This is a genomic window from Pseudomonas sp. M5A4_2d, assembly GCF_053345295.1.
The window spans coordinates 1-57,671 of the sequence record NZ_JBKEZW010000004.1 but is presented as its reverse complement, the minus strand read 5'-3'; the positions used below and the strand labels follow the sequence as shown (position 1 = coordinate 57,671).

General features: G+C 59.6%; 50 protein-coding genes (1 of these 50 running past the window's edge). 17 read left to right on the top strand and 33 right to left on the bottom strand.

What is annotated here, in order from left to right; genetic code table 11:
• The 3 genes in view from ispF to ACLBW8_RS13280 are tightly spaced (at most 54 nt apart) and all read right to left on the bottom strand, a layout consistent with a single transcriptional unit that may run on beyond the window.
• Positions 1-169: the 5' portion of a 2-C-methyl-D-erythritol 2,4-cyclodiphosphate synthase gene (gene ispF, locus ACLBW8_RS13290; protein WP_064451170.1), read on the bottom strand. 305 nt of this gene lie to the left of the window's left edge; 169 of the gene's 474 nt are visible here — the first part of the coding sequence; its start codon is at positions 167-169; its stop codon lies off the left edge, out of view.
• Between the two features lie 54 nt (positions 170-223).
• Entirely contained in the window at positions 224-1,069 is an 846-nt protein-coding gene (gene fghA, locus ACLBW8_RS13285; RefSeq protein WP_447805544.1) for an S-formylglutathione hydrolase, read from the bottom strand.
• Positions 1,070-1,077: 8 nt separating this feature from the next.
• A complete protein-coding gene (locus ACLBW8_RS13280; RefSeq protein WP_025855143.1) occupies positions 1,078-2,190 on the bottom strand; it encodes an S-(hydroxymethyl)glutathione dehydrogenase/class III alcohol dehydrogenase in 1,113 nt (370 codons plus the stop codon).
• A gap of 109 nt (positions 2,191-2,299) precedes the next feature.
• Here ACLBW8_RS13280 and ACLBW8_RS13275 point away from each other — a divergent pair, with 109 nt between their 5' ends.
• Entirely contained in the window at positions 2,300-3,196 is an 897-nt protein-coding gene (locus tag ACLBW8_RS13275; protein ID WP_064451168.1) for a LysR substrate-binding domain-containing protein, read from the top strand.
• A gap of 111 nt (positions 3,197-3,307) precedes the next feature.
• Here ACLBW8_RS13275 and ispD read toward each other — a convergent pair whose 3' ends face one another.
• The 23 genes from ispD to rpsB form a co-directional block, all read right to left on the bottom strand.
• Positions 3,308-4,015, bottom strand: coding sequence for a 2-C-methyl-D-erythritol 4-phosphate cytidylyltransferase (ispD, locus tag ACLBW8_RS13270; protein ID WP_064451167.1), 708 nt, complete (start codon positions 4,013-4,015; stop codon positions 3,308-3,310).
• Positions 4,012-4,290, bottom strand: a complete 279-nt coding sequence (gene ftsB / locus ACLBW8_RS13265) for a cell division protein FtsB (protein ID WP_058412406.1) — start codon at positions 4,288-4,290, stop codon at positions 4,012-4,014. Before ftsB ends, ispD begins: the two co-directional genes overlap by 4 nt.
• Positions 4,291-4,461: 171 nt before the next feature.
• Positions 4,462-5,751: a phosphopyruvate hydratase gene (eno, locus tag ACLBW8_RS13260; protein WP_064451166.1), complete on the bottom strand. Its 1,290-nt coding sequence runs from the start codon at positions 5,749-5,751 to the stop codon at positions 4,462-4,464.
• A 157-nt stretch (positions 5,752-5,908) separates the two neighbouring features.
• Entirely contained in the window at positions 5,909-6,754 is an 846-nt protein-coding gene (kdsA, locus tag ACLBW8_RS13255; protein WP_064451165.1) for a 3-deoxy-8-phosphooctulonate synthase, read from the bottom strand.
• Positions 6,755-6,759: 5 nt separating this feature from the next.
• Positions 6,760-8,391 (bottom strand): CTP synthase, encoded by a 1,632-nt coding sequence (locus tag ACLBW8_RS13250; protein ID WP_064451164.1) that lies wholly within the window; start codon positions 8,389-8,391, stop codon positions 6,760-6,762.
• A 273-nt stretch (positions 8,392-8,664) separates the two neighbouring features.
• Positions 8,665-9,984, bottom strand: a complete 1,320-nt coding sequence (gene tilS, locus ACLBW8_RS13245; RefSeq protein ID WP_447805543.1) for a tRNA lysidine(34) synthetase TilS — start codon at positions 9,982-9,984, stop codon at positions 8,665-8,667.
• A gap of 207 nt (positions 9,985-10,191) precedes the next feature.
• Positions 10,192-11,139 (bottom strand): acetyl-CoA carboxylase carboxyltransferase subunit alpha, encoded by a 948-nt coding sequence (locus tag ACLBW8_RS13240; RefSeq protein ID WP_064451162.1) that lies wholly within the window; start codon positions 11,137-11,139, stop codon positions 10,192-10,194.
• Between the two features lie 129 nt (positions 11,140-11,268).
• The gene (dnaE, locus tag ACLBW8_RS13235) at positions 11,269-14,790 is read right to left on the bottom strand and encodes a DNA polymerase III subunit alpha (protein WP_064451161.1); all 3,522 of its coding nucleotides are present in this window, start codon (positions 14,788-14,790) and stop codon (positions 11,269-11,271) included.
• 113 nt (positions 14,791-14,903) lie between these two features.
• Positions 14,904-15,536 carry a ribonuclease HII gene (gene rnhB / locus ACLBW8_RS13230; RefSeq protein ID WP_064451160.1) on the bottom strand — a complete coding sequence of 211 codons (633 nt, stop codon included), beginning with the start codon at positions 15,534-15,536 and terminating at the stop codon, positions 14,904-14,906.
• Positions 15,533-16,672, bottom strand: coding sequence for a lipid-A-disaccharide synthase (gene lpxB / locus ACLBW8_RS13225; RefSeq protein ID WP_064451159.1), 1,140 nt, complete (start codon positions 16,670-16,672; stop codon positions 15,533-15,535). The genes rnhB and lpxB overlap by 4 nt, the downstream gene beginning before the upstream one ends.
• Positions 16,673-16,674: 2 nt before the next feature.
• A complete protein-coding gene (lpxA, locus tag ACLBW8_RS13220) occupies positions 16,675-17,451 on the bottom strand; it encodes an acyl-ACP--UDP-N-acetylglucosamine O-acyltransferase (RefSeq protein ID WP_053254744.1) in 777 nt (258 codons plus the stop codon).
• Positions 17,448-17,888, bottom strand: a complete 441-nt coding sequence (gene fabZ / locus ACLBW8_RS13215) for a 3-hydroxyacyl-ACP dehydratase FabZ (protein WP_003172281.1) — start codon at positions 17,886-17,888, stop codon at positions 17,448-17,450. The genes lpxA and fabZ overlap by 4 nt, the downstream gene beginning before the upstream one ends.
• A gap of 111 nt (positions 17,889-17,999) precedes the next feature.
• Positions 18,000-19,055 carry a UDP-3-O-(3-hydroxymyristoyl)glucosamine N-acyltransferase gene (lpxD, locus tag ACLBW8_RS13210; RefSeq protein WP_064451158.1) on the bottom strand — a complete coding sequence of 352 codons (1,056 nt, stop codon included), beginning with the start codon at positions 19,053-19,055 and terminating at the stop codon, positions 18,000-18,002.
• Positions 19,056-19,058: 3 nt separating this feature from the next.
• Positions 19,059-19,562 carry an OmpH family outer membrane protein gene (locus tag ACLBW8_RS13205; protein ID WP_003189173.1) on the bottom strand — a complete coding sequence of 168 codons (504 nt, stop codon included), beginning with the start codon at positions 19,560-19,562 and terminating at the stop codon, positions 19,059-19,061.
• A gap of 45 nt (positions 19,563-19,607) precedes the next feature.
• A complete protein-coding gene (gene bamA, locus ACLBW8_RS13200; RefSeq protein WP_053254742.1) occupies positions 19,608-21,995 on the bottom strand; it encodes an outer membrane protein assembly factor BamA in 2,388 nt (795 codons plus the stop codon).
• A gap of 74 nt (positions 21,996-22,069) precedes the next feature.
• Positions 22,070-23,422: a sigma E protease regulator RseP gene (rseP, locus tag ACLBW8_RS13195; protein ID WP_064451156.1), complete on the bottom strand. Its 1,353-nt coding sequence runs from the start codon at positions 23,420-23,422 to the stop codon at positions 22,070-22,072.
• Positions 23,423-23,475: 53 nt separating this feature from the next.
• Positions 23,476-24,666 carry a 1-deoxy-D-xylulose-5-phosphate reductoisomerase gene (ispC, locus tag ACLBW8_RS13190; protein ID WP_064451155.1) on the bottom strand — a complete coding sequence of 397 codons (1,191 nt, stop codon included), beginning with the start codon at positions 24,664-24,666 and terminating at the stop codon, positions 23,476-23,478.
• Complete coding sequence (locus tag ACLBW8_RS13185) at positions 24,663-25,472, bottom strand: phosphatidate cytidylyltransferase (RefSeq protein WP_447805542.1); 810 nt, start codon at positions 25,470-25,472, stop codon at positions 24,663-24,665. The genes ispC and ACLBW8_RS13185 overlap by 4 nt, the downstream gene beginning before the upstream one ends.
• Entirely contained in the window at positions 25,473-26,228 is a 756-nt protein-coding gene (gene uppS, locus ACLBW8_RS13180; protein ID WP_064451153.1) for a polyprenyl diphosphate synthase, read from the bottom strand. It abuts the gene before it with no gap.
• Positions 26,229-26,245: 17 nt separating this feature from the next.
• Positions 26,246-26,803 carry a ribosome recycling factor gene (frr, locus tag ACLBW8_RS13175; protein ID WP_064451152.1) on the bottom strand — a complete coding sequence of 186 codons (558 nt, stop codon included), beginning with the start codon at positions 26,801-26,803 and terminating at the stop codon, positions 26,246-26,248.
• Positions 26,800-27,543, bottom strand: coding sequence for a UMP kinase (gene pyrH / locus ACLBW8_RS13170; RefSeq protein ID WP_003172271.1), 744 nt, complete (start codon positions 27,541-27,543; stop codon positions 26,800-26,802). The genes frr and pyrH overlap by 4 nt, the downstream gene beginning before the upstream one ends.
• A gap of 211 nt (positions 27,544-27,754) precedes the next feature.
• A complete protein-coding gene (gene tsf / locus ACLBW8_RS13165) occupies positions 27,755-28,618 on the bottom strand; it encodes a translation elongation factor Ts (protein ID WP_058412423.1) in 864 nt (287 codons plus the stop codon).
• A 202-nt stretch (positions 28,619-28,820) separates the two neighbouring features.
• Entirely contained in the window at positions 28,821-29,558 is a 738-nt protein-coding gene (gene rpsB, locus ACLBW8_RS13160; protein ID WP_003219330.1) for a 30S ribosomal protein S2, read from the bottom strand.
• A 386-nt stretch (positions 29,559-29,944) separates the two neighbouring features.
• Between rpsB and map the strand changes: the two genes are divergently transcribed.
• The 4 genes from map (at position 29,945) to ACLBW8_RS13140 (ending at position 35,764) form a co-directional block, all read left to right on the top strand.
• The gene (map, locus tag ACLBW8_RS13155) at positions 29,945-30,727 is read left to right on the top strand and encodes a type I methionyl aminopeptidase (RefSeq protein WP_053254735.1); all 783 of its coding nucleotides are present in this window, start codon (positions 29,945-29,947) and stop codon (positions 30,725-30,727) included.
• 65 nt (positions 30,728-30,792) lie between these two features.
• Entirely contained in the window at positions 30,793-33,495 is a 2,703-nt protein-coding gene (locus ACLBW8_RS13150) for a [protein-PII] uridylyltransferase (RefSeq protein ID WP_447805541.1), read from the top strand.
• Between the two features lie 178 nt (positions 33,496-33,673).
• On the top strand, positions 33,674-34,873 hold the full coding sequence (dapC, locus tag ACLBW8_RS13145) for a succinyldiaminopimelate transaminase (protein WP_064451150.1): 1,200 nt from the start codon (positions 33,674-33,676) through the stop codon (positions 34,871-34,873).
• A 126-nt stretch (positions 34,874-34,999) separates the two neighbouring features.
• On the top strand, positions 35,000-35,764 hold the full coding sequence (locus ACLBW8_RS13140) for a M12 family metallopeptidase (RefSeq protein WP_447805540.1): 765 nt from the start codon (positions 35,000-35,002) through the stop codon (positions 35,762-35,764).
• Position 35,765: 1 nt separating this feature from the next.
• Here ACLBW8_RS13140 and ACLBW8_RS13135 read toward each other — a convergent pair whose 3' ends face one another.
• Positions 35,766-37,409, bottom strand: a complete 1,644-nt coding sequence (locus tag ACLBW8_RS13135; protein WP_259762934.1) for a Na+/H+ antiporter — start codon at positions 37,407-37,409, stop codon at positions 35,766-35,768.
• A gap of 214 nt (positions 37,410-37,623) precedes the next feature.
• Between ACLBW8_RS13135 and ACLBW8_RS13130 the strand changes: the two genes are divergently transcribed.
• From ACLBW8_RS13130 to ACLBW8_RS13115, 4 genes are all read left to right on the top strand, one after another.
• Positions 37,624-37,986, top strand: coding sequence for an ArsC family reductase (locus ACLBW8_RS13130; protein ID WP_438269318.1), 363 nt, complete (start codon positions 37,624-37,626; stop codon positions 37,984-37,986).
• A gap of 31 nt (positions 37,987-38,017) precedes the next feature.
• Positions 38,018-39,052, top strand: a complete 1,035-nt coding sequence (dapD, locus tag ACLBW8_RS13125) for a 2,3,4,5-tetrahydropyridine-2,6-dicarboxylate N-succinyltransferase (RefSeq protein ID WP_064451063.1) — start codon at positions 38,018-38,020, stop codon at positions 39,050-39,052.
• Between the two features lie 69 nt (positions 39,053-39,121).
• Positions 39,122-40,327 carry an aminotransferase class V-fold PLP-dependent enzyme gene (locus tag ACLBW8_RS13120; protein WP_447805539.1) on the top strand — a complete coding sequence of 402 codons (1,206 nt, stop codon included), beginning with the start codon at positions 39,122-39,124 and terminating at the stop codon, positions 40,325-40,327.
• Positions 40,324-40,731: a SufE family protein gene (locus ACLBW8_RS13115; RefSeq protein WP_053254727.1), complete on the top strand. Its 408-nt coding sequence runs from the start codon at positions 40,324-40,326 to the stop codon at positions 40,729-40,731. Before ACLBW8_RS13120 ends, ACLBW8_RS13115 begins: the two co-directional genes overlap by 4 nt.
• A 122-nt stretch (positions 40,732-40,853) precedes the next feature.
• Here the strand turns inward: ACLBW8_RS13115 and tcdA are convergent, their stop codons facing one another.
• Entirely contained in the window at positions 40,854-41,663 is an 810-nt protein-coding gene (gene tcdA, locus ACLBW8_RS13110) for a tRNA cyclic N6-threonylcarbamoyladenosine(37) synthase TcdA (RefSeq protein ID WP_447805538.1), read from the bottom strand.
• 217 nt (positions 41,664-41,880) lie between these two features.
• Between tcdA and ACLBW8_RS13105 the strand changes: the two genes are divergently transcribed.
• The 4 genes from ACLBW8_RS13105 to ACLBW8_RS13090 all read left to right on the top strand — a co-directional run bounded on the left by ACLBW8_RS13105 (position 41,881) and on the right by ACLBW8_RS13090 (position 47,123).
• A complete protein-coding gene (locus ACLBW8_RS13105; RefSeq protein ID WP_447805537.1) occupies positions 41,881-44,472 on the top strand; it encodes a glycosyltransferase in 2,592 nt (863 codons plus the stop codon).
• Between the two features lie 258 nt (positions 44,473-44,730).
• Positions 44,731-45,882, top strand: a complete 1,152-nt coding sequence (gene dapE, locus ACLBW8_RS13100; protein WP_128586904.1) for a succinyl-diaminopimelate desuccinylase — start codon at positions 44,731-44,733, stop codon at positions 45,880-45,882.
• Positions 45,882-46,691 (top strand): putative RNA methyltransferase, encoded by an 810-nt coding sequence (locus ACLBW8_RS13095; protein WP_447805536.1) that lies wholly within the window; start codon positions 45,882-45,884, stop codon positions 46,689-46,691. Before dapE ends, ACLBW8_RS13095 begins: the two co-directional genes overlap by 1 nt.
• A 54-nt stretch (positions 46,692-46,745) precedes the next feature.
• Complete coding sequence (locus ACLBW8_RS13090) at positions 46,746-47,123, top strand: hypothetical protein (protein WP_064451056.1); 378 nt, start codon at positions 46,746-46,748, stop codon at positions 47,121-47,123.
• A 141-nt stretch (positions 47,124-47,264) separates the two neighbouring features.
• Here the strand turns inward: ACLBW8_RS13090 and ACLBW8_RS13085 are convergent, their stop codons facing one another.
• On the bottom strand, positions 47,265-47,474 hold the full coding sequence (locus tag ACLBW8_RS13085; RefSeq protein ID WP_032891681.1) for a cold-shock protein: 210 nt from the start codon (positions 47,472-47,474) through the stop codon (positions 47,265-47,267).
• Positions 47,475-47,656: 182 nt separating this feature from the next.
• Between ACLBW8_RS13085 and plsB the strand changes: the two genes are divergently transcribed.
• The 3 genes from plsB to ACLBW8_RS13070 are packed head-to-tail and all read left to right on the top strand — an operon-like array spanning position 47,657 to position 51,370.
• On the top strand, positions 47,657-50,188 hold the full coding sequence (gene plsB / locus ACLBW8_RS13080; protein WP_447805535.1) for a glycerol-3-phosphate 1-O-acyltransferase PlsB: 2,532 nt from the start codon (positions 47,657-47,659) through the stop codon (positions 50,186-50,188).
• A 51-nt stretch (positions 50,189-50,239) separates the two neighbouring features.
• Complete coding sequence (locus tag ACLBW8_RS13075; RefSeq protein WP_447805534.1) at positions 50,240-50,641, top strand: YbaY family lipoprotein; 402 nt, start codon at positions 50,240-50,242, stop codon at positions 50,639-50,641.
• Between the two features lie 39 nt (positions 50,642-50,680).
• The gene (locus tag ACLBW8_RS13070; protein ID WP_064451053.1) at positions 50,681-51,370 is read left to right on the top strand and encodes a DUF4197 domain-containing protein; all 690 of its coding nucleotides are present in this window, start codon (positions 50,681-50,683) and stop codon (positions 51,368-51,370) included.
• Positions 51,371-51,449: 79 nt separating this feature from the next.
• Here ACLBW8_RS13070 and ACLBW8_RS13065 read toward each other — a convergent pair whose 3' ends face one another.
• The 4 genes from ACLBW8_RS13065 to ACLBW8_RS13050 form a co-directional block, all read right to left on the bottom strand.
• Positions 51,450-51,794, bottom strand: a complete 345-nt coding sequence (locus ACLBW8_RS13065) for a hypothetical protein (protein ID WP_447805533.1) — start codon at positions 51,792-51,794, stop codon at positions 51,450-51,452.
• A gap of 143 nt (positions 51,795-51,937) precedes the next feature.
• Positions 51,938-52,531, bottom strand: a complete 594-nt coding sequence (locus ACLBW8_RS13060) for a LysE family translocator (RefSeq protein ID WP_447805532.1) — start codon at positions 52,529-52,531, stop codon at positions 51,938-51,940.
• Between the two features lie 2 nt (positions 52,532-52,533).
• Entirely contained in the window at positions 52,534-55,599 is a 3,066-nt protein-coding gene (locus ACLBW8_RS13055) for an efflux RND transporter permease subunit (RefSeq protein ID WP_447805531.1), read from the bottom strand.
• Positions 55,600-55,605: 6 nt separating this feature from the next.
• Positions 55,606-56,706: an efflux RND transporter periplasmic adaptor subunit gene (locus tag ACLBW8_RS13050; RefSeq protein ID WP_447805530.1), complete on the bottom strand. Its 1,101-nt coding sequence runs from the start codon at positions 56,704-56,706 to the stop codon at positions 55,606-55,608.
• 93 nt (positions 56,707-56,799) lie between these two features.
• Between ACLBW8_RS13050 and ACLBW8_RS13045 the strand changes: the two genes are divergently transcribed.
• Positions 56,800-57,435: a TetR/AcrR family transcriptional regulator gene (locus tag ACLBW8_RS13045; protein WP_447805529.1), complete on the top strand. Its 636-nt coding sequence runs from the start codon at positions 56,800-56,802 to the stop codon at positions 57,433-57,435.
• The last annotated feature ends 236 nt before the right edge of the window (positions 57,436-57,671 follow it).

The window sequence follows — 57,671 nt, the reverse complement described above, 5'->3', positions numbered from 1 at the left end:
TATCACCCAACGCGGCCGCGCCGAGCAAAGCATCGCTCAAGGCATGCAGCACAACGTCGCCGTCGGAATGAGCCAACAACCCATGGTGGTGTGCAATGCGCACGCCGCCCAGGGTGATGAAATCGCCTTCAGCGAAACGGTGCACATCGTAGCCGTGGCCAATACGCATAAAAAAACGCCCCGATTTAATTCAGGGCGTGATTCTACCTACTTTTGCCTCACATTAACCGAGCAAAGCACGACCATGGTGTCGCAAATGGTCTTCGATGAAGCTGGCGATAAAGAAGTAGCTGTGGTCATAACCCGGCTGCAGGCGCAGTTCGAGTGGATGGTTGGCCGCCTTGGCCGCCTGTTGCAAAGCTTCAGGCTTGAGTTGCACGGCCAGGAAATCATCGCGATCACCTTGGTCGACCAACAGTGGCAGCTTTTCCGAGGCTTCGCTGATCAGTACGCAGGCATCCCACTCGCGCCATTTCGAGCGCTCTTCGCCCAAATAACGGGAAAAGGCTTTCTGGCCCCATGGGCAGTCCATCGGGTTGTTGATCGGCGAAAATGCCGACACCGATTGGTAACGTCCAGGGTTGCGCAGGGCACACACCAACGCACCATGGCCGCCCATTGAATGGCCGCTGATGCCGCGCTTATCCGACGCAGGGAAATGCGCTTCAACCAACGCCGGCAATTCCTGCACCACGTAGTCATGCATCCGATAGTGCTTGGCCCAAGGTTCCTGGGTGGCATTCAGGTAGAAACCCGCACCCAGGCCGAAATCCCACGCGTTATCCGGGTCGCCCGGTACACCTGGCCCGCGGGGGCTGGTGTCCGGCGCGACGATGATCAACCCCAGTTCGGCGGCTATCCGATGGGCGCCGGCCTTCTGCATGAAGTTCTCGTCGGTGCAGGTCAACCCGGACAGCCAATACAGCACCGGTAACGTGCCACCCTGCTCCGCTTGCGGCGGCAGGTAGACGGCAAACGTCATATCGCAACCGAGTACATCGGAATGATGCTTGTAGCGTTTATGCCAGCCGCCGAAGCTCTTCTGGCACGACAGGTTTTCCAGACTCATGGCCGACCTCAAAAGTGGATGACGGTACGAATGCTCTTGCCTTCATGCATCAGATCAAACGCTTTGTTGATGTCTTCCAGGCCCATGGTGTGGGTGATGAACGTGTCCAGCGGGATCTCGCCGGTCTGGGCCATTTCCACGTAGCTTGGCAACTCAGTACGACCGCGCACGCCGCCGAACGCCGAACCGCGCCAGACGCGACCGGTCACCAGTTGGAATGGGCGAGTGGCGATTTCCTGGCCGGCACCCGCAACGCCGATGATCACCGACTCGCCCCAACCCTTGTGGCAGCACTCCAGAGCGGCACGCATCAGTTGCACATTGCCGATGCACTCGAAGGAAAAGTCCACGCCGCCGTCGGTCAAGTCGACAATCACGTCCTGAATTGGGCGATCGTAGTCTTTCGGGTTGATGCAATCGGTGGCGCCCAGTTGCTTGGCGATTTCGAACTTGGCCGGGTTGATGTCGATGGCGATGATGCGACCCGCCTTGGCTTTGACCGCACCGATGACCGCCGACAGGCCGATGCCGCCCAGACCGAAGATCGCCACGGTGTCACCTGGCTTGACCTTGGCCGTGTTGATCACGGCACCGATGCCGGTGGTGACGCCGCAGCCCAGCAGGCAGACTTTTTCCAGCGGCGCTTCTTTAGGGATTTTGGCGACGGAAATTTCCGGCAGCACGGTGTACTCGGAGAACGTCGAGGTACCCATGTAGTGGAAAATCGGCTGACCCTTATAGGAGAAGCGCGTGGTGCCATCGGGCATCAGGCCTTTGCCTTGGGTGGAGCGGATGGCCTGGCACAAGTTGGTCTTGCCCGACAGGCAGAATTTGCACTTCCCGCACTCCGGGGTGTACAGCGGGATCACGTGGTCGCCGACAGCGACCGAGGTCACGCCCTCGCCGATCGCTTCAACCACCGCACCGCCTTCATGGCCAAGGATCGACGGGAAAATGCCTTCCGGGTCGGCGCCCGACAAGGTGTAGGCATCGGTATGGCACACGCCGGACGCGACCACCCGCAGCAGCACCTCGCCGGCCTTGGGCATGGCGACATCCACTTCAACGATCTCAAGGGGCTTTTTCGCTTCGAAGGCTACGGCAGCGCGGGACTTGATCATCCGGGTTTCTCCAGGGAGTTAAAAACTGAGGCAGTGAGTGTAAAACATGGCTGAGTGATTAATAATTCAGGCAAAAGCAAAACTTTATTGCTGTACAGGGATAATCAACATGTTGGAAAACCGCTGGGAAGGCATCGATGAGTTCGTCGCCGTGGCCGAATGCAGCCAATTCACAGCGGCGGCCGAGCGGCTGGGGGTTTCGTCGTCGCACATCAGCCGGCAAGTGGCGCGCCTGGAAGAACGGCTGCAAACGCGGCTGCTGTATCGAAGCACGCGCAAGGTGACCCTGACCGAAGCCGGCCAGACCTTCCTGCAGCACTGCCAGCGCTTGCAGGACGGTCGCGAAGAAGCCTTGCGCGCGGTGGGCGACCTCACCAGCGAACCCAAGGGCATGTTGCGCATGACCTGTGCGGTGGCGTACGGCGAGCGCTTTATCGTGCCGTTGGTCACGCGATTCATGGGGCTCTATCCGCAATTGCGCGTGGACATCGAGCTGAGCAATCGCCAGTTGGATTTGGTGCATGAAGGCCTGGACCTGGCGATCCGGCTGGGTCGCCTGCAAGACTCGCGCATGGTAGCCAGTCGCCTGGCGCCTCGACGCATGTACCTGTGCGCGTCGCCGTCCTACCTGGCTCGGTATGGTCGGCCACATAGTTTGTCGGAATTAAGTCGGCATAACTGCCTGATTGGTAGCTCGGACATTTGGCAACTGGCGCAGGATGGGCGCGAATTTTCCCAGCGGGTGCAAGGCAACTGGCGCTGCAACAGTGGGCAAGCGGTACTGGATGCCGCATTGCAAGGCGTAGGGTTATGCCAGTTGCCGGACTATTACGTGCTGGAGCATCTGCACAGTGGTGCGCTGGTGTCGTTACTGGAAGCGAATCAGCCGCCGAACACGGCGGTGTGGGCGTTGTATCCGCAGCAACGGCATTTGTCGCCGAAAGTCAGGAAGCTGGTGGATTTTTTGAAGGAGGGGTTGGCTGAGCGGCCGGAGTACAGCGCGTAATTTGGGGCGACTGTTCGGGCCTCATCGCGGGCAAGCTCGACTCCCACAGGGAATTGCATTTCAACTGTGGGAGCTGGCTTGCCTGCGATGAAGTCGACGCGGTGTCACTGACTATCTGCGGTTCGCCCACCGCAACCTGAGCCACTCCAGGTCTTCGGGACGAGTGACCTTGATGTTGTCCGCGCGCCCTTCGATCAGGCGTGGTGCCTGGCCAGACCATTCCATGGCCGAAGCTTCGTCGGTGATCACTGCGTCTGCGACCAGGCTGTCGGCCAAGGCACGGTGCAAGGCGCCCAGGCGGAACATCTGCGGCGTGTACGCCTGCCAGATCAGGCTGCGATCCACGGTTTCCACCACGCGGCCGTGCTTGTCGACACGCTTGAGGGTGTCGCGCGCCGGTACGGCGAGCAAGCCGCCGACCGGATCATCCGCGAGTTCCGCCAACAGCTTGTCGAGGTCATCACGGCTCAGGTTAGGGCGCGCGGCATCGTGCACCAGCACCCAGTCGTCATCGCTGGCGCCGAGTGCATTGAGTTGCAACAACGCATTGAGTACTGAACCCGAGCGCTCGTCGCCGCCGTCCGCGCGCACAATGCGAGAGTCGTTGGCACTCGACAGGCTTGGCCAATAGGGGTCATCTACCGCAAGACTGATCACCAGCCCCTTGAGGCCAGGATGATCGAGAAAACAGCCGAGGCTGTGTTCGAGAATAGTGCGCCCGCCCAGTTGCAGGTACTGCTTGGGACGGTCCGCGGCCATACGGGCACCGACGCCCGCGGCAGGAATCACGGCCCAGAAGGCCGGTAAAGACTGATTCATTGGGCCAACTGGTAGAGGGTTTCGCCCTCCTTGACCATGCCCAATTCATGACGAGCCCGCTCTTCAACGGTCTCCGTACCTTTTTTCAGCTCAAGCACTTCGGCATCGAGGACGCGATTGCGCTCCAGCAGGATTTCGTTTTCGGCGTGCTGATCGGCAATTTGCTGGGTCAGCTCTTTCACCTGCGCAAAGCTGCCATTACCGACCCATAGGCGGTACTGCAGGCCAGCCAGCAATAAGAGCAAGACGAGGAACAACCAATTGGGACTGCGCATCGAAATCCGGGTATCCAGTAAAAAAAGACAGCCATGCAAAACTTTTGAAGCAACTGATAGCACGAAGCCTGGATGAACCAGGCTTGTGCTTGATAGCCATCAGATTAGCGTCGAAATTCACTCTATCGAGATTTTTCCGACGCAACCCGTCGACTTTTTACCATTTAACACTCAGCCGCGAAACTCGCTGCGACCGTTGTACTTGGCTTTACCTGCCAGTTGCTCTTCGATACGCAGCAATTGGTTGTACTTGGAAACGCGGTCGGAACGGCACAGGGAACCGGTCTTGATCTGGCCGGCCGAGGTGCCCACTGCCAGGTCGGCAATGGTCGAATCTTCGGTTTCGCCGGAGCGGTGCGAGATCACGGCGGTGTAGCCCGCAGCCTTGGCCATCTGGATGGCTTCCAGGGTTTCGGTCAGGGTGCCGATCTGGTTGAACTTGATCAGGATCGAGTTGGCGATCTTCTTGTCGATGCCTTCTTTCAGGATCTTGGTGTTGGTCACGAACAGGTCGTCGCCGACCAGTTGGATTTTCTCGCCGATCTTGTCGGTGAGGACTTTCCAGCCCGCCCAGTCAGACTCGTCCAGGCCATCTTCGATCGAGATGATCGGGTAGCGCTCGGTCAGGCCTTTGAGGTAGTCAGCAAACCCTTCGGAGGTGAACACATGGCCTTCGCCGGCCAGGTTGTATTTACCGTCCTCGTAGAACTCGCTCGCGGCGCAGTCCAGGGCCAGGGTCACGTCGGTGCCCAGCTTGTAGCCAGCGTTGGCCACGGCTTCGGAGATCACTTTCAGTGCATCTTCGTTGGACGCCAGGTTCGGTGCGAAACCCCCTTCGTCACCCACAGCGGTGCTCAGGCCACGGGCCTTCAACACAGCTTTGAGGTGATGGAAAATCTCGGTGCCCATGCGCAAGCCTTCGGAGAAGGTCTTGGCGCCAACCGGCTGCACCATGAATTCCTGGATGTCGACGTTGTTATCAGCGTGCTCGCCACCGTTGATGATGTTCATCATCGGCACCGGCATCGAGTACACACCCGGAGTGCCGTTCAAGTTGGCGATGTGGGCGTACAGCGGCAGGTCCTGATCCTGTGCGGCGGCCTTGGCAGCGGCCAGGGACACGGCGAGGATGGCGTTGGCGCCCAGGCTGCCTTTGTTTTCGGTGCCGTCGAGCTTGATCATCGCGTGGTCCAGGGCTTTCTGGTCCAGCGGGTCCTTGCCCAGCAACAGGTCACGGATCGGGCCGTTGATGTTGGCTACAGCCTTGAGTACACCTTTGCCCAGGTAACGGCTCTTGTCGCCATCACGCAGTTCCAGCGCTTCGCGCGAACCGGTAGAAGCACCGGACGGCGCGCAGGCGCTGCCGATGATGCCGTTATCGAGAAGCACGTCGGCTTCGACGGTGGGGTTGCCACGGGAGTCGAGAACTTCACGACCTTTGATGTCGACGATTTTTGCCATTGTTGTAAACACTCCAAAGTTGACGAAAACGACGCAGCTGAAGGAAATCTTTTGACCGACCGCAAGGGTGGAACAACGGGGCAGGCTTGCAGGCGACAAGGCTCAGGCCCGCAGGCCTGAGCGTAAAGCGAGGGAAAGTCTACCGGAGAAATGGCGCTTACGCGGTCTCTACCGTCGGAAAACTCTTGACCAGTTCGTCCAACTGCTTGAGCTGGGCCAGGAATGGCTCCAGCTTGTCCAGGCGCAGGGCGCAGGGACCGTCGCATTTGGCGTTGTCCGGGTCCGGGTGGGCTTCCAGGAACAGGCCCGCCAAAGACTGGCTGATGCCGGCCTTGGCCAGGTCCAGTACCTGGGCACGCCGCCCGCCAGCGGAATCGGCACGACCACCGGGCATTTGCAGCGCGTGGGTCACGTCGAAGAACACCGGGTATTCGAACTGCTTCATGATGCCGAAACCGAGCATATCCACCACGAGGTTGTTGTAGCCGAAGCTCGAACCACGCTCGCAGAGGATCAACTGGTCGTTACCCGCTTCCACGCACTTGCTCAGGATATGTTTCATTTCCTGAGGCGCGAGGAACTGGGCTTTCTTGATATTGATCACAGCGCCGGTCTTGGCCATGGCGACCACAAGGTCGGTCTGGCGCGACAGGAAGGCCGGCAGCTGGATGATGTCGCACACCTCGGCGACCACGGCAGCCTGTTCAGGCTCGTGGACGTCGGTGATGATCGGCACGCCGAAGGCTTGCTTGATGTCCTGGAAGATCCGCATGCCTTCTTCAAGGCCTGGGCCGCGATAGGAGGTCACGGACGAACGGTTGGCCTTGTCGAAGCTGGCCTTGAACACGTAAGGGATACCGAGTTTCTCGGTCACCTTGACGTACTCTTCACAGACCTGCATCGCCATGTCGCGGCTTTCCAGCACGTTCATGCCGCCGAACAGCACCATGGGCTTGTCGTTGGCAATCTCGATGTCGCCTACGCGAATGATCTTCTGGGCCATCAGGTTTACGCCTTCTTCTGATGTTGCGTCAGTGCTGCTTTAACGAAACCGGTGAACAACGGGTGACCGTCGCGCGGGGTCGAGGTGAACTCAGGGTGGAACTGGCACGCCACGAACCACGGATGATCCGGCGCCTCGACCACTTCCACCAGCTTGCCATCACCGGAGCGACCAGAGACTTTCAGGCCGGCTTCTTTGATCTGCGGCAGCAGGTTGTTGTTCACTTCGTAGCGGTGACGGTGACGCTCGACGATCACATCCTTGCCGTAGCAATCGTGAACCAGCGAGCCCGGCTCCAGCAGGCAGTCTTGCGCGCCAAGGCGCATGGTGCCGCCCAGGTCGGAGCTTTCAGTACGGGTCTCAACAGCGCCGGTGGCATCTTCCCACTCGGTGATCAGGCCTACGACTGGGTGGCCGCTGGCGTGATCGAACTCGGTGGAGTTGGCGTCTTTCCAGCCCAGCACGTTGCGGGCGAACTCGATAACGGCCACTTGCATGCCCAGGCAGATACCCAGGTACGGCACCTTGTTTTCACGCGCGTACTGCACAGCGGTGATCTTGCCTTCCACGCCACGCAGGCCGAAACCGCCGGGAACGAGGATCGCGTCAACGCCTTCGAGCAGGGCGGTGCCCTGGTTCTCGATGTCTTCGGAATCGATGTAGCGCAGGTTGACCTTGGTACGGTTACTGATACCGGCGTGGCTCATCGCTTCGATCAGCGACTTGTACGCGTCCAGCAGCTCCATGTACTTGCCGACCATGGCGATGGTGACTTCGTGCTCAGGGTTGAGCTTGGCATCAACCACAGCTTCCCACTCGGACAGGTCCGCGCCGTTGCACTGCAGGCCGAAACGCTCGACCACAAAATCATCCAGGCCTTGCGAATGCAGGATGCCCGGGATCTTGTAGATAGTGTCGGCGTCTTCCAGGGCAATCACCGCACGCTCTTCAACGTTGGTGAACTGCGCGATCTTGCGACGCGAGGAAATGTCGATCGGGTGATCGGAGCGGCACACCAGCACGTCCGGCTGCAGGCCGATGGAACGCAGTTCCTTGACCGAGTGCTGGGTTGGCTTGGTTTTGGTTTCACCGGCGGTAGCGATGTAGGGCACCAGCGTCAGGTGCATCAGCATCGCGCGCTTGGCGCCGACTTCGAAACGCAACTGGCGTATGGCTTCGAGGAACGGCTGGGATTCGATGTCACCTACGGTGCCACCGATCTCGACCATCGCCACGTCGGCATCGCCTGCACCCTTGATGATGCGGCGCTTGATTTCGTCGGTGATGTGCGGGATCACCTGGATGGTTGCACCCAGGTAGTCACCACGGCGCTCCTTGCGCAGCACGTGCTCGTAGACACGGCCGGTGGTGAAGTTGTTGTTCTGGGTCATGGTCGTGCGGATGAACCGCTCGTAGTGGCCCAGGTCCAGGTCGGTCTCGGCGCCGTCGTGTGTGACGAACACTTCACCGTGCTGGAACGGGCTCATGGTGCCCGGGTCAACGTTAATGTACGGGTCCAGCTTGAGCATGGTGACCTTAAGTCCCCGCGCCTCCAGGATGGCCGCCAATGAAGCGGAGGCAATGCCTTTCCCCAATGAAGAAACAACACCGCCCGTGACGAATATGTAGCGCGTCATGAAAAACCCTAGAAGTCTGCGTTAAAGCGGTCCGAGCCGCCGGGGAAAGCGAAGGAAGGCCGAAGCCCCCGATCACCTGCATTAATCACAGTGCACCTTTCAAAAAAACCGCCGCGTTGTGACAGACCAGCAATGAAACACCGGTACGTTGATCGCTACACATTTTTTGGAATCGCCCAGCAAAGACTGCTTGGTAATCGGCAACTGCTGCGATTCAGTCGAATCCACAGAAGTTGTATCAAGAAGGGAGCGTAGTCTACCGGAAAGGCTCTATCAGCTCAAACCTTGATCGCATCTCTGTGGCATCCAATGTAATTGCCAGTCGCCAGGCGATGTCACCCATAACCCCGCAAGGCTGGGGACAGCCAGCAATTGCTCGCCTTGGTAGAGCAGCGGCAATCTGCCACGCATGAAGCCCGGCAGCCCGCATTCGTTAAGCAAACGCTTAAGGTCACGCCGGCCTCGGCCTGGCACGTCAATGATTTCGCCGCCCTGACGATAACGGATCACCAATGGGCCTGTTGGGGCCTTGCCGGCAAATCTCAGCTGGCCATTGCCAGGTAACTCTAGAGGGTTTTGCGGCTGCGACCAGCTCACTGACGTGCCGGAAAATTCCGACCACGCGGAAGGCAGCCACCAAATGCGCTCGCCACAACGATGCAGCTGGCCGTCGGCCAGGCACCACTGCGGTTGCGCGTCGCCCTTGGCGTCGCGCAGGGAATACCAGCTGGCCCAGTGGTCACTGTCGGGTAAACGAGTAAGAGGGTTCAGCCAGTGGCGCAGGGCATTGCGCTGACGGGCATCGGAAAGCTCGCGTAACGGCGCAAGGGCCAACGACGGCAAGGACAACCAGAGAAATGACGAGGGTTGGTCGGCGGCTTGCAGGTCCATCAATGCCAATTCGTCCAGCAGGCCTTGGGCTTCGCTGAGGTGTTCAGCAGTGCGGGCCAGGCTTGCGACCGCTTGAGGCCAACGCTCCGCCAGCACCGGGACAACACGATGGCGCAGGTAATTGCGGGAAAACCGGGAATCGGTGTTGGAAGGGTCTTCTATCCACGTCAACTGGTGTTGGTGGGCGTAGGCCTCCAACTCAGCACGCGAGACATCCAGCAAGGGTCGCACCAAATGTCCATCCGCCAACGGGCGATGCACGGGCATTGCCGCCAACCCTCGCACGCCGGCCCCGCGCAGCAGGCGAAACAATAGGGTTTCAGCCTGATCGTCGCGGTGCTGGCCGGTGAGCAACACTTCCCCCGCCCCGGTTACCTCGGTAAACGCCTGATAACGCGCATCACGCGCCGCTCGCTCAAGGCTGGCGCCCGATTGCACTTGCACACGCATCACCCGCAAGGGCACGCCTAGGCCGTCACATACCGTTTGGCAATGGCCGGGCCAGGCGTCGGCGGCAGCTTGCAGGCCATGGTGGACATGGATGGCGCTGAGCGGTGGAAGGGTTTCGGTGTTTGCCTGGGTGACTAGAAGGTGCAGCAGGACGGTGGAGTCGAGTCCACCGGAGAACGCGATATGCCAGGCCGGGGCGTTTCGCCACGGGGCCAGGGTTTGCAGGAGTTTGGCGGGTAGAGTTGGGGTCATCAAAAATACCGGCGCAGAACTGGAATACGGTAGCCAAGCATACACAAAGCAAATGTGGGAGCGGGCTTGTGTGGGAGCAGGGCTTGCCCGCGATGCAGGCAACTCGGGTTATTTGTTACACCGAGTTGATGCTATCGCAGGCAAGCCAGCTCCCACACAAGCCCGCTCCCACATTAGTACTGCATTGTCTGCCAGATCAGTGTTTGATCAGAGACCGTAGCTCATCAGGCGCTCATAACGACGGGCCAGCAGCGCCTCGTTATCGAACTTCTTGAGCATCGCCAGTTGCGAGCCCAGTTCAGCGCGGATGGTCGCCGCAGCCGCAGCCGGGTCACGGTGAGCGCCGCCCAATGGCTCGGCGATGACTTTATCAACGATGCCCAAGCCTTTCAGGCGATCGGCAGTGATACCCATGGCTTCGGCAGCGTCCGGCGCTTTTTCGGCGGTTTTCCACAGAATCGAAGCGCAACCTTCCGGCGAGATCACCGCGTAGGTCGAATATTGCAGCATGTTCAACTGGTCGCAAACACCGATGGCCAGTGCACCGCCGGAACCACCTTCACCAATCACGGTGGCGATGATCGGGGTTTTCAGGCGGGCCATCACGCGCAGGTTCCAGGCGATCGCTTCGCTCTGGTTGCGCTCCTCGGCGTCGATACCTGGGTAGGCACCCGGGGTGTCGATGAAGGTCAGGATCGGCATTTTGAAACGCTCGGCCATTTCCATCAGGCGGCAGGCCTTGCGGTAGCCCTCAGGGCGCGGCATGCCGAAGTTGCGGCGTACCTTCTCGCGCACTTCGCGGCCTTTCTGGTGACCAATGACCATTACCGGCTGGTCGTCCAGGCGAGCAATACCGCCCACGATGGCCGCGTCGTCGGAGAAGTGGCGGTCGCCGTGCAGCTCGTCGAACTCGGTGAAGATGTGCTGAATGTAGTCCAGGGTGTAGGGACGGCGCGGGTGGCGAGCCAGACGCGCGATCTGCCAGCTGGTCAGCTTGCCGAAGATGTCTTCGGTGAGCGTGCTGCTCTTGTCTTGCAGGCGAGCGATCTCATCGCCGATGTTCAGCGAATTGTCATTGCCGACCAGGCGCAGTTCTTCGATCTTGGCTTGCAGGTCAGCGATCGGCTGTTCGAAATCAAGAAAATTCGGGTTCATAAGCGTCCGTCTTGGGTCGACGGCCAAGGGGTGCCTGGCCAGCCGGTTGTCTATTCGCGCCCTACCTTAAGGGAGAGGCGCGTTTAGGTCGAGATTAAATGTTCAGTCGAGATCAGACGTATCTGACCGTCAACGGTATTGGAGGAAGACGTTGTCTCGCCCGAACTGGTCACGCAAAGCTTGAATCAAGCCATCAGCGGGATCAATTCGCCACGTCTCCCCAAACTGCAGCATGGCCTTGGCATCATTGCCGGTGTACTCCATGGTCACCGGGCACGCGCCGCGGTGGCGTTTGAGCAGGTCACCCAACCAGCGTAGCTGATCGCCTTTGAGGGCTTCGGTCTTGACCTTCAAACGCAGGCTTTCCGCCAAATTGGTACGCGCATCTTCCATGCTCATCACCCTTTTGATCCGCAGGCGCAGGCCACCGGAGAAGTCGTCGTTGCTGACCTCCCCTTCCACCACCACCATGGCGTCGGTCTGCAGCAACGACTGGGCGGAGTGGAAGGCATCGGCAAACAGCGACGCCTCGATCCGGCCCGAGCGGTCATCGAGGGTGATAAAGCCCATCTTGTCGCCCTTCTTATTTTTCATCACCCGCAGGGCGATGATCATGCCGGCGACGGTCTGGGTGTCCCGTGCCGGTTTCAGGTCGATGATGCGCTGACGGGCGAAACGGCGGATTTCGCCTTCGTACTCGTCAATCGGGTGACCGGTGAGGTACAGGCCCAGGGTGTCTTTCTCGCCCTTGAGCCGTTCCTTGAGGGTCAGCTCCTTGGCCTTGCGGTGGTTGGCGTACACGTCCGCGTCTGCTTCGACGAACAACCCGCCAAACAGGTCGGCGTGGCCGCTGTCGTGAGTGCGGGCAGTCTGTTCGGCGGCCTTGATCGCTTCTTCCATGGCGGTCAGCAGCACCGCACGGTTGCGGTCGATGTTGGCCTGATAAGCCTTCGGCTCATCATGGAAGTACGGGCCGAGACGATCGAGTGCGCCGCTGCGGATCAAGCCATCGAGGGTGCGCTTGTTGATGCGTTTGAGGTCAACCCGCGCACAGAAATCGAACAGGTCCTTGAACGGCCCATCCTGGCGCGCCTCGGTGATTGCCTCCACCGGGCCTTCGCCCACACCTTTGATCGCGCCCAGGCCGTAGATGATGCGGCCTTCGTCGTTCACCGTGAACTTGAACTCCGAGGCGTTCACGTCCGGTGCGTCGAGGCGCAGTTTCATCGTGCGCACTTCCTCGATCAAGGTCACGACCTTGTCGGTGTTGTGCATATCCGCCGAGAGTACCGCGGCCATGAACGGCGCCGGGTAGTGGGCTTTCAGCCACGCGGTCTGGTACGAGACCAGGCCGTAGGCGGCGGAGTGGGATTTGTTGAAGCCATAACCGGCGAATTTTTCCACCAGGTCGAAAATGTTACCGGCGAGGTCGGCGTCGATATTGTTGGTGGCGCAACCTTCAATGAAACCGCCACGCTGCTTGGCCATTTCCTCGGGTTTTTTCTTACCCATGGCGCGACGCAGCATGTCCGCACCACCGAGGGTGTAACCGGCCATGACCTGGGCAATCTGCATCACCTGTTCCTGATACAGGATGATGCCGTAGGTCGGCGCCAGTACCGGCTTGAGGCCTTCGTACTGGTAGTCGGAGTGCGGATACGCCAGCTCGGCGCGGCCGTGCTTACGGTTGATGAAGTCGTCCACCATGCCCGATTGCAGTGGGCCTGGACGGAACAGCGCCACCAGTGCGATCAAGTCTTCCAGGCAGTCGGGCTTGAGCTTTTTGATCAGCTCTTTCATGCCGCGCGACTCAAGCTGGAACACCGCCGTGGTTTCGGCTTTTTGCAGCAACTGGTAGGTAGGCTTGTCGTCGAGCGGGATAAACGCGATATCCAGCGGTTCTTCGTTAACCTTCGCGCGCTCGCGGTTAATCGTCTTGAGCGCCCAGTCGATGATGGTCAGGGTCCGCAGGCCAAGGAAGTCGAACTTCACCAGGCCGGCCGCCTCCACGTCATCCTTGTCGAACTGGGTTACCAGGCCGCCGCCTTCTTCATCGCAATAGATCGGCGAAAAGTCGGTCAGCTTGGTCGGCGCGATGACCACACCACCGGCGTGTTTCCCGACGTTACGCACCACGCCTTCGAGTTTGCGTGCCATGTCCCAGATTTCAGCGGCTTCTTCATCGACCTTGATGAAGTCACGCAGGATTTCTTCCTGCTCGTAGGCTTTTTCCAGGGTCATGCCGACTTCGAACGGGATCATCTTCGACAGGCGATCCGCCAGGCCGTAGGACTTGCCTTGCACTCGAGCCACGTCTCGGATTACCGCTTTCGCCGCCATCGAACCAAAGGTGATGATCTGGCTTACAGCGTTGCGGCCGTATTTCTCAGCCACGTACTCAATGACACGGTCGCGACCGTCCATGCAGAAGTCGACGTCGAAGTCGGGCATGGAAACCCGCTCCGGGTTCAGGAACCGTTCGAACAGCAGGTCATATTCCAGCGGGTCGAGGTCGGTAATCTTTTGCACATAGGCCACCAGCGAACCAGCACCCGACCCTCGGCCAGGACCTACCGGTACGCCGTTGCTTTTGGCCCACTGGATAAAGTCCATAACGATCAGGAAGTAACCGGGGAAGCCCATCTGGATGATGATATCCAGCTCGAAATTCAGCCGATCAACGTAGACCTGGCGCTTGGCGTCGTAGTCTTCGGTGGTGTCCTTGGGCAACAGAACGGATAGACGTTCCTCCAGGCCATCGAACGATACCTTGCGGAAGTACTCATCGATGGTCATGCCATCGGGAATCGGAAAGTTGGGTAGGAAGTGCTTGCCCAGCTTCACTTCGATGTTGCAGCGCTTGGCGATCTCGACGGAGTTTTCCAGGGCTTCGGGCAGGTCGCTGAACAACTCGGCCATCTCGTCGGCGCTTTTGAGGTACTGCTCCTCGCTGTAGTTCTTCGAACGACGCGGGTCATCCAGAGCGCGGCCTTCGCCGATGCACACGCGGGTTTCGTGGGCCTCGAAATCTTCCTTCTTGATAAAACGCACATCGTTGGTTGCGACCAGCGGCGCGCCCAGCTTGTCAGCCAGGGCCACGGCAGCGTGCAGGTGCTCTTCATCATTGGGGCGATTGGTGCGCTGGACTTCCAGATAGAAGCGGTCCGGGAACACCTGCATCCACTCGCGGGCCAGCACCTCGGCTTCCTGCGGGTTGCCGCCCAGCAACGCGATACCGATCTCACCCTCTTTGGCTGCCGAGAGCATGATCACGCCCTCGCTCGCTTCGGCCACCCACTCGCGCTCGATAATGATCGAGCCGTTACGTTGGCCGTCGATAAAGCCGCGGGAAATCAGTTCAGTGAGGTTGCGATAACCCACGCCGTTCATCGCCAGCAGGCTGATGCGGCTCAGGGGGTTATCCGGGTCTTTGTTGGACAGCCACAGGTCGGCGCCGCAAATGGGCTTGATGCCGGCGCCCATGGCGTTCTTGTAGAACTTGACCAGGGAACACATGTTGTTCTGATCGGTAACCGCGACCGCAGGCATATTCATGCCCACCAGGGTTTTGACCAGGGGCTTGATCCGTACCAGGCCGTCGACCAGGGAGTATTCAGTGTGCAGGCGTAGGTGAACGAATGAAGCCGGCATAGTGATCCTGTCTTAAACGTAGAAACAACAAAGCCCGGAAATCCGGCATTTAAAGCTACTGCGCTTTAAAGGCCGGATTGTACCGGGCCTTGGCAAAAACATCAGCCTCGCGACTAAACCTCGCTGAGGCTTTCCCGCGCCTCGTAAGCCAGGCGAACCGGGGCGAACGAGCGCCGATGGATCGGCGTCGGGCCCAGACGAGCCAGGGCTTCCAGATGAACGGGGGTCGGGTAGCCTTTATGGCCTCCGATACCGTAGCCGGGGTAGATCAATTCGAAAGCAGCCATTTCACGGTCACGGCTGACCTTGGCCAGGATCGACGCGGCGGCGATGGCCGGCACCTTGCTGTCACCCTTGACCACGGCTTCTGACGGCATCGTCAATTTAGGGCAGCGGTTGCCATCGATCATCGCCAGTTTAGGGGTGATGTGCAGGCCTTCCACCGCGCGCTGCATGGCCAGCATGGTCGCATGGAGAATATTCAACTCGTCGATCTCTTCGACTTCGGCACGGGCGATATGCCAGCTCAGGGCTTTTTCGCAAATCTCGTCGTAGAGCTTTTCACGGCGCGCTTCGGTGAGTTTTTTCGAGTCGTTGAGGCCGAGAATCGGGCGGTTCGGGTCGAGAATCACCGCCGCCGTCACGACGGCGCCACACAGCGGGCCGCGCCCTACTTCGTCAACACCGGCGACCAGCGCGTGAGCTTCGGCGACCAGGCTGAAGTCCAGGCCCATTTGCGTTGTCATAAAGCGTCCTGTTTTTGGCCGATCAAGGTCAATACGGCGTCAGCCGCCTGGTTCGACGCGTCACGGCGCAAAGTGCGGTGGATATCGTCAAACCCTCGGGTCTGCTCTTCACCGCCGTCGATCAACGGCAGTAGCGTTTGCGCCAGCGCTTCAGGCGTTGCATCGTCCTGCAACAACTCAGGCACCAGCAAGCGCTGGGCCAGCAAGTTGGGCAAGGAAATGTAAGGGCTTTTGACCATGCGCTTCAGAATCCAGAACGTCAGCGGCGCCAGACGATAGGCCACGACCATTGGGCGCTTGTACAGCAGCGCCTCCAGGGTCGCTGTGCCCGAGGCGATCAGTACCGCATCACAGGCTGCGAGGGCCAGGTGCGACTTGCCGTCGAGCAAGGTCAACGGCAGATTGCGCCCCTCAAGCAGCGTCTCGATTTGTGCACGCCGTTGCGGACTGGCGCACGGCAAGACGAAGCGAATACCAGGCTTCATGGATTGAAGGCGTTCGGCCGCATCGAAAAACACGCTGGCCAGGCGACCGACTTCGCCACCTCGACTGCCCGGCATCAGCGCTACGAGCGGGCCGTCGGGCAAGCCCAGTTCGGCACGCGCGGCAGCGCGGTCCGCTTGCAACGGAATGGTGTCGGCCAGCGTGTGCCCGACAAACCGCACCGGCACGCCCTTCTCTTCGTAGAACCTGGCCTCGAATGGCAACAAGGTCAGCATCAAGTCGCAGCCTTCACGGATCTTCAGCACGCGCTTCTGACGCCACGCCCACACGGACGGGCTGACGTAATGCACGGTCTTGATACCGGCCTGACGCAACTTGAGTTCGATATTGAGGGTGAAGTCCGGCGCGTCGATTCCGATAAAAACGTCAGGCCTTTCTTCGATCAGTGTCTGAATCAGTAGCTTACGCCGCGCCAACAGCTCACGCAGACGGCCTAATACTTCCACCAGCCCCATGACCGAGAGGCGCTCCATGGGAAAGTAGGAAGTCAGACCTTCGGCCTGCATGAGTGGGCCACCCACGCCAATGAACTCCACCGCAGGATGCTGGGCCTTGAGGGCCCGCATCAGGCCTGCGCCCAGAATGTCGCCGGAAGCTTCACCGGCCACCAGCGCGATACGCAGATTAGCCATGATCAGCGGGTGATGCCGCGGGTCGATGCCTGGATAGAGTCGCGGAACACCGCGACTTCCGGGAACAACGCTGCCGGCTCGGTCAGTTCGGTCAGGGCCTGCTCGACCGTCAACCCTTGGCGGTAAACCACCTTGTAGGCACGGCGCAGGGCGTGAATAGCGTCTTCGCTGAAACCGCGACGGCGCATGCCTTCGAAGTTCATGCTGCGGGCTTCGGCAGGGTTGCCGAAGACCGTGACGAATGCAGGAACGTCCTTGCCGATCGCCGTCCCCATGCCGGAAAAGCTGTGGGCGCCGATATGGCAATACTGATGCACAAGGGTGAAACCGGACAGGATCGCCCAATCGTCAACGTGCACATGGCCAGCCAGTGCAGTGTTGTTAACCAGGATGCAATGGTTGCCGATCACACTGTCATGGCCGATGTGCGCATAGGCCATGATCAGGTTGTGGTCACCCAAGGTGGTTTCGGCACGATCCTGCACGGTGCCACGGTGAATGGTCACGCCTTCACGGATGATGTTGTGATCACCGATTACCAGGCGTGTTTCTTCACCCTTGTACTTCATGTCCGGGGTGTCTTCGCCTACCGAGGAAAACTGGTAGATGCGATTGTGTTTGCCAATGCGGGTCGGACCTTTGAGGATCACGTGTGGCCCGATGACAGTCCCCTCGCCGATTTCAACACCTGCGCCGACGATCGACCAGGGGCCGACCTCAACGTCGGCGGCCAGAACGGCCGACGGATCGATGATTGCGCGAGGGTCAATCAAACTCATAGTTTGCGTTCCGCACAGATGATCTCAGCGGAGCACACCGGCTTGCCGTCCACCGAGGCCTGGCACTCGAACTTCCAGATCTGGCGCTTGCAACTGATGAACTTGGCTTCCAGGATCAACTGGTCACCCGGCGTGACCGGGTTACGGAAGCGCAGCTTGTCGGAGCCCACGAAATAGTAAAGCGTGCCATCGGCAGGCTTGAGGTCGAGCATTTTGAAACCAAGGATACCGGCAGCCTGGGCCATCGCTTCGATGATCAGCACGCCCGGCATAATTGGATGCGCAGGAAAGTGACCATTGAAGAACGGTTCGTTGATGCTGACATTCTTGTAGGCACGAATGCGCTTTTCCTCGACATTGAGGTCCACTACACGATCCACCAGCAGGAACGGGTAACGGTGAGGCAGGTATTCGCGAATCTCGTTGATGTCCATCATTTCGGGGGGAAGCCTGTAATAAAGATTGGGGGCGGGCGGACTAAACGCACGCCCCGCTAGCAAATCAAGGAGGCAGTCTAGCGGCTGTGCACACTTGATATGGAAATGGTATCAGCCTTCTGATGAAGCATTACCGCCAGGGGTCACGTCCCCAACACGCTTTTCCAGCTGTTTGAGGCGGCGAGCCATGTCGTCAAGTTGCCTCAAGCGCGCTGCACTCTTGCGCCATTCAGCCGCAGGCTGCATGGCCGTACCGGAAGAGTAGGCGCCAGGCTCGGTAATCGAGTGGGTCACCATGGTCATGCCGGTAATGAAGACGTTGTCGCAAATATCGATATGCCCCACCAGCCCAACGCCACCGGCGAGCATGCAATGCTTGCCGATCTTGGTGCTGCCGGAAATCCCGACGCATGCCGCCATGGCGGTGTGGTCGCCAATCTGCACGTTGTGGGCGATCTGGATCTGGTTATCGAGCTTCACGCCGTTACCTATCACGGTATCGGCCAAGGCCCCACGATCCACCGCGGTGTTGACGCCAATTTCCACGTCATCGCCGATCAGTACGCCGCCAACCTGGGCAATCTTGTGCCAGACACCTTTGGAATTGGCAAAACCAAACCCTTCACCACCGATCACGGCACCCGACTGAATCACCACCCGCTCACCAATACGCACGTCGTGGTAAAGCGTAACGCGAGGGGCCAGCCAACCATCGGCACCAATTTCACAGCGCGCGCCGATAAAGCAATGAGCGCCCACCGTGACACCCGCAGCAATACGCGCACCGCTCTCAATCACTGCAAAGGCGCCAATGCTGGCCGCAGGATCGACTTGGGCATCGTCAGCAATCACCGCTGAAGGATGAACACCGACGGCAGCTTTAGGCTTTGGATCGAACAGGTGCGATGCCCGGGCATACGCCAGGTAAGGGTCGGGAACCACCAGCGCATCCCCGGCAAACCCCTCGGCATCGGCAGCCTTCAGCAGCACGGCTGCTGCTTGGCTGTCGACCAGGTATTTACGGTATTGGGGATTTGCGAGGAAGCTCAACTGAGCTGGGCCAGCCTCCTGCAAGGTGGCTAGCCCAGTGATTTCTTTCTCCTTGGAGCCACGCAAGGTGGCCCCAAGGAACTCGGCCAACTCGCCGAGTTTGATAGTCGCGGTCATGGCTTACTTCAGCTGGTTCATGCGCTCGATCACCTGACGGGTGATGTCGTATTGAGGCTTGACGTCAATCACGGCGCCGCGCTCGAACACCAGGTCAAAGGCACCTTTCTTGATGACTTCTTCCACTGCGCTGTCGAGCTTCGGCTTGAGCTGCTTGAGCATTTCACGGTCAGCAACGGCTTTGGCTTCGTTCAGCTCCTTGGACTGGAACTGGTAGTCACGGGCCTTTTGCTTGAACTCGAGCTCCAGACGCTCACGCTCGCCTTGCTGCATCTTGTCGCCACCCGCTACCAAACGGTCCTGGATGCCCTTGGCGCTGCTTTCCAGAGTCTTGAGCTTGGTCAGTTGCGGACCGAACTTTTTCTCGGCATCCACGGCGTATCGCTTGGCGGCGTCGGATTCCAGCAGAGCCATCTGATAGTTCAGAACGGCGATTTTCATTTCGGCGAAGGCCGGTGTGGTTACCAGCACAGTGGCCAGCAGAACCAATTGAGTCAACTTACGCACGATGTACTCCTACAGAATCCGTTGTCGTTATCTTGGGTCAGACGCTTAGAACGTCTGGCCGAGGGAGAATTGGAAAATCTGGGTTTCAGCGTTATCCGGTTTCTTGATCGGCATGGCCAGAGCAAAGCTCAATGGGCCAAGCGCGGTCACCCAAGTGACACCCACACCTACGGAGCTGGCGAGGTTGCTCAGGCTGATGTCGTTGCACTCAGTCTGCGACTTCACGCCACTCGGGTTGGTGATCTGCTGGCACTTGGAGTCGAACACGTTACCCACGTCCCAGAAGAGCGAGGTCCGCAACGAACGCTGATCCTTGACGAACGGCAGTGGGAACAGAAGCTCCGCACCACCCTGGATCAGCACGTTACCACCGAATGCCAGAGGGTCATTGTTGGAGTCAACGGTAGTGCCTTGGTTACCGGTTACCGCTTGACCACGGCTCGGCGTACCACGTGGGCCCAGGGTACTGTCCTTGAAACCACGAACCGAGTTGAAACCGCCTGCATAGTAGTTCTCGTAGAACGGCAATCCACTGGTCGAACCATAACCATCGCCATACCCCAACTCAGTGTGCAGGCGCATGGTGTAGTTATCGCTCAGCGGCTGGAACAACTGGCCACGGTAGTCGAGCTTGAAGAACGACAGGTCGCTGCCCGGTGTGGTGGCTTCTGCAGTCAGGCTTTGAGAATGACCACGGGTCGCCAGCACACCTTTGTTCAGGGTGGATTCCGACCAACCGACCGAAGCCTTGAAGTTCAGGAACTGATCACCTTCTCGGCGCACGAAGTCGAAGATCTCATCCGTGGTGTACACACCCGTCTTGATCTTGTCCTGCTGCGCGGTAAAGCCGAAGGTCAAGCGCGAAGTCTCGCTGATCGGGTAACCGATATTGACACCGGCACCGAGGCTGTCGATCGCATAGCTTGCAACGTCAACGTTGAGGTCTTTGTAGTCGGTGGTGCGGTAGAAGGCATTGTAGCCCAGGCTCACACCATCAGCTGTCCAGTAGGGGTCGACATAACCGAAGTTATAGCGGCTCTGGTATTCGCTTCGGGTCAGGCCAATGGAGACCTTGTTACCGGTACCGAGGAAGTTGTTCTGGGTAATCGAACCACCGAGGATAAGGCCGGCACTCTGTGCGAAACCAACGCTGGCGGTGATCGAGCCCGACGCTTGCTCTTCAACGGCGTAGTTCACGTCAACCTGGTCATCCACACCCGGTACGGCCGGGGTTTCGACGTTGACTTCCTTGAAGAAGCCCAGGCGCTCAAGACGGGTCTTGGACTGGTCGATCAGGTAAGTCGACGCCCAGCCACCTTCCATCTGGCGCATTTCACGACGCAGCACTTCGTCCGCAGACTTGGTGTTGCCACGGAAGTTGATGCGGTTCACGTAGGCACGCTTGCCCGGGTCGACAACGAAGGTGATGTCCACTGTGTGGTCTTCATCGTGCGGGGTAGGCACGCCGTTGACGTTGGCGAAGGTATAGCCTTCGTTACCCAGACGACGGGTGATCAGCTCGGAGGTCGTGGTCATCAGCTTGCGCGAGAAAACCTGGTCTTTCTGCACCAGCAACAGGGACTTGACCTGGTCTTCAGGGACTTTCAGGTCGCCGCTGAGCTTCACGTCACGAACGGTGTACTTCTCACCTTCGTTGACGTTGACGGTGATGTAGACGTGCTTTTTATCCGGGGTGATGGACACCTGGGTCGAAGCGATATCCATGTTGATATAGCCACGGTCCAGGTAGTAGGAACGCAGACGCTCCAGGTCACCGGACAGCTTTTCACGGGCATACTTGTCATCGTTCTTGAAGAACGACAACCAGTTGGTGGTCTTGAGCTCGAACAGGTCAATCAGGTCGTCGTCAGCGAACTTGGTGTTGCCCACCACGTTGATGTGCTGAATCGCCGCCACGGTGCCTTCGTTGATGTTGACCTTGAGGCCGACACGGTTACGAGGCTGCGGGATCACTTCAGTTTCCACGGTCGCGGAGTAGCGGCCCTGGGCAACGTACTGGCGTTGTAGTTCGTTACGCACACCCTCAAGGGTGGCGCGCTGGAAGATCTCGCCCTCGGCCAGGCCGGATTGCTTGAGGCCCTTCATCAAGTCTTCAGTAGAGATCGCCTTGTTACCCTCGATCTGGATACTGGCGACGGAAGGTCGCTCAACGACAGTGATGACCAGGACGTTGCCTTCGCGACCCAGTTGGATATCTTGAAAGAACCCGGTTTTGAACAGCGCACGAGTGGATTCCACCAGGCGACGATCATCCGCCTGTTCCCCGACGTTCAACGGCAAGGCACCAAAGACGCTCCCTGCGGAAACCCGCTGGAGGCCGTTGACGCGAATATCGGAGATAGTGAAGGACTCGGCGTGAACTTCGGCGATCATCAATACGGTGAGAACCGCAGTTAGCAGCAGACGTTTCATGAAGTCCTTTCTTATTCCAACTGGCAATAAACAAACTGCCGCAAAATGCGGCAGATTCGCAATTCAGCGAAGCGTTACAGTCGTCCCAGATCGTTGACCAGAGCTAACAACATCACCCCGACCACCAAACTGATACCGATCTGTATCCCCCAACCCTGCACCCGATCCGACAAGGGGCGACCACGCACCCACTCGACCAGATAAAACAACAGATGCCCCCCATCCAGTACTGGAATGGGCAGCAAATTCAGAACTCCAAGGCTAATACTCAGATAAGCCAGGAAATTCAGGAAATCCGCGACACCCGACTGGGCAGAAGCGCCCGCCACTTTAGCAATGGTTATCGGCCCACTCAAGTTTTTTACCGAGAGCTCGCCGAACAACATCTTCTTGAGCGATTCGAGGGTCAGCACACTCATGGTCCAAGTGCGTTTCGCACCCTCGCCAATCGCGGCCAACGGCCCGAAGCTGACCTCCCGCACCATCGAGGGCGGCCATTCGACACCTTTCACCCCAGCACCCAGGTAACCCCCGGCTGCCTTGGCCTCCCCGCGAACCGACAAGGTCACAGGGACGTCGATTTGAGCACCATCGCGCTCAACTTTCAGCACAATTTTGGTATCAGGGCGTACACGCACCAGATCGACCACTTGCTGCCAGTCGCCCAGCGCCTGACCATCAAGCGCCAACAGACGGTCGCCGGTTTTCAGACCTGCGGCTTGGGCCGGGCCTTTCGAATCGAGCTCGGCAAGCACCGGCGGCAACGCCGGACGCCATGGGCGAATCCCCAGGGACTTGATCGGGTCAGGCTCATCCGCACCCTTGAGCCAGTGGTCCAGCGCCAATTCACGGGGCGTTTCGGTGGTGGAATCCTGCTCGCGCACCACCACATTGATGGTGCCGCTTTCACCCATGCGGCGCACCAATTGCAAATTAACGGCGCCCCAGCCCGTGGTCGGCTCGCCATCAATGGAAACAATTTCCTGCCCAGCAACCAGGCCGGCCTTGGCCGCCATGCTGTCCGCCTCGACCGCACCAATCACCGGGCGTACCTGTTGGCTGCCCAACATGGCCAAGATCCAGAAGAACACCATCGCCAACAGAAAGTTGGCGATCGGGCCGGCTGCAACAATAGCGATACGCTGACGAACGGTCTTGCGATTGAAGGACTGGTCCACTTGATCTGCAGGCACTTCACCTTCGCGCTCGTCGAGCATCTTGACGTAGCCGCCAAGCGGAATGGCTGCAATCACGAACTCGGTGCCACGACGGTCGTGCCAACGCAGCAACGGCATGCCGAAACCGACGGAAAAGCGCAGTACCTTGACGCCGCAACGACGCGCCACCCAAAAGTGGCCGAATTCGTGGAAGGTAACCAGCACACCCAGAGCAACCAGGGTGCCGACAATCATGTAGAGCGCACTCATCTAATTTCTCCGCATTCCAATCCAGTACCTGAAGGCTAAAACCTGCCCACAGACTAACGCGCGTTGCGGTTCAACCATTGTCCGGCCAGGGTACGGGCCTTTGTATCCGCCTCGAACACTGCCCCTAAATCATTCACAGCCACTACCGGCTCAAGACTCAAAACGTCCTCGATGATACTCGCGATCTGCGGAAAACGGATGCGCCGGTCGAGAAACGCCGCCACAGCCACTTCGTTGGCCGCATTCAGCATGGCCGGCGCGCTGTTACCCGCCTCCGCCGCTTGCCGGGCCAAACGCAGGCACGGGAAGCGCTGCTCGTCCGGCGCTTCGAAGTCCAGGCGAGCAATGGCGAACAGATCCAACGGTGCAACACCGGAGTCAATCCGTTCCGGCCAGGCCAAAGCGTTGGCAATCGGCGTACGCATGTCGGGATTACCCAACTGCGCCAACACCGAACCGTCGACGTAGTCGACCAGGGAATGAATCACACTTTGCGGGTGGATTACCACCTCGACCTGATCAGGCTGCGCATCGAACAACCAGCAAGCCTCGATCAACTCCAGGCCTTTGTTCATCATGCTCGCCGAATCCACGGAGATCTTGCGCCCCATGGACCAGTTCGGGTGGGCGCAGGCCTGGTCAGGCGACACATGTTCAAGATCAGCCAGCGGAGTTTGACGGAACGGACCACCGGAAGCCGTAAGAAGAATCCGCCGCACACCTACCTGGCTCAAGCCACGGGCAAAATCACCGGGCATGCACTGGAAAATCGCGTTGTGCTCACTGTCGAGAGGCAGCAACACCGCGCCGCTCTTGCGTACCGCCTGCATAAAGAGTGTGCCGGACATGACCAGCGCTTCTTTATTGGCCAGCAAAATCTTCTTGCCAGCATCCACTGCCGCCAGTGTCGGACGCAAACCCGCCGCCCCGACAATGGCTGCCACCACCGTATCCACCTCGGCGTCGGACGACACCTGGCACAAGCCCTCCTCGCCCACCAACACTTGTGTGGCAAGGCCGGCGGCCCGCAGATCGTCCTGCAAGCCTCGCGCGGCAGTTGCTTCAGGCACTACCGCGAAACGCGGCGCATGGCGCACACACAGGGCCAGCAACTCGCTCAACCGCGTAAAGCCGGTGAGGGCAAAGACTTGATAGCGGTCAGGATGTCGCGCGATCACATCCAGCGTACTCAGCCCGACCGAACCGGTCGCACCCAGTACGGTCACCTGCTGCAGGCGGCTCACGAAGCAGTCATCCACAACAGCACGGCAAAAATCGGAATCGCCGCGGTGAGACTGTCAATACGGTCCAGCACGCCGCCATGGCCCGGCAGCAGATTGCTGCTGTCCTTGATCCCGGCCTGACGCTTGAACATGCTTTCCGTAAGGTCGCCGACCACCGAAATAAACACCACGATTGCTGTACCCAACAACGCCAGGAATATCTCGCTCAGCGACCAGTCACGTACAACACCGACTACCAGCGTGATCAGCAACGTCAACGCCAAGCCGCCGTAAACGCCTTCCCAGCTCTTGCCTGGGCTGACGGCGGGCGCCAGCTTGCGTTTGCCGAAGGCACGGCCGGAGAAATAGGCACCAATGTCGGCACCCCACACCAACACCATCACCGCCATGATCAACCAGTTGCCCATCGGCGCATTCTTGATTTCCACCAACCCTTGCCAGGCCGGCAGCAGAATCAACAAGCCAATCACCAGCTTGCTGGCAACACTGGACCACTGCCCACTGGTGCGCGGATAGGTCAACACAAGGAAGATCGCAAGCGCCCACCACAATACCGCCGCCCCCAATACCCAAGGCACGACGATGCTCGACAGGGTATGCATCAGGAACAGCAACAGCGCCACAACCGCGGCGTATGCCACACGCGGCAACTGTGCGTTGAAGCCCGCCAGGCGCGCCCATTCCCAGGCACCCAGGGTCACCACCAGGCCGATAAACAGCGCAAAGCTGGAACCGTCGAGCAGGAAAAAACCGCACAGGGCAATCGGCAGCAGGATCAATGCTGTGATGATTCGTTGTTTAAGCATTTAAACCCGGGCTCCAGCTTCGATCTGCTCGCTCGTTTTACCGAAGCGACGCTGACGGGAAGCGAAATCGGCCAGCGCATTACGCATGGCATCGTGTTTGAAGTCCGGCCAGAACAGGTCGGAGAAGTACAGCTCGGTATAGGCCAGCTGCCACAGCAGGAAATTACTGATGCGGTGCTCGCCGCCGGTACGGATGCACAAGTCTGGCAGCGGCAAGTCGCCGGTTACCAGGCAGGTTTGCAACAGTTCGGGCGTAATGTCGTCGGGCCGCAGATGCCCGGCCTGCACTTCGCGGGCAAGGCGCTGTGCAGCCTGGGCGATATCCCACTGGCCACCGTAGTTGGCTGCAATCTGCAATACAAAACGGTTGCTGCCCGCGGTGATGGCCTCGGCTTCGCGCATGGCCGCTTGCAGTTCCGGATGGAACCGCGAGCGATCACCAATGATGCGCAGGCTGATGTTGTTGTCGTTGAGGCGCTTGGCCTCACGACGCAAGGCCTTGAAGAACAGGTCCATCAAGGCGCTGACTTCTTCGGCCGGCCGCTGCCAGTTCTCACTGGAGAAGGCAAACAGAGTCAACACTTCGACCTTGGCCTCGGCACACACCTCAATCACGGCGCGCACCGCATCGACACCCGCTTTATGCCCGGCAACACCCGGCATAAAGCGTTTTTTCGCCCAGCGATTATTCCCATCCATGATGATCGCGACATGGCGCGGCACCGCGGAGGGCACAGTCTGCTTGGTCTTTTCCATGAAGGCGTCCTGACCCCTTATACGGCCATCAGGTCCTTTTCTTTTTCTTCCGTGGCCTTGGTGATCTGGGCCTCGGCATCTTTGGTCAGCTTATCGATATCGGCGACGGCACGACGCTCTTCGTCTTCGCTGATTTCCTTGTCCTTGACCAGTTTCTTCAGGTCGCCCAAAGCATCACGACGGATGTTACGCACTGCAACCCGCGCATCTTCAGCCGCACTGCGTGCCTGCTTGGTGAAGCCCTTGCGGGTCTCTTCGGTCAGGGCAGGCATGGAGATCAGCAACAACTCGCCCAGGTTGGTCGGGTTGAGGTTCAGGCCAGCGCTCTGAATGGCTTTGTCGACAGCGCCGAGCATGTTGCGCTCGAAGGCCACGACTTGCAGAGTGCGCGAGTCTTTAACGGTGATGTTGGCCACCTGGGTGATAGAGGTGTCAGTACCGTAGTACGGCACCATCACACTACCCAAGATGCTTGGGTGGGCCTTGCCGGTACGAATCTGACCGAATGCATGGGCCAGAGACTCCAGGGATTTGTGCATACGCTCTTGAGCGTCTTTCTTGATTTCGTTGATCATTGTTGGCCTTCCTCGATCAGAGTCCCTTCCGCGCCGCCGTGTACGATGTTCAGCAGGGCGCCGGGCTTGTTCATGTTAAATACGCGCAGCGGCATCTTGTGGTCGCGGCACAGGCAAATAGCCGTCAGGTCCATCACGCCCAGCTTGCGATCCAGCACTTCATCGTAGGTCAGATGATCGAACTTCTCGGCATGCGGGTCTTTGAATGGGTCTGCGGTGTATACGCCATCCACCTTGGTGGCCTTGAGCACTACGTCAGCATCGATTTCGATGGCGCGCAGGCAAGCAGCCGAATCCGTGGTGAAGAACGGGTTGCCGGTACCGGCAGCAAAGATCACCACTTCTTTAGCGTTCAGGTGGCGCATGGCTTTGCGGCGATCATAGTGATCGGTCACGCCGACCATGGAAATAGCCGACATCACGATTGCCGAGATATTGGCACGCTCCAGGGCGTCACGCATGGCCAGGGCGTTCATCACAGTGGCCAGCATGCCCATGTGGTCGCCGGTAACCCGATCCATACCCGCGGCACTCAGTGCCGCGCCGCGGAACAAGTTACCGCCGCCGATCACCAGGCCGACCTGGACACCGATACCCACCAGCTGGCCGACTTCCAGTGCCATGCGGTCGAGTACCTTGGGATCGATCCCGAACTCTTCCGAGCCCATCAGGGCCTCGCCGCTAAGCTTGAGTAGAATGCGTTTATAGCGAGCCTGATAACCACTGCCCTGCTGAGCCATTGCGAATCTCTCCTGCGGCGTATTTTTTAAAAATTCTTGGCGAGCCGTTTACGGCTTGCGTTCACTCTAGCTGGACGCTATCACAGCGCCATCGGAACACGGCTTTGTAAGCCAGTTCCGACAGGAAACCAAATAAAATTGGCCTTCCCATTTGAAAAGAGGCTGCGCGCGTGAGCGGGCAGCCTCTTTCGGGCGACAGTTGAAAACTGTCTTATTGCTTGGCGGCAGCCAGCTGGGCAGCAACTTCTTCAGCGAAGTTGTCGACCGGCTTCTCGATGCCGTCGCCTACTTTGTAGTAGGTGAAGGAAACGATTTCAGCACCGGCTTTCTTGGCCAGTTCGCCAACCTTGATCTCAGGGTTCTTGACGAACGCCTGCTCAACCAGGCTCGCTTCAGCCAGGAACTTGCTGATACGGCCTTTGATCATGTTTTCAACGATGTTTTCCGGCTTGCCGGCGATCTTGTCAGCGTTGAGACTCAGGAACACGGCTTTTTCGCGTTCGATTGCGTCAGCGGAGACTTCCGATGGCAGCAGGAATTCAGGATTGCTGGCCGCTACGTGCATAGCGATGTCTTTAGCCAGCTCAACGTCGCCGCCTTTCAGGGCAACCACAACGCCGATTTTGTTGCCGTGCAGGTAGCCACCAACCACATCACCTTCGATGCGAGCCAGGCGACGGATGTTGACGTTTTCGCCAACTTTACCAACCAGTACCAGGCGATCAGCTTCTTGAGCTTCGATCAACGGCTCGACGGTGGTCAGCTTGTCGTCGAATGCTTTCTTGACGCTGGCAGCAACGAATGCCTTGAAGTCGTCCTGCAGAGCCAGGAAGTCGGTCTGCGAGTTCACTTCCAGCAGAACTGCGGCTTTACCGTCTTCAACCAGAGCGATAGCGCCTTCAGCAGCGACGTTGCCTGCTTTCTTGGCAGCCTTGATGGCGCCGGAAGCACGCATGTCATCAATGGCTTTTTCGATGTCGCCGCCGGCCTTGGTCAAGGCCTTTTTGCAATCCATCATGCCTTCGCCGGTACGCTCACGCAGTTCTTTAACCAACGCTGCAGTAATCTCTGCCATTTCAAAATCCTCTTGGATAGGTTTTCAACCATTCCACCCGATCAAACGGGCGATCAATTCTTCCCGAATCTCCGTTGTAGGCCGCTGCACGTTACAGAGCAATGATGCGCTGCCACAAGTGGGCGCCAACAAATGGTTTTCGAGGTGGCAAAAAGGGGGCCAAGCCCCCTTTTTGCTTACTGAGTCAACGCCAGGGCGTCAATTACTCAGCTGCGGCTACCGGAGCTTCTTCAACGAACTGCTCGGTACCACCAGCAACGTGGTTGCGACCACGGATTACAGCGTCAGCCATCGAACCCATGTACAGCTGGATAGCGCGGATTGCGTCATCGTTGCCTGGGATGATGTAGTCAACGCCTTCCGGGCTGCTGTTGGTATCGACTACGCCGATAACAGGGATGCCCAGCTTGTTGGCTTCGGTGATCGCGATGCGCTCGTGATCAACGTCGATAACGAACAGTGCGTCAGGCAGACCGCCCATGTCCTTGATACCACCCAGGGAACGATCGAGCTTTTCCAGGTCGCGAGTGCGCATCAGCGCCTCTTTCTTGGTCAGCTTGGCGAAAGTACCGTCTTCGGCTTGCACTTCAAGGTCACGCAGACGCTTGATGGAAGCACGGATGGTTTTGAAGTTGGTCAGCATGCCGCCCAACCAGCGGTGATCGACGTACGGCGAACCGCAACGTGCTGCTTCTTCAGCAACGATCTTGCCAGCGGAACGCTTGGTGCCGACGAACAGAATCTTGTTTTTGCCCTGTGCCAGGCGCTCTACGAAAGTCAGAGCTTCGTTGAACATTGGCAGGGTTTTTTCAAGGTTGATGATGTGGATCTTGTTACGCGCGCCGAAAATGTACTTACCCATTTTCGGGTTCCAGTAACGGGTCTGGTGACCGAAGTGCACACCGGCCTTCAGCATATCGCGCATATTGACTTGGGACATGATAGTTCCTTAATAAGTCGGGTTTGGCCTCCACGTATCCCAATGACCAACCAGCGGCATTCGCCTCCGGCACCCAGGTCATCGTGTCGACACGTGTGTGGATTTAAGCTTTGCGGGGTATCCCCGGAAAGCGGCGCATTTTATACCACACGAAGGACGAAAACGAAACCCGCAATCACATTTGCCGTCTTCCGCTTTTGCGTAAGCCTTTGAATAGAGCCAGTATGCCCCCACCTTAATAGAGAGAAGCGATCGTCAGACGCTCATGATTTGCCGCGCGCGTCTGTTAGAATCACGTTTTTTGGGGCTTGTGCGAATTCTGTAACCTTTTGTCGCACGCCCGTAAACCGTATTGATTTCAGCGCGTCGCGCTAGAGAGAGCCTGTATGACCGTTACCTTGAAAACCGCCGAAGACATCGCAGGCATGCGCGTTGCCGGCAAACTGGCTGCCGACGTGCTGGAAATGATTGCCGAACACGTCAAGCCTGGCGTCACCACCGAAGCCCTGGACCGCATCTGCCACGACTATATAGTCGATGTGCAAAAAGCCATTCCTGCCCCGCTCAACTACAAGGGCTTTCCCAAGTCGATCTGCACCTCGATCAACCACGTGGTCTGCCACGGCATTCCGGGTGACAAGCCGTTGAAGGACGGCGACACCCTGAACATTGACGTCACCGTGATCAAGGATGGCTATCACGGCGACACCAGCCGCATGTTCCACGTAGGTACCGTGCCGGTCTGGGCCGAACGCCTGTCCCAGGTCACCCAGGAATGCATGTACAAGGCTATCGAGATCGTGAAACCCGGCTGCCGCCTGGGCGATATCGGTGAAGTGATCCAGAAGCACGCTGAAAAGAACGGTTTCTCGGTCGTCCGCGAATTCTGTGGCCATGGCATCGGCAAGGTGTTCCATGAGGAACCGCAGATCCTGCACTACGGCCGCGCCGGTACCGGCATGGAACTGAAAGCGGGCATGACCTTCACCATCGAGCCGATGATCAACCAGGGCAAGGCCGACACCAAGGTGCTGGGCGACGGCTGGACCGCTATCACCAAGGACCGCAAGCTCTCGGCCCAGTGGGAACACACCCTGCTGGTCACCGACACCGGCTACGAGATCTTCACCTTGCGCGCAGACGACACGATCCCACGCGTTTCGGCTTGAATTGTTGCCTTGGTTTTCCCCAGCAACCCTGTGACTGATTGATAGATAGAAAGGAAAGCCGATCGATGCCCCAGGTGGATCCCGAACTCTTCGACCGTGGCCAGTTCCAGGCCGAACTGGCACTGAAGGCAAGCCCCATTGCCGCCTTCAAGAAGGCTATCCGCCAGGCCCGCGAGGTGCTTGATGAGCGCTTTCGCAGCGGCCGGGACATTCGTCGGCTGATCGAGGACCGCGCCTGGTTCGTCGACAATATCCTGCAAAAAGCCTGGGAGCAGTTCAGCTGGAGTGAAGACGCCGATATCGCCCTGGTGGCGGTTGGCGGCTATGGTCGCGGCGAACTGCACCCCTACTCCGACATCGACCTGCTGATCCTGCTGGACAGCGCCGATCATGAGATCTTTCGCGATTCCATCGAGCGTTTTCTGACGCTGCTGTGGGATATCGGCCTGGAAGTCGGCCAAAGCGTACGCTCGGTGGACGAATGCGCCGAAGAGGCTCGCGCCGACCTGACAGTTATCACCAACCTGATGGAAAGCCGCACCGTCGCAGGCCCCGAGCGCCTGCGCCAGCGCATGCTGGAAGTTACCAGCACCGCCCATATGTGGCCGAGCAAGGACTTCTTCCTGGCCAAGCGTGCCGAGCAGAAAGCCCGGCACCACAAATACAACGACACCGAATACAACCTGGAGCCCAACGTCAAAGGCTCACCGGGCGGGCTGCGGGATATCCAGACGATCCTGTGGGTTGCGCGTCGCCAATACGGCACCCTGAACCTGCGCGCGCTCGCCGGTGAAGGCTTCCTGGTAGAAAGCGAAAACGCACTGCTGGCGTCGTCCCAGGAGTTCCTGTGGAAGGTGCGCTACGCCCTGCACATGCTCGCCGGGCGCTCCGAAGACCGCTTGCTGTTCGACCATCAGCGCTCCATCGCCACCCTGCTCGGGTTTGAAGGCGAAGATGCAAAAACCAGCATCGAAAGCTTCATGCAGCAGTATTACCGGGTGGTCATGAGCATTGCCCAGCTCAGCGACCTGATCATCCAGCACTTCGAAGAAGTGATCCTGGCCCCCGAAGACGAAGCACCGCCGCAGCCGATCAACTCTCGCTTCCAGTTGCACGACGGCTACATCGAGGCGCGCAACGACAATGTGTTCCGTCGCACGCCTTTCGCCATGCTGGAAATCTTCGTACTGATGGCCCAGCAGCCGGAAATCAAAGGCGTACGTGCCGATACCATCCGCCTGCTGCGGGAAAACCGTCACCTGATCGACGACGACTTTCGCAACGATATTCGCAACACCAGCCTGTTTATCGAGCTGTTCAAATGCAAGATCGGCATCCACCGCAACCTGCGGCGGATGAACCGTTACGGCATCCTCGGGCGTTATCTGCCGGAATTCGGCTTTATCGTCGGGCAGATGCAGCACGACCTGTTCCACATCTATACCGTGGACGCTCACACCCTGAACCTGATCAAACACCTGCGTAAGTTGCAGTACACCCAGGTGTCAGAGAAATTCCCGCTAGCCAGTAAGCTGATGGCCAAGCTGCCCAAGCCCGAGCTGATTTACCTGGCCGGCCTGTACCACGACATCGGCAAAGGCCGTCATGGTGACCACTCGGAGATCGGCGCGGTCGATGCCGAGGCGTTCTGCCAGCGCCATCAACTGCCACTGTGGGACAGCCGCCTGATCGTCTGGCTGGTGCAGAACCACTTGGTGATGTCGACGACCGCGCAACGCAAGGACTTGTCCGACCCGCAGGTGATCCACGATTTCGCCGGGATCGTCGGCGATGAAACCCGTCTCGACTATCTCTATGTGCTGACCGTCTCCGACATCAACGCCACCAACCCGACCCTGTGGAACTCCTGGCGCGCCAGCCTGCTGCGCCAGCTCTACACCGAGACCAAGCGCGCACTGCGCCGTGGCCTGGAAAACCCGGTGGACCGCGAAGAACAGATCCGCCGCACCCAAAGCGCGGCCCTGGACATCCTCGTGCGCGGCGGCAATGACCCGGATGATGTCGAGCAGCTGTGGTCGCAACTGGGTGACGATTACTTCCTGCGTCATACCGCAGGTGACGTGGCTTGGCACAGTGATGCGATCCTGCAGCAGCCGGCCGATGGCGGCCCGCTGGTGCTGATCAAGGAAACCACCCAGCGCGAATTCGAGGGCGGCACGCAGATCTTCATCTACGCGCCCGACCAGCACGACTTCTTCGCCGTGACGGTGGCCGCCATGGACCAGCTCAACTTGAACATCCATGACGCCCGAGTCATCACCTCGAGCAGCCAGTTCACCCTCGACACCTACATCGTGCTTGATACCGAAGGCGACTCGATTGGCGACAACCCGGTGCGCGTGAAAAAGATCCGCGAAGGCCTCACCGAAGCCCTGCGCAACCCGGACGACTACCCGACCATCATCCAGCGCCGGGTGCCGCGCCAGCTCAAGCACTTCGCCTTTGCGCCCCAGGTGACCATTTCCAACGACGCCCAGCGCCCAGTGACGGTGCTGGAACTCAGCGCACCGGATCGCCCAGGCTTGCTGGCGCGAATCGGCGGGATCTTCCTGGAGTTCGACCTTTCGTTGCAAAACGCCAAGATCGCGACCCTCGGCGAGCGCGTGGAAGACGTGTTCTTCATTACCGATGCCGAAAACCAGCCATTGTCCGACCCGGAGCTGTGCCGGCGTTTACAGGAAGCTATCGTGCAGCAATTGAGCGTGACCCAGGAACCCGGTGTCGAGCTGTCCAGACTGACGATATGAACACCCAATTTCACTGTATGGGCGGGCTTGTGTGGGAGCGGGCTTGCTCGCGAATGCGGTGGTTCAGTCGACATCTACAGTGACTGACATCCCGCTTTCGCGAGCAAGCCCGCTCCCACGTTTGAATTGCTTCGCCTGACAGACCGCATGCTTTCAACCGAATTTGACGAGATTTGCGATGAACAACGCCCTGAACCAACTGCAGCCCTACCCGTTCGAGAAACTGCGCGCCCTGCTCGGTAGCGTCACGCCGAACCCGAGCAAACGTCCGATCGCACTGTCCATCGGCGAGCCTAAGCACAAATCCCCGGCATTCGTGGCCGAAGCGCTGAGCAACAACCTCGACCAGATGGCCGTGTACCCGACCACCCTGGGCATCCCGGCGCTGCGCGAGGCCATCGGCGCCTGGTGCGAACGCCGCTTCAACGTGCCCAACGGCTGGCTGGACCCGGCGCGCAATATCCTGCCGGTCAACGGCACCCGCGAGGCACTGTTTGCCTTCACCCAAACCGTGGTCAATCGCGGTGAAGATGCACTGGTGGTGAGCCCGAACCCGTTCTACCAGATCTACGAAGGCGCGGCGTTCCTGGCCGGGGCCAAGCCGCACTACCTGCCGTGCCTTGACGCCAACGGCTTCAACCCGGATTTCGACGCCGTGTCGCCGGACGTCTGGAAACGCTGCCAGATCCTGTTCCTGTGCTCCCCGGGCAACCCGACCGGCGCGCTGATCCCGGTAGAAACACTGAAAAAACTCATCGCGCTGGCCGACGAGTACGACTTCGTGATCGCCGCCGACGAGTGCTACAGCGAGCTGTACTTCGACGAACAAACCCCGCCGCCGGGCCTGCTGAGCGCCTGCGTCGAACTGGGCCGCCAGGACTTCAAGCGCTGCGTGGTGTTCCACAGCCTGTCCAAGCGCTCCAACCTGCCGGGCCTGCGCTCCGGCTTTGTCGCCGGCGACGCCGACATCCTCAAGGCTTTCCTGCTGTACCGCACCTACCACGGCTGCGCGATGCCGGTGCAAACGCAGCTGGCAAGCATTGCCGCCTGGCAGGACGAAGCGCACGTGCAGGCCAACCGTGACCTGTACCGGGAAAAGTTCGACGCTGTGCTGGCGATTCTCAAGCCGGTAATGGACGTACAAAACCCGGACGGCGGTTTCTACCTATGGCCGAATATCGAAGGTGATGACGCGGCGTTTTGCCGGGACTTGTTCGTGGAAGAACACGTGACCGTCGTGCCGGGCTCGTACCTGTCGCGTGAAGTCGATGGTTTCAACCCAGGCGCAGGGCGCGTGCGCATGGCACTGGTTGCGCCACTGGCCGAGTGTGTAGAAGCCGCCGAACGGATTCGCGACTTTATCCAGCGCCGCGGTTGATACACGTGCCGCCTCCGCACCTTGGGGGCGGCCGTTACCGACTCATCCGGTAAACCAAAATCTGGAACAGAAACCCGTAAAAGCCCCACCCAAGCTGATCTGACTTAAACGCTTCGGTGAAAACCCATGACGCTTCCTATCCCGCCCCATTACGCCCCTGCCTACGCGGTGCACGACACTGCTGCCGACCCCATCGAAACCCCGCACCCCGCCCTCATCAGAAATAAACGCGGCGTAGCCGACCCCGACAAAACATGGCCTCAACATTCAGTCTTGAACATTTCTTTGTTGAACATGACGCAAGAACAAAAGAAGTGGGTAAAGCACAACATTAATCAGTGGGCTCCCCACACCAATCTCTATTTCAAATTTGTTGATACCCCCAACGGCGACATCAGAATCATCGCGAACAATGACACCAGCAACGCATGGTCAAAGATTGGCACAGATGCCAAAAAGGTAGCGCAGCCGACGCCCACAATGAGCATTGGTTTTAAAGGCTCGCCGGCGAATATCGCGGCCACGGTCCAGCATGAGTTCGGCCACGCCCTGGGCTTGAAACATGAACACCAGCACCCTGATCAACCATTGGAATTCAATAATCAAACCATTTACGACGATTATGAATCGTGGGGGAAATTCCAATGGCAAGCTGATCACAACATCATCCAGAAACTCCCGCACGATAAAGTAAAGGTCTCGCCCTATGATAAGACCTCCATCATGCACTACGGATTTCCTGCCTCATGGCTCAGCAACGGCAACCCCATCCCTTCCAGCACACACCTGTCTGAAGGCGATAAGCGCTTCATACAGTCACTCTACCCAACGGATAATTCATTTTTCGGAAAGCTCCTCAACACCTCGATCCGGGCGATGATCAACGCCTGAATTATTTAATACTGCCCAAGTTCGCTTCACTCATATCCAAGTCCGCCAATACTTCTCGCAGTACATCATCACCAATCTGGTGATGGCGGCTCAGGCTGTACAACTCCAAGCGCTGCGCGCGCAGGGCCTTGAGCCGCAATTTGCGCTCCAACTGGTCCATCTGCTGCGCCAGCGCCTGGGCTTCGGCGGAGTCGTTGAACACTTCCAATTGATGGCGATATTCCGACATTAGCCGCGCCTTGAGCTCAGCGGCCAGCGCGGCCTGGGCGGCGTCCGGGGTTTCGGTTTCTGCAGGCTCCTCGGCTTCAAGGGCATGGATTGCGGCCACGGCGGTCTTTTTCCACGCCTCGCGCACTTCGTTGTGGCGCTTTTCATCGGGGCTCTGTTCGATGCCGCGCAACAGCAACGGCAAGGCGATACAGGCGGCGACCAGCGATAGCAGAATCACGCCGGCAGCGATGAAAATCAGCAGGTCACGCTCAGGAAAGTCCTGCCCCGGCGCCAGCAACAAAGGTACCGACATCACACCCGCCAGGGTCACCGCCCCGCGCACACCACCGACGGTCAGCAGCCAGCAGGAACGGGCGGTCGGCACCAGGGTCAGCTCGCTTTTCCCACGTAATCGACGCAGCAGGCCTGACAGTCGCCAGATGCTCTGCACCCAGATAAAACGCAGCACCACCAGCACCAGGAAGATCGCCACGACCTCCATGCAGCGATACAACAAGGCGGGCCACAGCGTCGGCTCATGGCTGACCACGGCCTTGATGATGTCCGGCAGTTGCAGGCCCAACAGCAGGAAAATCAGCCCATTGAACGCAAACTCCAACAGCGACCAGACGCTGCGATTGAGCAAGCGCGTGCTGGTCTGGCGTGGCAACAGATCGAGCCAGCTTTGCATCATGCCAGCCGCCACTGCGGAGAGAATGCCCGAGGCGCCCAGGCGCTCAGCCAATACATACGCGGCAAACGGCAGCAGCAACATGAACACTACGTGAGTGGCCGGGTCGTCCCAGCCACGCGCGATCATCCATGTACGTAGCCGGCCGACCAGCCAGCTCAGCGCTACACCCACCGCTAGGCCACCCACCGCAACCAGCACGAAGGTCAGGCTGGCATCCGCCAGGGAGAACACGCCGGTCAATGCCGCCGCGAGGGCGAACTTGAAGGTCACCAGACCCGAGGCATCATTCATCAACGCTTCGCCCTGAAGCATGTGCATCAGCGGCTTGGGCAAACGATTTTGGGCAATGGCCGACACCGCCACCGCATCCGTCGGTGATAAAACAGCTGCGAGGGCGAAGGCCACTGGCAACGGGATCGTAGGCAAAATCCAATGAATGAAGTAGCCAGCGCCGACCACGGTGAACAGCACCAACCCCACCGCCAACGTCAGAATCGGGCCGCGCAATCGCCACAACTCGCGCTTGGGCATGCGCCAGCCATCGGAGAACAACAAGGGAGGCAAGAACAGAAACAGGAACAGTTCGGGGTCCAGCGCCACATGCAGCCCCAACGTAGGCCAGGCCAACAAGGCGCCCGCAGCGATCTGCACCAAGGGTAAAGGCAGAGGGATCACACGCCCGACAAGACGCGAAACACTGACCAGCATCAGTAGGATAAGAACGGTATAGGCGGTTTGCATCACGCGGGTTTCCCGGACAATCGACTTGCAACGACACACATCAGGCAACAACTGGCCGTTGAAGTGCCATATTACCCGGCTATGTTACCTGCCTATGCTGCGCGCTGGCTTTTGCACAAAAGTCGCACGATGCTGACCAGCGGCACCCAAATGCTCTAGGCATGGCATAATCCGTGACCTTTCGTTTTCCATTGGCCCAAAGGGGGGCAATTCCTTGACCGTTTCAAGCAAAACGTTGCACCTTTTCGGCATCAAAGCCTGCGACACCATGAAAAAGGCCCGCACCTGGCTCGATGAGCACGCTGTGAGCTATGAGTTCCACGACTACAAAACGGCCGGTATCGACCGCGAACACTTGACCCAATGGTGCAACGAGCACGGTTGGCAGGTGGTTTTGAACCGTGCGGGCACCACCTTTCGCAAACTCGAAGACGAACGCAAAGCCGATCTCGATCAGTCGAAAGCCATTGAATTGATGCTCGCACAACCCTCGATGATCAAGCGCCCGGTGCTTGATCTCGGTGACAGAACCCTGATTGGCTTCAAGCCAGATAGTTATTCGGCAGCCCTCAAGTAGGCCAGCCTTCCATTTTTGTAGAGGTAACAGCATGTCCAATTCCCTGTTCAGCCTGGGCTTCGGCGTCGGCACTCAGAACCGCCAAGGTGCTTGGCTGGAAGTGTTTTACGCACAACCGCTGCTCAACCCATCGGCCGAAATCATCGCTGCCATCGCACCGATCCTGGGTTACACCGAAGGTAACCAGGCCATCACGTTCACCGTCTCCCAGGCCCTGCAACTGGCCGACGCACTCAAAGGCGTCGACACAGCCCAAGCCGCCCTGCTGAGCCGCCTGGCTGAAAGCCACACTCCGCTGGTCGCGACCCTGCTGGCCGAAGACGCTGCACTGACCTCCACGCCTGAGGCCTACCTCAAGTTGCACCTGCTGTCCCATCGCCTGGTCAAGCCGCACGGCCTGAGCCTGGCCGGTGTGTTCCCGCAACTGCCGAACGTGGCATGGACCAGCCAGGGCGCGATCGACATCAATGAGCTGGCCGAGCGCCAACTGGAAGCCCGCCTGCGTGGCGAGCTGCTGGAAGTGTTCTCGGTGGACAAGTTCCCGAAAATGACCGACTACGTGGTCCCGGCCGGCGTGCGTATCGCTGACGCTGCGCGTATCCGCCTGGGCGCCTACGTGGGCGAAGGCACCACCGTGATGCACGAAGGTTTCGTCAACTTCAACGCCGGTACCGAAGGCCCGGGCATGATCGAAGGCCGTGTATCGGCTGGCGTCTTCGTCGGCAAAGGTTCGGACCTGGGCGGCGGTTGCTCCACCATGGGCACACTGTCGGGCGGCGGCAACATTGTGATCAAGGTAGGCGAAGGCTGCCTGATCGGCGCTAACGCCGGTATCGGCATCCCGCTGGGCGACCGCAACACCGTGGAATCGGGCCTGTACGTAACCGCCGGGACCAAGGTTGCACTGCTGGACGAGCAGAACCAACTGGTCAAAGTGGTCAAGGCGCGCGAGCTGGCCGGTCAACCTGACTTGCTGTTCCGCCGTAATTCCGAGACCGGTGCCGTGGAGTGCAAAACCCACAAATCGGCCATCGAACTGAACGAAGCGCTGCACGCTCACAACTAAGCAGCCACTCGATGCCACTAGCGGGCCGCGCCTTCGGGTTGCGGCTCGCTTATACGAGTCTTGAACACCATGCTTGTGCCCTCTCCCTGGCGCGCCGATTTCCCGGCCATCGCCACCCTGCAACGGCAAGACCAGACCTACCTGGACAACGCCGCGACCACGCAAAAACCCCAAGCCCTGCTGGATGCCATCAGCCATTACTACGCTAACGGCGCAGCCAATGTGCACCGTGCCCAGCATTTGCCCGGCGCCCATGCGACCCAGGCCTTTGAAGACAGTCGCAGCAAGGTCGCGCAGTGGTTGAACGCAGGTGACAGCGGGCAAATCATCTTTACCCACGGCGCAACCTCTGCGCTGAACCTCCTGGCTTATGGCCTGGAGCATTTATTCAATGCGGGCGATGAGATTGTCATCAGCGCCCTGGAACACCACGCCAACCTGCTGCCCTGGCAGCAATTGGCCAAACGCCGCGCGCTCACGCTGGTGGTATTGCCGCTGGGTGATGACGGTGTAATCGATCTGCAAGCCGCCGCCGAATTGATCGGCCCGCGCACTCGCGTGCTGGCGGTGAGCCAATTGTCCAACGTGCTTGGCGCCTGGCAACCGCTGGAGGCCTTGCTGGCGCTCGCCAAGGCCCACGGCGCACTGACCGTGGTCGATGGCGCCCAGGGCATCGTCCATGGTCGTCACGATGTGCAGGCCCTGGGTTGCGACTTTTATGTGTTTTCCAGCCACAAACTCTACGGCCCGGACGGCGTCGGCGTGCTGTATGGGCGCAACGAAGCCCTGCATCACCTGCGTCACTGGCAGTTTGGTGGCGAGATGGTGCAACAGGCGGAATACCAAAGCGCCAGCTTCCGCCCTGCCCCACTGGGGTTCGAAGCCGGCACGCCGCCGATTGCCGGCGTGATTGGCCTGGGCGCTACGCTGGATTACCTGAGTTCGCTGGATCAGCCGGCAGTGGTCGCCCATGAAGCCGCGCTGCACGACTACCTGCTGCGCGGGTTGAAGGCACGCAATGGCATCCGCGTCTTGGGCTCGCCGCAGGTAGCTTTGGCCAGTTTTGTGGTGGAAGGCGTGCATAACGCCGACCTTGCGCACCTGCTGACCGAGCAAGGCATAGCCGTACGTGCCGGGCACCATTGCGCGATGCCGCTGCTCAAGGCGATGCACTTATCCGGAGCGATTCGTGTATCCCTGGCGCTGTACAACGATTCGGATGACCTGGAGCGCTTCTTTGAAGCGCTGGACCAGGCGCTGGATATGTTGCGATGAGCTTGCCGGTGGAGGCCGTCAGCGCGCTTGAGTCGTTTCAAGCCGTGGGCAGCTGGGAGCAACGCGCCCGGATGCTGATGCAATGGGGCGAGCGCTTGCCGGCTTTGGCGGATGCGGACAAGGTCGACGCCAACCTCGTGCAGGGCTGCGAAAGCCTGGTGTGGTTGGTCGGCCGCTTGCAGGCCGGTCACTGGCAGTTTGCCGCGAGCAGCGAGGCGCGGATGATTCGTGGGTTGGTGGCGTTGCTGCTGGCGCGGGTCAATGGGCTGTCAGCGGCCGAGTTGCAGGCGGTCGACCTGCCTGACTGGTTTGCACAGTTGGGGCTGTCGCGACAGTTGTCGCCGTCGCGCAGTAATGGCCTCAATGCAGTCCTGCAGCGCATGCGGGAATTGAGCCGTACATAAGACTAAATGTGGGAGCGGGCTTGCTCGCGAAGGCAGAGTGTCAGTCGATACATCATTAACTGAACCACCGCATTCGCGAGCAAGCCCGCTCCCACATTTCGATCTATGTTCGGCTGTAAGATTTAAGTGGGTTTGACCCGCTCGGACGGCCTGCGCACCCCGGCCACAATCTTGTCGACTGCCTTGGTCGCCGCCACCATGCCGAAGGTGGCCGTCACCATCATCACCGCGCCAAACCCACCGGCGCAGTCCAGCTTCACGCCGTCACCGACAAAACTCTTCTGCAAACAGATGCTGCCGTCCGGCTTGGGATAGCGCAGCTGCTCGGTGGAAAACACGCAGGGCACGCTGTAATGGCGGGTCACGGTGCGGGAGAAACCGTAATCGCGGCGCAGCGTGGAGCGCACTTTCGACGCCAACGGGTCGTTGAAGGTACGGTTCAAGTCGCAGACCTGGATCAGCGTCGGGTCGATCTGCCCGCCCGCGCCGCCGGTGGTGATGATCTGGATCTTGCGGCGCTTGCACCAGGCAATCAGCGCCGCCTTGGCGTTGACGGCGTCGATGCAGTCGATCACGCAATCGATATTCGGGGTGATGTACTCGGCCATGGTGTCGCGCGTGACGAAGTCCGCCACCGCATGCACCGTGCAGTCCGGGTTGATGCCGCGCAGGCGCTCGGCCATCACTTCGACCTTGGGCTTGCCCACGGTGCTGTCCAGCGCGTGCAACTGGCGGTTGCTGTTGCTGACGCAGACATCGTCCAGGTCAAACAGCGAAATCTCGCCCACCCCGCAGCGGGCAATGGCTTCCGCCGCCCAGGACCCTACGCCGCCGATGCCGACGATCGCCACATGGGCCGCTTTCAAGCGTTCCAGGCCTTCAATGCCATACAAGCGGGCGACGCCTGCAAACCGCGGATCTTCTGTGCTCATGACCATTACCCCAAAAACCGGCGCGCATTATGGACTACGCAGCGACAAGTTCGAAGCGACAAGCTACAAGTAAAGAACTTAGAGGGTGTTTCGCTGACTAACGTCCGGCTTTTCTCTGTCTGCTATACGCTCAGGGACGGGCCGGTGTAGGATGCGCGCCGTTCGGCGTAGGCCGACACCTCTTTTCGTTCCACACCCTTTGGAACCCGAAATCGCTATGTCATCGCGTAAATTTGGACTCAACCTGGTGGTGGTGCTGGCAATTGCCGCGCTGTTCACCGGTTTCTGGGCGCTGATCAACCGCCCGGTCACTGCCCCCAACTGGCCCGAACAGATCTCCGGGTTTTCCTACTCGCCGTTCCAGCAAGGCCAGTTCCCGCAGAAAGACCAGTACCCAAGCGACGAAGAAATGCGTCGCGACCTCGAGATCATGAGCAAGCTGACGGACAACATCCGTACCTACTCGGTCGACGGCACCCTGGGGGATATCCCCAAGCTGGCCGAAGAGTTCGGTCTGCGCGTGACCCTGGGTATCTGGATCAGCCCGGACCTTGAACGTAACGAACGCGAAATCCAGCGCGCCATCGAACTGGCCAACAGTTCGCGCAGCGTCGTGCGGGTAGTGGTCGGTAACGAAGCGTTGTTCCGTGAAGAAATTACCCCGCAAGCGCTGATCGTGTTGCTCGATCGCGTGCGCGGCGCCGTGAAAGTACCGGTGACAACGTCCGAGCAATGGCACATCTGGGAAAAGAACCCGCAACTGGCCAAGCACGTCGACCTGATTGCCGCGCACATCCTGCCGTTCTGGGAATTTATTCCGATGGACAAGGCCGGCCAGTACGTACTCGACCGCGCCAGGGACCTGAAGAAATTGTTCCCGAAAAAGCCGCTGCTGCTGTCGGAGGTTGGCTGGCCGAGCAACGGGCGCATGCGTGGGGGTAATGAAACGTCCCCGGCAGACCAGGCGATTTACCTGCGCACGCTGGTGAACAAGCTGAACCGCCAGGGCTACAACTACTTCGTGATCGAGGCCTTCGACCAGCCGTGGAAAGTCAGCGACGAAGGTTCAGCCGGTGCTTACTGGGGTGTGTACAACGCCGCGCGCCAGCAGAAATTCAACTTTGAAGGCCCTGTGGTCGCGATCCCGCAATGGCGCGTGCTGGCCATCGGCTCGGTGGTGCTCGCGCTGCTGTCGCTGACCTTGCTGATGATCGACGGCTCGGCCCTGCGCCAGCGTGGCCGGACCTTCCTGACCTTTATCGCCTTCCTGTGCGGGTCGGTGCTGGTGTGGATCGGCTACGACTACAGCCAGCAATACAGCACCTGGTTCAGTGTGACCGTCGGGATCTTGCTGGCACTCGGCGCGCTGGGCGTGTTTATCGTGTTGCTGACCGAAGCCCACGAATTGGCGGAAGCGGTATGGACTCACAAACGCCGGCGTGAATTCCTGCCGGTGGAAGGGGATTCGGACTACCGCCCGAAAGTGTCGATCCATGTGCCGTGCTACAACGAGCCGCCGGAGATGGTCAAACAGACCCTCGACGCCCTGGCCGCCCTGGATTACCCGGACTACGAAGTCCTGATCATCGACAACAACACCAAGGACCCAGCCGTTTGGGAACCGGTGCGCGATTATTGCGAAACCCTCGGGCCGCGCTTCAAGTTCTTCCACGTTTCGCCCCTGGCCGGTTTCAAGGGCGGCGCGCTGAACTACTTGATCCCGCATACCGCCAAGGATGCCGAAGTGATTGCGGTGATCGACTCGGACTACTGCGTGTCGCCGAACTGGCTCAAACACATGGTGCCGCACTTCGCCGACCCGAAAATTGCCGTGGTGCAGTCGCCGCAGGATTACCGCGACCAGAACGAAAGCACCTTCAAGAAGCTCTGCTACGCGGAATACAAAGGCTTCTTCCATATCGGCATGGTCACCCGTAACGACCGTGACGCGATCATCCAGCACGGCACCATGACCATGACCCGTCGCTCGGTGCTCGAAGAACTCGGCTGGGCCGACTGGTGCATCTGTGAAGACGCCGAACTGGGCCTGCGCGTATTCGAGAAAGGTCTGTCGGCGGCGTATTACCACGACAGCTACGGTAAAGGCCTGATGCCGGACACCTTTATCGACTTCAAGAAACAGCGTTTCCGCTGGGCCTACGGGGCGATTCAGATCATCAAGCGTCACACCGCCAGCCTCTTGCGCGGTAAGGGCACCGAGCTGACCCGTGGCCAGCGCTACCACTTCCTCGCGGGCTGGTTGCCGTGGGTGGCGGACGGCATGAACATCTTCTTCACTGTCGGCGCCTTGTTATGGTCCGCGGCGATGATCATCGTGCCGACCCGTGTCGATCCACCACTGCTGATTTTCGCGATTCCGCCCTTGGCGCTGTTCGTGTTCAAGGTGGGCAAGATCGTCTTCCTGTACCGCCGTGCAGTCGGCGTGAACCTCAAGGACGCGTTCTGCGCGGCCCTGGCCGGGTTGGCGTTGTCTCACACCATCGCCAAGGCGGTGCTGTATGGTTTCTTCACCACCAGTATTCCGTTCTTTCGCACACCGAAAAACGCGGATAACCACGGCTTCTGGGTAGCCATTTCCGAAGCCCGCGAAGAAATGTTCATCATGCTGCTGTTGTGGGGCGCGGCGCTGGGGATCTACCTGGTGCAGGGCCTGCCGAGCAATGACATTCGCTTCTGGGTGGTAATGCTGCTGGTGCAATCGCTGCCGTACGTGGCGGCGTTGATCATGGCGTTCCTCTCGTCGCTGCCAAAACCGGCGCCGAAGGGTGAGCCGGTAACGGCAGAGTAAAAACTTGCGCAATGCACTAAACGGCGGCCTCTGGCCGCCGTTTTGCTATAAGATAACGGCCGTTTTGTTGGATCAGGCAAGCACTGACTGCCCTTTGTGGGAGCGGGCTTGCTCGCGAATGCGGTATGCCAGCCAACCCATCCGGCGACTGATACGCCGCTTTCGCGAGCAAGCCCGCTCCCACATTGGAAGTTCGCTGCTCCACACTCTGCGTTCCTACTCAAAACCGCGCCCTGACACGCCTCCGGAGTTTTTTACATGACGGCCCATGCCGACCTTTCGCCGACCCTTCAACTCGCTATCGACCTGATCCGTCGCCCGTCGGTCACACCGATCGACGCCGACTGCCAGAAGCTGATGATGCAGCGCCTGGGCGACGCCGGTTTCAAGCTTGAGCCAATGCGCATCGAAGACGTGGACAACTTCTGGGCCACCCACGGCAACCATGAAGGCCCGGTGCTGTGCTTTGCCGGCCACACCGACGTGGTCCCGACCGGCCCGGTGCAGGCCTGGCAGAACGACCCGTTCGACGCGTTGATCGACGAAAACGGCATGCTTTGCGGCCGTGGTGCGGCAGACATGAAAGGCAGCCTGGCGGCAATGCTGGTGGCATCCGAGCGTTTCGTCACCGACTACCCGGACCACAAGGGCTCGGTAGCCTTCCTGATCACCAGCGATGAAGAAGGCCCGGCGCACCATGGCACCAAGGCTGTGATCGAGCGTTTGGCGGCACGCAAGGAGCGCCTGGACTGGTGCATCGTCGGCGAACCGTCGAGCACGACCCTGGTGGGCGATGTGGTCAAGAACGGCCGTCGTGGCTCTCTCGGCGCCACCCTGACCGTGCGCGGTGTACAAGGCCACGTGGCGTATCCGCACCTGGCGAAGAACCCGATCCACCTGGCCGCACCGGCCCTGGCCGAATTGGCCGCCGAGCATTGGGACGACGGCAATACCTTCTTCCCGCCGACCAGCTTCCAGATTTCCAACCTCAACTCCGGCACCGGCGCCACCAACGTGATCCCCGGTGACCTGACGGCGGTGTTCAATTTCCGCTTTTCCACTGAATCCACCGTGGAAGGCTTGCAACAGCGCGTTGCGGCGATCCTCGACAAACATGGCCTGGACTGGCACGTAGAGTGGGCGCTGTCAGGCCTGCCGTTCCTCACCGAACCGGGCGCGTTGCTGGATGCGGTATCGGCCAGCATCAAGGCAATTACCGGCCGCGAGACCAAAGCCTCCACCAGCGGCGGTACGTCCGACGGGCGTTTCATCGCCACGCTGGGCACCCAAGTGGTCGAGCTGGGCCCGGTCAACGCGACGATCCACCAGGTCAACGAACGTATCCTGGCCAGCGACCTCGACGTGCTGACCGAAATCTATTACCAAACCCTGATCAAGTTGCTCGCCTGATGCTCGCTTGCCCCATTTGCAGCGCACCGCTCAACGCGGTGGACAATGGCGTGGCGTGCCCGGTCGGGCACCGTTTCGACCGTGCGCGCCAGGGTTACCTGAACCTGTTGCCGGTGCAGCACAAGAACAGCCGCGACCCGGGCGATAACCTGGCCATGGTCGAAGCACGCCGCGACTTCCTCAACGCCGGGCACTACGCCCCGGTGGCCAAGCGCCTGGCCGAACTGGCCGCCGAGCGTGCGCCACAGCGTTGGGTGGACATCGGCTGTTGCGAGGGTTACTACACCGCGCAACTCGCCGAAGCCCTGCCCGATGCCGACGGCTACGCGCTGGATATCTCCAAGGAAGCCGTCAAGCGCGCGTGCAAACGCAACCCGGCGCTGACCTGGTTGATCGCCAGCATGGCCCGCGTGCCGTTGGCCGATGCCAGCTGCCAGTTCCTCGCCAGCGTGTTCAGCCCATTGGACTGGCAGGAGGCCAAACGCCTGCTCAGCCCCGGTGGCGGCTTGATGAAAGTTGGCCCGACCGCGGGCCACCTGATGGAACTGCGCGAGCGCCTGTACGACGAAGTGCGTGAATACACCGACGACAAGCATTTGGCACTGGTGCCGGACGGCATGAGCCTGGCCCACAGCGAAACCCTGGCGTTCACCCTGAGCCTGGCCGAACCCAAAGACCGCGCCAACCTGCTGGCGATGACGCCCCACGGCTGGCGCGCGAGTGCCGAGCGCCGCGCCGAAGTGATTGAGGCCGCCGAGCCGCTGCAGGTCACTGTGTCGATGCGCTACGATTATTTCGTGCTTCAATAACCGACTTTTAAGCATCCGCGAATGGATTTTCGAATCCCGCAACGAGGAACATCCATGCGCCAACCTGATATCGAGATTTACCTGAAGGACGCCGACGTCGACTACAAGGCCATTGCCGCCTGGCTGGGCGCCGCCCTGGGCCCGTGCACCGACTGGGTCCAGAGAGGCCAGACCTACAAGTGCAAGGCCGGCAGCGTGCCGGTCACCTGGCTGCCAAAAGCCGTCGGCAAATGGAACAGCCTGTACCTGGAAAGCGACCAGACCCCGTGGGACGACGACATCGCCTGCGCCCGCGCTGCGTTTGCTGCGCTGAACGTCGAAGTGCGTTGCGCGCCCGGTACCTGGGTTGAGGAAGAAGGCGAGGAAAGCGCTGACACCTGGATTCGCATCAGCGTGGACGGTGAAGAGCAGATCACCTGGAAGACTGCCTGAACCTGATTTGTGAACCCAATCAAATGTGGGAGCGGGCTTGCTCGCGAAAGCGGTGGATCAGTCGCCTTTATAGTGACTGACACACCGCTTTCGCGAGCAAGCCCGCTCCCACAAGGGTTCAGCGGTGTAGCAAAATACAGGTTACAGCCCTACCACATCCTCCGCCTGCAACCCCTTCTCGCCGGTCACCACGGCGTACTCCACCTGCTGGCCTTCGGCCAATGAACGGTGGCCATCACCGCGAATGGCGCGGTAGTGCACAAACACATCCTTGCCGTCCTCACGCTGAATAAAGCCATAGCCTTTTGCATCGTTGAACCACTTCACATTGCCGGTTTCGCGCGTTGCCATCTGTCTTACTCCCACATGCATTTTTATTGTTGAGTCGTTCGCATTGAACTGCCGAGTATAAGACAGGCTCAAAAACGATCAACTCAAGTTTACATCGCCGCTTTTTTGCCGATTTTCGGCGAATACGGCACACTACCAGCCCGAGCGCCTGCTCGATTTTTTCCACTTGAAGCAGCACGCCTATGACCCGCTCCCCGTTCCGCCGTCTGGTGTTTGGCACCTTGCGCCGACTGTTGTACCTCTGGGTTCGCTCCGAGACGATCAACCAGTCGTCCCTAACCCTTAACCTCGACCGCAGCCGGCCGGTGTTCTACGTCCTGCAATCGCCCTCCCTCACCGAATTGGCCGTGGTCGATACCGAGTGCACCAAGGCCGGCCTGCCGCGCCCGGTGCTGCCGGTATCGGTAGGCCCGCTGATCGAACCCGCCGCATTCTTCTACCTCACGCCGGAGCCGGACTGGCTTGGCCGCCAGGACAAGCGCGGCGCGCCGCCGACCCTGACCCGGCTGGTCAACACCCTGACCGAACACGCCGAAGAGAATGCACAAATCATTCCCGTCAGCGTGTTCTGGGGGCAGTCGCCCGAGAGCGAGTCCAGCCCATGGAAACTGCTGTTTGCCGACAGCTGGGCCGTTACCGGCCGTCTACGCCGGCTGTTGAGCATCCTGATCCTGGGTCGCAAGACCCGCGTACAATTCTCCGCGCCTATCAACCTGCGTGAATTGATCGAGCACAATAAAGGTCACGAACGCACCGTGCGGATGGCGCAGCGCATCCTGCGTGTGCACTTTCGTAACCTGAAGACCGCCGTGATCGGTCCTGACCTGTCCCACCGCCGCAATTTGGTGAAGGGCCTGGTCAATATGCCGCTGGTGCGCCAAGCCATCAGCGAAGAGGCCGAACGCGAAAAAATCACCCCGGAAAAAGCCAAGGCCCAGGCCCTGCGCTACGGCAACGAGATCGCCTCGGACTACACCTACACCGCGATCCGCTTTCTCGAAGTGGTACTGAGCTGGTTCTGGAACAAGATTTACGACGGCATCAAGGTCAATAACATCGAGGGTGTGCAAAAGGTTGCCCAGGGTTATGAGGTGATCTACGTGCCTTGCCACCGTAGCCATATCGACTACCTGCTGCTCTCGTACCTGCTGTTCAAGAATGGCCTGACCCCGCCGCACATCGCCGCCGGCATCAACCTGAACATGCCGGTGATCGGCAGCCTGCTGCGCCGTGGCGGTGCGTTTTTCATGCGCCGCACCTTCAAGGGCAACCCGCTGTATACCTCGGTGTTCAACGAATACTTGCACACGCTGTTCACCAAGGGTTTCCCGGTGGAGTACTTCGTGGAAGGCGGGCGCTCGCGCACCGGACGCATGCTGCAACCGAAAACCGGAATGCTGGCAATCACCCTGCGCAGTTTCCTGCGCTCTTCGCGCATGCCGATCGTGTTTGTGCCGGTGTATATCGGCTATGAACGTGTGCTGGAAGGCCGCACTTACCTCGGCGAGCTGCGCGGGGCGAGCAAGAAGAAAGAATCGATCTTTGATATTTTCAAAGTGGTCGGCGCGCTCAAGCAGCGCTTTGGCCAAGTCGCGGTCAATTTCGGTGAACCGATCAAGCTGGCCGAGTTCCTCGACACCGAGCAACCTGACTGGCGCAGCCAGGAGCTGGGGCCGAACTACAAACCCGCCTGGCTCAACGAAACCACCAACCGTCTCGGTGAGCAGGTGGCGCGCCACTTGAACGAAGCCGCCGCAGTCAACCCGGTGAACCTGGTGGCGCTGGCGCTACTGTCCACCACCCGCCTGGCCCTGGACGAACAGGCCATGGCGCGTCAGTTGGACCTGTACCTCGCGCTGCTGCGCCGCGTGCCGTACTCGCCGCATACCACCTTGCCGGAAGGCGATGGCATGGCGTTGATCAAGCACGTCAAGGACATGGACCTGTTGTCCGAGCAAAGTGACGCCCTGGGCAAGATCCTGTACCTGGACGAGCAGAATGCCGTCCTGATGACCTATTACCGCAACAACGTGCTGCACATCTTCGCCCTGCCCGCACTGCTGGCAAGCTTCTTCCAAAGCAGTTCGCGGATGAGTCGCGAACAAATCCTGCGTTACACCCGCGCGCTCTATCCGTACCTGCAATCGGAGTTGTTTATCCGCTGGTCGCTGGAGGAGTTGGACGCGGTGGTCGACCAGTGGCTTGAAGCGTTTGTCGAGCAAGGCCTGCTGCGCTTCGAAAACGACGTCTACCTGCGCCCGGCCCCCAGTTCGCGGCACTTTGTGCTGCTGACGCTGCTGTCCAAGAGCATCGCCCAGACCCTGCAACGCTTCTACATGGCGATCTCGCTGCTGCTCAACAGCGGCCAGAACAGCATCAGCGCCGAAGAGCTGGAAGACCTGTGCACGATCATGGCCCAGCGCCTGTCGATCCTGCATGGCCTCAATGCCCCGGAGTTCTTCGACAAGAGCCTTTTCCGACATTTCATCCAGACATTGCTCGAGCAAGATGTGCTGCGCCGCGATGAAGCCGGCAAGTTGAGCTACCACGACCTGCTCGGTGAACTGGCTGAAGGCGCAGCGAAGCGCGTGCTGCCAGCCGATATTCGCCTGTCGATCCGGCAGGTGGCGTTGCATCGCGTTGATGGCGCAGCCGAGGCGCCGGTCGAGGCGCCGGTCGAACCTGAGCCGGTCAAATCTGAAGAAAGCCGCTAGATTGAATGAGGCGCCGGGCGGATTCCGGCGCCGTTGAAAAGGAGCTGTACCATGAAAAAGATCATCCTCCTCGGCCTCACCGCCCTGCTCGGAGCCTGCCAATCCATGAACCCTGCCGCCCAAGCCAGCCTCGACGGCGAAGTGTTCTACCTGCAGCGCATTGCCCTGCCGCCCGCCGCCACCTTGAGCGTCAGCCTGCAGGACGTGTCCTTGATGGACGCCCCGGCCGTGACCCTCGCCGAACAGAAAGGTCCGGTAAAAGGCCAGGTGCCACTGCCGTTTCACCTGAGCTACGACCCGGCCCACATCAAGCCAGGGCACACTTACTCGGTGAGCGCTCGCATCGAGCTGGATGGCAAGCTACTGTTTATCACCACCGAACGGCACGCTGTGCAGCTTAATGGTCAAGACCCACAACCGCTGCGCCTGCGGGTGGATGCGGTCGCACACTGATATTTTCCAGAACGTAAGCCCGATCAAAAGGAAGCGCCCATGCTCCGTAACTCCCTTCGCCTCACAGCCCTGTGCGCCGGCCTGCTGCTTGGCGCCAACGCCATGGCGCTGTCACTTGGCAGCCTGTCCCAGAGCGACGCCAGCGGCGGTCTCAAGGACGCACTGACCCAGGGCGCACAGATCGCCGTGAAACAACTGGGCGTACCCGGTGGTTTCAGCAACAACCCGGAAGTGAAAATCGGTCTGCCAGGCAAGCTCGGCAAAGTGGCCGACAAGCTGAAAATGTTCGGCATGGGTGATCAAGTCACACAGCTGGAAACCAGCATGAACAAGGCGGCTGAAACTGCCGTGACCCAGGCGCAACCGATTCTGGTCAATGCGGTAAAAAACATGAGCGTGACCGATGCCAAGGGCATCCTCACTGGTGGCCAGGACTCGGCGACTCAATACCTGAACAAAAGCAGCCGCGAAGAGATCCGCGCCAAGTTCCTGCCGATCGTCAAGGCCGCCACCGACAAGGTTGGCGTCGCCCAGCAGTACAACGCCCTGGCGGGCAAGGCCGCGGCATTTGGCGCGGTTGATGCCAAAAGTGCCAACGTCGAAAGCTACGTGACCGAACAAGCGCTGGACGGCTTGTTCAAAATGATTGCGCAGCAGGAAGAAACCATTCGCAAGAACCCGGCGGCTGCGGCCACCAGCCTGGCGAAGAAGGTGTTTGGCGCGCTTTAACCTCTCAGCATTACCCTCCAATCACTGCGCCAAGGCCGCTTCCCACGGGCCTTGGCGCAGTTGTCTCAGGCGAAGCCTCTTAACGGTTCAGCGAAAACAGCGGATACGAATAAGGCCTGACGGGCAACTGGTGCTCACTGACCGGGTGATGGTGCGGCGTGGCGGGATGCGGCCTGTTGTAGTGAGGCGTGCCGTAATGAGGCTTGTCGTAGTGCGTAGTGGCGTGATGGGAATGACCACTTCCTTGCTGTGTCAGCTGAGGACGGTAAGGACGGTAAGGACGGTAAGGACGGTGAGGACCGGGTTGCCCGCACCCCGGCCTCAGTGGTTGCGCGGAACCAAAATTGCCGTGCGACGAATGATTGCCCACCAGAGCATCCAGTAGCGCAAGTTTGAAAGAAACAATGGCATTTAAAATCGACATAAACACTCCATAAACTCATTGAATCAGGCCCGACCGCCAACAGGCGAATCCGAAACCCGTGCCTGTCCATCAGGCAATGCTGAGTGGAGTGAAAAAGGCGAACGTTCCACAGCCGCCGATGCCTGTTTGCATCAGTATGTAAATCAATGAATGACCGAACTCGCCAGCCGCCCAATCATGATCGTTGCAAAACAGCCGATGGCCACCGACGTCGCCCGGTTGATCTTCAACGGCGTGAGCCACGTCTTCTGCATGCCTTCAAAGCGGCTGCCCAGCACGATCCACGCAGCCCCTACCGGTATCACCACCAACGCAAGGGTGGTCATGAACCCTATATAGCCTTGCAGCGAAGCAAAGGCGCTGGCCGGTGCGATAAACGAAACGATCAGCAGGCCTTTGGGGTTCATCACGGTGAGCCAGAAAAAATACAGGCCGGAAAAACGATCCCCGGTCGCAGTGATAGCACTGCTTTTGCGCTGCCACAGCTTGAACGAGACATACAACAGGTAGCAGGCCGCCGCCAGTTGCGTGATGTTCAACATCCCTGGCGAATAGGCCGCGAGATAAAGCAACGCCACGCCCCACACCGACACCTGTAACAAGTAGGCCAGGCATTCGATAAAGACCAGCGTCCACGACGCCCGATACCCGAACAACACCCCCGCACGGAACAGCAGGGTGTTGGTCGGGCCTGGGGCGAGCAACAACAACATCAGGGCTGAAACGGTGGCCAGCATGATTACGCGACGTCCTTCCTCACTCGAAACCACGCAGCATACAGGGCTGGCAAGAACAATAGGGTCAACGCCGTCGCCACAATCAATCCTCCCATGATCGCCACCGCCATCGGCCCGAAGAACACGCTGCGTGACAGCGGAATCATCGCCAGCACCGCCGCCAGGGCTGTCAGCACAATCGGGCGGAAGCGTCGGACGGTGGCTTCGATGATCGCCTGCCATGGCGCCAATCCAGCCTTGATGTCCTGTTCGATCTGGTCCACCAGGATCACCGAGTTGCGCATGATCATCCCCGACAAGGCGATGGTCCCCAACATCGCGACGAAGCCGAAGGGCTGGCGGAATACCAGCAGAAACAAGGTCACCCCGATCAAGCCCAGCGGTGCCGTCAGAAACACCATCGCAGTGCGTGAGAAGCTGCGCAGTTGCAGCATCAGCAGGGTCAGCACCACCACAATAAACAGAGGCACACCCGCCTTGACCGAGTTCTGGCCACGGGCGGAATCCTCGACGGTGCCGCCGACTTCAAGCAAGTAGCCGTCCGGCAGTTCTGCACGCACGCCTGCGAGTGTTGGCAGTATCTGCTGCACCAGCGTCGCCGGTTGTTCCTTGCCGTAGATGTCGGCGCGCACGGTGACGGTCGGCAGGCGGTTGCGATGCCAGATAATGCCCTCTTCGAAGCCGTATTCGAGGGTGGCAATCTGCGACAGCGCCACGCTTTTGCCATTGTCGGTCGGCACCGCCAGGCTCGGCAGCAACGACAACTCGGTGCGCTCATGCACGGTGCCGCGCAGGAGGATTTCGATCAACTCGTTGTCCTCGCGAAATTGGCTGACGGTGGAACCGGTCAGTGAACTCTGCAGGAATTTCGACAGGTTGGCGGTGCTTACGCCAAGGGCACGGGCGCGGTCCTGGTCGATACTGAGGTAGACGACTTTGCTCGGTTCTTCCCAGTCCAGGTGCACGTTAACCACATGGGTATTTTCGCGCACCTTGGCCGCCACTTTGCGGGCCAAGGCACGGACTTCTTCGATGTGTTCGCCGGTCACACGAAACTGCACCGGATAGCCCACGGGCGGGCCGTTCTCCAGGCGCGTGACCCGCGAGCGCAGTTCGGGGAATTGCTCGTTAAGGGTTTCGATCAGCCAGGTGCGCAGGCTTTCGCGCTCTTCGATGGTTTTGGCCAGCACCACAAATTGCGCGAAGCTTGCAGCCGGCAGTTGCTGGTCCAGCGGCAGATAGAAACGCGGCGAACCGGTGCCGACGTAGGCCACATAGTTTTCGATGCCTGCATGCTCCTTGAGCAAGGCTTCCAGGCGTTTGACCTGGTCGGCAGTGTTGCTCAGGGAAGCGCCTTCCGCCAGTTTCAGGTCAACCATCAACTCCAGGCGACCGGAAGCGGGAAAGAACTGTTGCGGCACAAATCGGAACAGCGCCACCGAGCCGATAAACAGCAGCAGGGTCAGGACAATCACTGTCTTGCGTCGACGCACACACCATTCAACCAAACGTCTTACGCGTTGGTAGAACGGCGTACCGTAAGGATCGGGGCCATCGGTGCCGTGTTTGGCCGCGTGAATTTTCGCCAGGTCCGGCAGGAGTTTTTCTCCCAGGTACGGCACAAACACCACCGCGGCGACCCACGAGGCCAGCAGAGCAATGGTCACCACCTGGAAGATCGAACGGGTGTATTCGCCGGTGCTCGATTGTGCGGTGGCAATCGGCAGGAAGCCCGCCGCCGTGATCAACGTGCCAGTCAGCATGGGGAACGCGGTGCTGGTCCAGGCAAAGCTGGCGGCCTTGATCCGGTCGTAACCCTGCTCCATTTTGATCGCCATCATTTCCACGGCGATGATGGCGTCGTCGACCAGCAACCCCAAGGCCAGCACCAACGCACCGAGGGAGATTTTGTGCAGGCCGATACCGAGGTAATACATGGTTGCAAAGGTCATCGCCAGCACCAGCGGAATCGCCAGGGCCACGACCATGCCGGTGCGCACCCCAAGTGAGAAAAAGCTCACCAGCAAGACAATGGCCAACGCCTCGGCCAATACTTGGACGAATTCACCGACACTGGTTTTCACTGCCGCCGGCTGGTCCGACACCTTGCGCAGTTCCATGCCAGCCGGAAGGTTCTTCTGCAGGCGTGCGAATTCGCCTTCGAGGGCCTTGCCCAATACCAGAATGTCGCCGCCATCACGCATGGCCACGGCCAGGCCGATGGCGTCCGCGCCCATATAACGCATGCGCGGTGCCGGTGGGTCGTTGAAGCCACGGTGGATGTCGGCCACGTCTCCAATGCGAAACGTGCGGTCACCCACGCGAATCGGGAAACTGCGGATCTCATCCACAGTTTTGAAGTTGCCTGACACGCGCAGTTGCACACGTTCGGTCGGGGTTTCAAAGAAGCCGGCCGTAGACACGGCGTTCTGCTCCTGCAATGCCTGCTGCACTGCCGCCAGGGGCAGGCCGAGGGTGGCCAGTTTGAGGTTGGACAGCTCGATCCAGATTTTCTCGTCCTGCAACCCCAGCAGCTCGACCTTGCCCACATCCGGCACACGTTGCAGTTGAATCTGGATGCGATCGGCGTAGTCCTTGAGCACGGCGTAATCGAAGCCATCGCCGGTCAGCGCGTAGATATTGCCGAAGGTGGTGCCGAATTCATCGTTGAAAAACGGCCCCTGAATGTCCGGCGGCAAGGTCTGGCGAATGTCACTGATCTTCTTGCGCACCTGGTACCACAGGTCCGGAATCTGCGCGGAGTGCATCGAGTCGCGGGCCACAAAGGTGACTTGCGACTCACCGGGCCGCGAGAAGGAAACGATGCGCTCGTAGTCGCCAGTCTCCATGAGTTTTTTCTCGATACGCTCGGTGACCTGGCGCGAGACTTCCTGGGCGGTGGCCCCGGGCCAATTGGTCTTGATGACCATGGCCTTGAACGTGAACGGTGGGTCTTCGCTTTGCCCCAGCTTGGTGTAGGACAGAGTGCCGACCACAGCCAGCAGGATCATCAGGAACAGTACGATCTGGCGATTACGCAACGCCCATTCGGAAAGATTGAAACCCATCGGGGACTACTCCTTGGCCGCCAGATTCACAACTCGGTTGGAGCGATCCACCGGGCGCACTTGCTGGCCCTCATGGAGCACATGCACGCCCGCTGCAATCACCCAATCGGTGGGGGCCAAGCCTTCGAGGACCGGCACGGTTTTCTCGCCAAAGGCACCAATGCGCACCGGTGTGCGTTTCAGCGTGTTGTCAGGTTGCACACGCCAAACGTAGGACGCGCCGTTCTCCGCACTCAGGGCAGACAGCGGTACCGACAGGGGAATTACGCCGTCAGCCTGTATGAAAACTCGGGCACTCTGGCCCAGTTCGGCCGGGACTTTGCCGCCCGTGAAGGCGACGCGGGCAGCGAAGGTGCGCGATTTAGGATCGGCTGCGGGCGACAACTCACGGATGCGCCCGGTAAAGCGTTGGTCTGGCTGGCTCCACAATTCCACCGACACCGGCTGGCCGATCTTGAACCGGCCGAAGCCTTGCTCGGGCAGGCTGATCAGCACTTCGCGCTCACCATCGGTGGCCAGGGTGAACACGGTTTGGCCGGCGGACACCACTTGGCCGACTTCCACCGCGCGCTTGGCGACGACACCGTCCTGGGGCGCGCGCAACACCGCATAGCCAGCCTGGTTGCTCGACACATCGAATTCGGCCTTGATCTGCTTCAGGCGCGCTTCACCGGATCGGTAAAGGTTTTCGGAATTGTCGTACTGCGAGCGGCTGACCATCTGACGGTCCATCAGGGTCTTGTAGCGGTCACGCTCGGCGCGCACCAGGCTCAGGTTGGCCTCGGCGGCGGCAACCTGGGCACGCGTCGCTTCGAGTTGCAGGCGCACATCCTGCGGGTCGAGCTCTGCCAGCGGCTGGTTAGCCTTGACCCGCTCGCCCTCCTCCACCAGCCGCTTGCTGACTTTACCGCCAATACGAAAGGCCAGGTCCGGCTCATAACGGGCACGTACTTCACCCGGATAGCTGTCCATTGCCTGGGCGGAAGGCTGCGGTTGCACCACCATCGCCGGGCGGGCAGTGGTTTGGGCCGCTTCTTCATGGCCGCAGGCGGCCAATAGGAAGACCAGGCTGACAGGCAACGCAAGGGGCAGGAAAGTGCTGCGCATGCTGAAGGACCTTTCGCAAATGGAGCTAGGAATAATTATACTGGCCAGTATGTTATTAATACCAAACTCACCAGTCCAGTATTAAAGGTGAAAATGTCCGACAATCGAGTGAACACCAATAGCCCCGGGCGTCCCAAGGACATGGCAAAACGCCAGGCAATTCTCGAAGCAGCTAAAATTCTGTTCTTGAGCAATGGCTACGCCAGCACCAGCATGGATGCCGTGGCCCTGGAGGCCGGCGTGTCAAAACTGACGGTCTACAGCCACTTCACCGACAAAGAGACCTTGTTCACCGCCGCCGTCGTGGCCAAGTGCGAGGAGCAATTGCCGGTGATGTACTTCGAATTGCCCGAAGGCATGCCGGTGGAGACTGTGTTGTTGAACATCGCGCGGGGGTTCCATCGGCTGATCAACAGCGAGGAGTCGGTGAACCTGCATCGCCTGATGATGACCACCGGCAATCAGGACGTGAAACTCTCGCAGATTTTCTTCGAAGCCGGTCCCATGCGCATGCTGCAGGGCATGGAGCGCCTGCTCAGCCGGATCGACCAGAGCGGCGCCCTGAGCATCGACAAACCGTTGACGGCGGCCGAGCATTTCTTTTGCCTGCTCAAGGGCACGGCGAATTTCTGCTTGCTGTATGGCTGCGGCGGGCCACTGAATGAGGAAGCCGCCGAAGCCCATGTGCAGGATGTGGTGGGTTTGTTTATGCGGGCCTATAGGGCCTGAAGTCTTGTGCCGCCCGTACTGGCGCTATCGCAGGCAAGCCAGCTCCCACCGGGGACCGTGTTCTCATGCTGGAATGCATTCTCCTGTGGGAGCCGGGCTTGCCTGCGATGAGCATAGGTATCTACACATTTTTTTACGGGTTGAGTGCTGTGGTTGTCGGGGGGGCGCTGAGTACATATCCGTTGTTTGGGTCACGGCTGACATGGGTTCCGCCCTTACGGCGGGTCACTTTTGGA

What these genes read in the sequence shown, in the direction of transcription:
- ACLBW8_RS13120 (WP_447805539.1), top strand. Translation starts at nt 39,122, where the DNA reads ATGCTTGTGCCCTCTCCCTGGCGCGCCGATTTCCCGGCCATCGCCACC.
- fabZ (WP_003172281.1), bottom strand. Translation starts at nt 17,888, where the DNA reads ATGATGGACATCAACGAGATTCGCGAATACCTGCCTCACCGTTACCCG.
- ACLBW8_RS13250 (WP_064451164.1), bottom strand. Translation starts at nt 8,391, where the DNA reads ATGACGCGCTACATATTCGTCACGGGCGGTGTTGTTTCTTCATTGGGG.
- ACLBW8_RS13140 (WP_447805540.1), top strand. Translation starts at nt 35,000, where the DNA reads ATGACGCTTCCTATCCCGCCCCATTACGCCCCTGCCTACGCGGTGCAC.
- map (WP_053254735.1), top strand. Translation starts at nt 29,945, where the DNA reads ATGACCGTTACCTTGAAAACCGCCGAAGACATCGCAGGCATGCGCGTT.
- ACLBW8_RS13280 (WP_025855143.1), bottom strand. Translation starts at nt 2,190, where the DNA reads ATGATCAAGTCCCGCGCTGCCGTAGCCTTCGAAGCGAAAAAGCCCCTT.
- plsB (WP_447805535.1), top strand. Translation starts at nt 47,657, where the DNA reads ATGACCCGCTCCCCGTTCCGCCGTCTGGTGTTTGGCACCTTGCGCCGA.
- tsf (WP_058412423.1), bottom strand. Translation starts at nt 28,618, where the DNA reads ATGGCAGAGATTACTGCAGCGTTGGTTAAAGAACTGCGTGAGCGTACC.
- dnaE (WP_064451161.1), bottom strand. Translation starts at nt 14,790, where the DNA reads ATGCCGGCTTCATTCGTTCACCTACGCCTGCACACTGAATACTCCCTG.
- lpxB (WP_064451159.1), bottom strand. Translation starts at nt 16,672, where the DNA reads ATGGCTAATCTGCGTATCGCGCTGGTGGCCGGTGAAGCTTCCGGCGAC.
- eno (WP_064451166.1), bottom strand. Translation starts at nt 5,751, where the DNA reads ATGGCAAAAATCGTCGACATCAAAGGTCGTGAAGTTCTCGACTCCCGT.
- ACLBW8_RS13085 (WP_032891681.1), bottom strand. Translation starts at nt 47,474, where the DNA reads ATGGCAACGCGCGAAACCGGCAATGTGAAGTGGTTCAACGATGCAAAA.
- ACLBW8_RS13105 (WP_447805537.1), top strand. Translation starts at nt 41,881, where the DNA reads ATGTCATCGCGTAAATTTGGACTCAACCTGGTGGTGGTGCTGGCAATT.
- ACLBW8_RS13055 (WP_447805531.1), bottom strand. Translation starts at nt 55,599, where the DNA reads ATGGGTTTCAATCTTTCCGAATGGGCGTTGCGTAATCGCCAGATCGTA.
- lpxA (WP_053254744.1), bottom strand. Translation starts at nt 17,451, where the DNA reads ATGAGTTTGATTGACCCTCGCGCAATCATCGATCCGTCGGCCGTTCTG.
- tcdA (WP_447805538.1), bottom strand. Translation starts at nt 41,663, where the DNA reads ATGAGCACAGAAGATCCGCGGTTTGCAGGCGTCGCCCGCTTGTATGGC.
- ACLBW8_RS13150 (WP_447805541.1), top strand. Translation starts at nt 30,793, where the DNA reads ATGCCCCAGGTGGATCCCGAACTCTTCGACCGTGGCCAGTTCCAGGCC.
- ACLBW8_RS13135 (WP_259762934.1), bottom strand. Translation starts at nt 37,409, where the DNA reads ATGCAAACCGCCTATACCGTTCTTATCCTACTGATGCTGGTCAGTGTT.
- ACLBW8_RS13095 (WP_447805536.1), top strand. Translation starts at nt 45,882, where the DNA reads ATGCTCGCTTGCCCCATTTGCAGCGCACCGCTCAACGCGGTGGACAAT.
- ACLBW8_RS13090 (WP_064451056.1), top strand. Translation starts at nt 46,746, where the DNA reads ATGCGCCAACCTGATATCGAGATTTACCTGAAGGACGCCGACGTCGAC.
- ACLBW8_RS13045 (WP_447805529.1), top strand. Translation starts at nt 56,800, where the DNA reads ATGTCCGACAATCGAGTGAACACCAATAGCCCCGGGCGTCCCAAGGAC.
- uppS (WP_064451153.1), bottom strand. Translation starts at nt 26,228, where the DNA reads ATGGAAAAGACCAAGCAGACTGTGCCCTCCGCGGTGCCGCGCCATGTC.
- ftsB (WP_058412406.1), bottom strand. Translation starts at nt 4,290, where the DNA reads ATGCGCAGTCCCAATTGGTTGTTCCTCGTCTTGCTCTTATTGCTGGCT.
- ACLBW8_RS13185 (WP_447805542.1), bottom strand. Translation starts at nt 25,472, where the DNA reads ATGCTTAAACAACGAATCATCACAGCATTGATCCTGCTGCCGATTGCC.
- dapC (WP_064451150.1), top strand. Translation starts at nt 33,674, where the DNA reads ATGAACAACGCCCTGAACCAACTGCAGCCCTACCCGTTCGAGAAACTG.
- ACLBW8_RS13075 (WP_447805534.1), top strand. Translation starts at nt 50,240, where the DNA reads ATGAAAAAGATCATCCTCCTCGGCCTCACCGCCCTGCTCGGAGCCTGC.
- kdsA (WP_064451165.1), bottom strand. Translation starts at nt 6,754, where the DNA reads ATGGCCCAGAAGATCATTCGCGTAGGCGACATCGAGATTGCCAACGAC.
- ACLBW8_RS13070 (WP_064451053.1), top strand. Translation starts at nt 50,681, where the DNA reads ATGCTCCGTAACTCCCTTCGCCTCACAGCCCTGTGCGCCGGCCTGCTG.
- rseP (WP_064451156.1), bottom strand. Translation starts at nt 23,422, where the DNA reads ATGAGTGCGCTCTACATGATTGTCGGCACCCTGGTTGCTCTGGGTGTG.
- dapD (WP_064451063.1), top strand. Translation starts at nt 38,018, where the DNA reads ATGTCCAATTCCCTGTTCAGCCTGGGCTTCGGCGTCGGCACTCAGAAC.
- lpxD (WP_064451158.1), bottom strand. Translation starts at nt 19,055, where the DNA reads ATGACCGCGACTATCAAACTCGGCGAGTTGGCCGAGTTCCTTGGGGCC.
- ACLBW8_RS13060 (WP_447805532.1), bottom strand. Translation starts at nt 52,531, where the DNA reads ATGCTGGCCACCGTTTCAGCCCTGATGTTGTTGTTGCTCGCCCCAGGC.
- ACLBW8_RS13050 (WP_447805530.1), bottom strand. Translation starts at nt 56,706, where the DNA reads ATGCGCAGCACTTTCCTGCCCCTTGCGTTGCCTGTCAGCCTGGTCTTC.
- tilS (WP_447805543.1), bottom strand. Translation starts at nt 9,984, where the DNA reads ATGACCCCAACTCTACCCGCCAAACTCCTGCAAACCCTGGCCCCGTGG.
- ACLBW8_RS13065 (WP_447805533.1), bottom strand. Translation starts at nt 51,794, where the DNA reads ATGTCGATTTTAAATGCCATTGTTTCTTTCAAACTTGCGCTACTGGAT.
- ACLBW8_RS13240 (WP_064451162.1), bottom strand. Translation starts at nt 11,139, where the DNA reads ATGAACCCGAATTTTCTTGATTTCGAACAGCCGATCGCTGACCTGCAA.
- bamA (WP_053254742.1), bottom strand. Translation starts at nt 21,995, where the DNA reads ATGAAACGTCTGCTGCTAACTGCGGTTCTCACCGTATTGATGATCGCC.
- ispD (WP_064451167.1), bottom strand. Translation starts at nt 4,015, where the DNA reads ATGAATCAGTCTTTACCGGCCTTCTGGGCCGTGATTCCTGCCGCGGGC.
- ACLBW8_RS13115 (WP_053254727.1), top strand. Translation starts at nt 40,324, where the DNA reads ATGAGCTTGCCGGTGGAGGCCGTCAGCGCGCTTGAGTCGTTTCAAGCC.
- rnhB (WP_064451160.1), bottom strand. Translation starts at nt 15,536, where the DNA reads ATGACAACGCAAATGGGCCTGGACTTCAGCCTGGTCGCCGAAGCTCAC.
- frr (WP_064451152.1), bottom strand. Translation starts at nt 26,803, where the DNA reads ATGATCAACGAAATCAAGAAAGACGCTCAAGAGCGTATGCACAAATCC.
- rpsB (WP_003219330.1), bottom strand. Translation starts at nt 29,558, where the DNA reads ATGTCCCAAGTCAATATGCGCGATATGCTGAAGGCCGGTGTGCACTTC.
- pyrH (WP_003172271.1), bottom strand. Translation starts at nt 27,543, where the DNA reads ATGGCTCAGCAGGGCAGTGGTTATCAGGCTCGCTATAAACGCATTCTA.
- ACLBW8_RS13275 (WP_064451168.1), top strand. Translation starts at nt 2,300, where the DNA reads ATGTTGGAAAACCGCTGGGAAGGCATCGATGAGTTCGTCGCCGTGGCC.
- fghA (WP_447805544.1), bottom strand. Translation starts at nt 1,069, where the DNA reads ATGAGTCTGGAAAACCTGTCGTGCCAGAAGAGCTTCGGCGGCTGGCAT.
- dapE (WP_128586904.1), top strand. Translation starts at nt 44,731, where the DNA reads ATGACGGCCCATGCCGACCTTTCGCCGACCCTTCAACTCGCTATCGAC.